This window comes from Staphylococcus sp. GDX8P80P (assembly GCF_017893095.1).
Classification (GTDB): domain Bacteria; phylum Bacillota; class Bacilli; order Staphylococcales; family Staphylococcaceae; genus Staphylococcus; species Staphylococcus borealis.
Window position 1 is genome coordinate 1 of record NZ_JAESMI010000080.1, and the last position, 50,846, is coordinate 50,846.

Consider the following 50,846-nt stretch of genomic DNA (forward strand, 5'->3'; position numbering starts at 1 on the left):
TGATAATTTGCGTAATCGAATTATTATAACTTCGCGACTATTTGCCTCAAACACAAAAAAAGAGATTAAACAACCTAAGGTTGCTTAATCTCAATATTAGGACTCATCAGTCCGATTTGACGTAGAGCCACAATTTACAGCTTTTGAAAGTAATAAGTCACTATTCTATTTATAATAAAAAGCACAAAGATATTTAAACGTCTAACCTAGCAAGTTAATTTTTAATTTTAACTTTAGTGGTTCAGTACATTTATATCTTTGTGCTTTTCGACTTAGTATTTATACCATTTTAATAAGACATTAATTTTAAGATATCTTCTTTTTCAATAGCGCCGAAATAATGATAGAAATCAAATTCTTCCATCGCTTCTTTAATATGATTATAGTCATGTAAGACGCCTATAAGTGCTTCTTCTAACTCTGTAACATCGCCTTCACCAAAGAAGTCACCGAAGATTCTAGCATGTTCAATTTTACCTTTTTTCACATCAAACTTAATTTGTACAAATCCTTTTTCAAATTTTTCATCGCGTTCAAAATTGTATTTAGGATTTCGACCATAATTCCATTCCCATGTGCGATATTTCTCGTTACTTAACGCTTCAATATTCTTCCAATCTTCATCAGTTAATTTATATTCTTCGACTTCATGTTCACCGAAGATTGTTTTCAAGATGATTTGTTTAAAGTCATCAATAGAGATTGATTCTTCTAAGAATTCATCAATATTTGCGACACGTTTACGTACCGACTTAACACCTTTAGATTGAATTTTTTTAGGGTTAACTTTTAATGCATTTTGTACTTCTCCCAAGTCACTATTTAACATTAATGTGCCATGACTAAACATTCTGTCTTTAACTTTAACCATCGCATTTCCTGAAATTTTAGCTTGTCCAACTTGAATATCATTACGTCCCGTCATTTCTGCATCTACGCCCATTGATTGAAGTGCTTGTACAATTGGCTCTGTAAATTTTTTGAAATTATGGAAGCTATTACCATCATCGTCTGTAATAAAACTAAAGTTTAAATTACCTTGATCGTGATATACAGCACCTCCACCTGAAATACGACGCACAACATGAATATTATGCTCATCCACATACTGTTTATTTACTTCTTCTATAGTGTTTTGATTTTTTCCAACAATAATTGACGGACCATTTACATAAAATAAAAAGTAACTGTCGTCTGAAGGTAAGTGTTTTAACACATATTCTTCCATAGCAAGATTCATTGTAGGATCTGTAATATTATTATTACTTACAAATTTCATCTTTATCTCTCCTTTGTCTCACTCGTATATGCCCTTAATTAAGTTATGCCTTATATTTATTTATTTTGCCAATCATTTACTCAAATTTGACATTATTTTCATAATTAAAATATTATTTGCCAATTTTAGCATATATTTGTTTATTATTATGGTAATTTTTAGTACAATATAGTCTAGCTATGATTTTAGGAGGACTCGGTATGACTGTTGCAGAAGTAGGAAATATCGTAGAATTTTATGACGGTTTAAGAGGCCGTGTTGAGAAAATTAATGACAATTCAGTTATTGTAGACTTAACAATTATGGATAACTTCAATGAATTAGACTTACCTGAGAAAACGGTTATTAATCATAAACGATATACTATCGTTGAATAAGAAGGTATACATTAAAATGAAAAATATATCAAAAGCTTTAATTTGGTTTATAGCAAGTTTCATTGTATTCCATTTGATTTTAATTGTAATGTGGGGAGAACATCAAGAATATTGGTATTTATATACCGGTATTATGTTAATTGCAGGTATTAGTTATGTATTTTACCAACGAGACATTGAATCTAAACGCTTATTAACTTCTATTGGCGTTGGTATTGTTACGGGTATTGTATTGGTTATTATACAATTAATCTTTTCATTGCTATCTCCACAAATTACTTATGCAGAACTCATTAAAGAATTATCAAGAACAGGTGTTTATTTCAAATGGCAAATGTTAGTAACATTAATTTTTGTTATACCTTGTCATGAGTTATATATGAGAACGATTTTACAAAAAGAATTAACGCGTTTTAAATTACCTACTTGGTTAATCATATTAATAACTGCATTATGTTCTAGTTCATTATTTATCTATTTAGACAAATGGTGGATCGTGGCGTTTATTTTCGTAGCTCAACTTCTTTTATCATTGAGTTATCAATATACACGTCGCATCGTAACAACATCTTTAGGACAAATTGTTGCAATTATATTATTATTAATATTTCATGGATAAAAAACTTTTCTTAGTGTTTTAGCTAAGAAAAGTTTTTTGTAGTAATTTGCGTTTCAGCAACGTTTTATTATATAGAGCTGATTTAATATTTAACTATAAAGTTAGCATCAACATTTAGATTGAAATCAGATTGATTGAGTCTAGTAGCTATAAGTGTGCTCATTGGTTGTTCATATGTAGAATGCAATGTTGATTCAGACTCTAAATATTGACGGTAATTTCTATAGCAATAGTCTGTCATCGTTACTCTATAGTGTTTATCTAATTCAAGACCCTTTAATGTCACTCTGTTGAAGCGTGGTGCAGACATATCCACGATATAATCGAATCCTTGCCACATCGTACATCGCGTTTCATCAATAATTGTCATACTTAATTGTTTGTGTTCAAATTGAATATAAGAGTACGTATATTCAATCATCTTTTTAATTTGATGACCCTTTAAAGTGATATCTATCGCTTTATCTGGATGTGGATAAGCGTTATATACATCTTCATTCGTAACAATACCTTTTAATCCCTTTTCACCATTTTTAGGCACATTAGCACACGTAATTTCATTGTCAAAAGCCAAATGTAGACTGTCATGTAATAATTGGGTAAATGGGTGTGGTTTACTTAACAAATCTTCTAATCCATTAACGTCTAAATTAACTTTATTATTAGAAACGATTTCCTTAGACCAATGTTCTAGCGCTTTTCGATCATAATACGTTGTTTCAAGTAATGCTTGATCTTCTGGATATTCACTTAAATTGATTACAGTAGATTGAATGTCTTCTTTTTCAAAAGAATTAGTGCGTTTTTTAAATTTAATCTTCACGTGTACCAACTCTTGCGCATTCTGTCCTGCTTGAACATATACAGTTTCAAAATCATTTCCAATAATTGTTTGGTGTTGGTGTGCAGTTATCATCAAATCAATGACACCAATTTCTTTCATAATTTTTTCCGCTTCATGCGACCCTTTACTATGTCTAGTATTGGTTTGATTGATTTTATAGAGGCCTCCATGATATATCACTATTAAAAAGTCAGGATGTTCACTTTCATGAATATATCTAATCCATCGTTTTGCAGATAGTAAAGCTTTTTCAATACTGACAGCTTTCTCCATTTCAGCAAATTCATTTTTCATGAGCCCATCAGCAGTTAAGCCAACAATCGCGAGTCTAACATTATCATACTCTTTGATGATATAAGGCGTTGAGAAGTATGGCTCTTTTGTGAGCGCAAACTCTATATTTGCAGATAACCATTGAAATCGAGATAGTGAAACAGCTTTTGTTAGAAATGATAAACCAAATTTGAAATCATCTGGGCTTACACCGCTAGCATCATACTGCATCGCATTCATCAATTTAATCATTGGATGACGTTTGTAAGGCGCTACAACAGCATAATAATGCGCAGCCATCGATCCAGCAATACTGCCTCCACTATCTAATAAAATGACTTTATCATTATTGTCTCTCACATTTTTAACGTAAGTTCCTGCACGATAGATATTCGAACCAAAGTCTCCGTTCATAAAATGACTATGCATATCTGAAGTTGCTAAGATATCTATATTTATATGTTCATTTTTCTCCAATTTACACACCCCTTATTTAAAGATAGTTTAACATTTATTAAACTGCGGGTGCTATTTATTTCTAACCAAAAACTGGGACAGAACAAATTATCTTGAATTCGTTCTATCCCAGCTTGCTATAGATATATGTCTTATTCAAATTAATACCATAACGTTTTAAATGATTTAACTATTCAACTGAATATCTTAAACTTAGCCAATTTGTACACGTTCTTTAGGATAATGGTATTTATCAGGTTCTTTACGTCCAGCAATCATAATAATAAATGATATTAAACCAACACGACCAATGAACATTAAGATCATCAGTATTACTTTCGTAAGACCGCTAATATCATCTGTCACACCTAAAGATAAACCACATGTTCCAAATGCTGACATGACTTCAAAAAATACTTGTAGAAATGATAAATTAGTCTTTTCTGTTGCAAGAATAATAATCATACTTACAAATGTTAAAATTGATGCCATCGTAAAAACTGCAAATGAACGTTGAATATCAACCACATGTATTTCTCTATTGAAGACTTTTATCGCTGTCTTTTCAGTATTATTATTAAAGTTAATGACAAAGAGAATGAGTATCGCGAATGTTGTTGTACGTATACCACCACCAACCGAACTTGGTGATGAACCTATAAACATTAGAATACTCATGATAACGTTCGTTGCATCACTAAAGTTTGTAACATCAATTGTTTGTAATCCTGCACTACGTGTTGTTGCAGATTGAAATAGTGCGTAAAATAATGATTGATGCCAACTTAAACCTTTGAAAGCATGATGATGTTCTAAAGCTAAAATAGCTAAGACACCAAAGATAAATAGAAATAAATATGTACAAGTTGTGATTTTGGTAAATAATGAAAATCTAAAATGACTAACTCTGTTTCTAACATAGGCTCTAATTTCCAATAATACAGGAAAACCGATTGAACCTAATACAATGAGAAACATAACTATCGTTTGTACAAAATAATCTTTAGCATACGGGATTAAGGATTGACCTGTAATGTCTAATCCACCGTTTGTAGTAGCGGATACTGAAACAAATAATCCTTGCATGAGCGCATTTTTCAAATCAGGATTATCTCTATAGAAGTAAAATGCTAATAGCAATGCACCAATAAATTCAATAGTTAAGATTGTTTTAATGATCTCTAAAATTAACTTTACAGTTCCACTCATAGTATCCTTATTATTGTCTAACATGATCAATTGGCGTTCACGGATACCTATATGTTTACCTAATACGACCCACAACACTGTACCAATCGCCATGACACCAATACCGCCTATATTTAAGATGATTAGTATAATAATTTGGCCAAATGTTGAGTATGTATCTACAATGTTAACGGGAGATAGTCCAGTTACACTAATCCCTGATACAGCTACGAACAGTGTATCAATTGGACTAACATCTACACCTTGTTTGTGCACGAAAGGGAGATTTAGTAATAAGAAAGCGACAACTATGGCTATCAAATAATATAAAACTATCCCCTGTTGAGGACTAGATTTTTTAAGTAACTTACTAAAAATAGACACGCATTTGTCACCTCAACGTTATTTCAATTTTATTTTTATCTCTTGAGACTTACCTTCTCTATAAATTTTAGCCGACAATGTTTTTAAATCTTGTCTATGGCTAAAAATAGTTTGTCTATACTGTAAATTATTTTGAATTGATTTACTATCTAATTCTACAACTACATCACCAATTTTTAAACCTGATTTTTTACCTAATCCACCATCTTTCAATTTTTCTACTACAATTCCGCTTTGAACATCTTCAGGGACTTTTAATAATGCCCTTTCATATGGTAATAACTCTGAAACATTTTTAATGCCAATACCAGTATTAGGATATTGAATTTCACCTTTTTTCTCTAATTCTGAAGCAATTTCACGTGCATCATCTATTGGAATAGCAAATCCCATACCTTCAATATTCGGCATGTTTATTTTTAGTGATACTACACCTACGAGTTCCCCATCTTGATTAACGACAGCACCTCCTGAATTACCAGGATTTACCGAAGCATCTATTTGAAATGTATTAATCAGTTCATCATTTTTATTATCTTTATCGAAATCGACCGGTACTGCTCTATTTAATCCAGAAACAATACCTTTTGTTACTGTATTTTTAAAATCATTGCCTAACGGATTACCAACAACTAAGATGCTTTCACCTAACTTCAATTGATTTGAACGACCGATTTTAATAGGTTGTACATTTTTGTTATTGATCGTTGCTTTAAGCACTGCAATATCTGACCACATATCTTTGCCAACTACAGTAGCAGTAGCTGCCTTATTATCATCATATGTAATATTAACCTTATCGTTATTACCAACTATATGTGTATTCGTTAAAATAAAAAAGGTATCGCCTACAGCTTTGTAGACGACACCTGAACCAACTTCGTTATTTGAATTTGTATTTATATTTGTTTTATCAGTTGTTTGTGTTGTTGGATTCTTAGGTGTGTCGTTCTCAACTGTTACCACTGATTTTACAGCGGTATCTGCATTTTTCATTGTTGTTGTGTATTTTGTATTATGATGACTACTTTGTTCAATACTACTATTTTGGTTAATTGTTGAAATAATTGCACTAATTAATATGATAATTAATACAATTGCAACTACGATAACAATTTTAAGCCAATGTAATGTTAAGAATGATTTTACTTTGTCCATCATATCATTATTATTAGACTTATCGTGTGCATGCTCACTTGCTTCTTCATGATTCATTTGATTTGAATTATGACGTGTTGTATTACCATGCGCTGCACCTTCATCATCTTTATGATCTTGATGAGATGTGGATACCTGTTTTGAAGCATGACGCTCATTCGTTTTTAAATCCTGTGCTTCTATCATTTCACTATCATGCGTTTCTAAATCAGACGTAGTATTAGCTTCTGAGGCACCTTTTTCTCCTTTGTATGTGCTATTATCGTCACGTTGATGCGCATCTTGTTTATTAGCACTCGCATGCTGTGTTTTGCCTTTATTCTTTTCTACTCTACTATACTTAGGTTCTCTATCACTTTGATTTGAAGATAGCTCATTTTCATCCTCATTTGTTTTATTACCTGTTTCAACTTTAGATTTTGATGCTATCGGTTTATTTTCTTTTTCCTCATTTTTAAGTTGTTGCTCTTCAGGCAATGTTAAATGATGCTCTTTTTCATCTACCGCATAATCGGATTCATTTTCAGAACGTAATTTGGCTAAATGTTGCTGTTGCTGAATTTCTTCTTGCGTCAATTTCTCAATTCTTGCTTTTCGCATGTTATCTTTAACACGTTCTTCATTAACTTTTGCTTGTTCTTGCTCTTTTTGTGCAAGTCTTTCACGCTGTGCTTTCTCACGTGCTAATCGTTCTTCACGCTCTTCGTTATGAAAATACTCGTGTCGTTTTCGACGATATTGTTCACGTGGTATTACGTGCTTTTTATCATTATCCAAAGGTGTCCACTCCTATCGATTCACTCACAATCTATTATGGTAACGTTGCATTATGTTTATATGGTTGTGGTTTTGTTTAATTTATTTATACATTAATTAAAGTTTAATATCATTATTGCCAATTAGCAATGAATTGAAGGTTCAAATCTGAATTTTTCTTATCATTTATATATATCATTCTATAAAAAATAAAAAAGCCTTTTAAATTTAATGGTTCTCATCAAATTTAAAAGACTCGAATGAAGCGTTTAAGCCATATTATTTAGTTTTCTTTTTGTTACTACGTACTGATGTTAACCAACCGATAACAACTAATAGAATCATAACTGTCCAGAAAATAGCTTGCCATAATGTACTATGAGGGAAGTGTTCAGGTAAAATACCGATGTCTTCATGTGCAAGTACAATGACAACTAATTTAATACCTACCCATCCTACAATTGCAAAGGCAGCACCTTCTAAGCCAGGGTATTTGTTTAATAAGTCAACAAACCATGTAGCAGCGAAACGCATTAAAATAACACCGATCATGCCACCAATAAACATAACTGAGAATTGACCTAAGTCCATGCCACCAAAATGAATGCCAACTGTAGGTAATGTAACAGCAATAGCCATGGCAGCTAACATAGAATCAATAGCAAAAGCGATATCTGCAAATTCAACTTTTAACACAGTACCCCAGAATTGCATTGGTCCGACTTTCTTTTCGACACCATCATCGTCGAAATGATGATCATCACCTTCAGGTTGATCTTCGTGTTTTTTATGGAAAAATTGCCACAGATTTCTTATAGACATGAAAATTAAATATGCGGCACCCAGTGCTTGAATAAACCAGAAATTAGCGATAATACTAATTAAGAATAAGGCAAGAAAACGAAATACAAATGCACCTAGTAAACCATAAAATAAAGCTCTTTTACGTTGTTCAGGTGGTAAATGTTTAACCATAACGGCCATAACAACAGCATTATCAGCTGCTAATAGCCCTTCTAAAAATACAAGAACGAGAATTACCCACAAGTAGGGTAAAATTAAACTCGGATCCATAGTGGACAGCTCCTTTTTGTTTGAATACAAATAAAGAGACCTATGCTAAATAATAGCAAAGGTCTCACTTAGCAAATAATTGCCCACTTTACCGGAAGTCCATACTTCGTAATGACGATAAAGTGCTAATCATCAAATGTAATGATGATTCTCAAGTTACTCCCCTCTGACAAATTGTCATAGGTATTCATTTGTTAAGTGTATTATACACCATACTCCATATAAATAAACCATTTGCGTTCAATAAATTGTAAAATTTAAAGAGATGAGCTCGTTGTTAATACCCTTCTTTTTCAATCGTATGCTTATAAAAGACTATACAATTTAATTTCTGGGAATTTTTCTTCGAACCATCGTGTTGCAAATTCATTTTCGAATAAGAAAACAAAATTATCATATCTATCTTTTACTAATATTGAGCGAGATGTGTTCATTTTGTCTTGAATATCATCTTCATTTTCAATCCAACGCGCAATTTTTCTACCGACGGGTTCCATTACAACATCAACATTGTATTCATTTTTCATACGGTGTTCAAATACTTCAAATTGTAGTTGTCCTACGGCACCTAAAATAATTTGATTCGTATGAAGCGTTTTATAGTATTGGATTGCACCTTCTTGAACAAGTTGTTCAATCCCTTTATGGAAATGCTTTTGTTTCATTACGTTTTTAGCTGAAACTTTCATAAATATTTCCGGAGTAAATTGTGGTAAGTCTTGGAAACTATATTTTTGTTTACCACCAACTAATGTGTCTCCAATTTGATAGTTACCGGTGTCATATAAACCAATGATATCTCCGGCTACGGCATGGTTCACTGTTTCTTTATCGTCTGCCATAAATGATGTTGAACGTGTGATTTTTTGCTTTTTATTCGTTCGTTGTAAAGTTACGTCCATACCACGTTCAAATGCGCCACTTACGACACGCATAAATGCAATTCTGTCACGATGTTTAGGATCCATATTGGCTTGTATTTTGAAGATAAATCCAGAAAATTCATCATCGAAAGGACTTACTTCAACTTCTTCATTTGTTTGACGTGCATTAGGCATAGGTGCATGATCAACGTAGGCATTCAAGAAGTTTTGTACACCAAAGTTAGCTAAAGCAGAACCAAAGAATACCGGTGTCAGTTCACCATTCAATAGCGCATCATTGTCAAAGTCTTCACCCGCTTCTTCTACGAGCATGAATTCTTCAATCGCTTGCGCAAATGCACTGTCATTACTAATGGGATGTGATTCTTGTAATTCATATTCATCATTTAAGTGTAAGACATTTTCTTCATCTCTAAAAGGTTCGATAGACTTTGAATCACGGTCAATAATACCAAAGAAATTTTGCCCCATACCAATTGGCCAATTCATAGGGTACGTATCGATGTTTAATGTTTCTTCAATCTCATCTAATAATTCAAATGGCTCTTTACCTACACGGTCTAATTTATTAATAAATGTAAAAATCGGAATACCTCTCATTTTACATACTTTAAATAATTTCAAGGTTTGTGGTTCAATACCTTTGGCACAGTCAATAACCATTACCGCACTATCCACTGCCATTAATGTACGGTAAGTATCTTCTGAGAAGTCTTCGTGTCCTGGTGTATCTAGAATATTAATTTTGTAGTCATCATAATCAAATTGCATAACTGAACTTGTTACTGAAATACCACGTTCTTGTTCGACTTTCATCCAGTCACTTGTTGCAAATTTCCCTGTTTTTTTACCTTTAACTGTGCCCGCTTCTCTTATAGCACCACTAAAATATAATAACTTTTCAGTCAATGTCGTTTTACCAGCATCTGGGTGAGAGATGATGGCGAACGTCTTTCTTGATTCAACTTCTTCTTTTAAACTCATCTATTAATCTCCTTTAAAATCATTCACAATCCATTTTATTAAATTTGAAGCAATATGTGTCGCTGCTTCTTCATCTACAAATGCAAATAGTTGCATTATCAATTCTTCTTTAATGTCGTCACTATCCATATGTACATCTAGTTCTATTGACCAAAATACATCAGGTATAGCTATCATGATTTGCTCTGTTGCTTCAATAATACATAGATATGCATTAACAATTTCACCATTAATAGTTAATTGTTTAATGTTCACCAGAGCCACCGCCAAATTTCTTGTATGCTGCTTCCAGTCCAATTAAATCATCTCTATGAGGTACCTTAACATGTCCAGGCATGATTTGATATGGTTCTCTTCCTTTAGAAGCTAATACTACTGTATCTCCTGGTTCGGCCACATCAATGGCGTGTCTAATACCTTCAGCTCTGTCCTCAAATTCAATGTAATGATCATGTGTAGCACCTTTAGCGAGTTCAGCTGTCAACATTTTAGGATCGTCATTAGCTGGATTATCTGGTGTGAATATAACATAATCTGCCCTACATGCTACTGCACCCATTTCAGGTGTCTTAGTTAAGTCACGTTCTCCAGCCATACCAATTAAAAAGATTAATTTCTGTTTTACGAAAGGTTTCACAGCATCTATTAATTTATTCATTCCATCCGCTGTATGTGCATAGTCAATAATTAAATCTATCGGTAACGATGGATCAAGCACTTCTAAACGACCTTCAACTGGCTCTAAAGTTTCAACCACCTTAACAATATCTTCCATTGACGTACCCTTACTCCAAACAGCAATCATGGCAGCCATGATATTTGAAATATTAAATTTACCTACATATGGCGTTTTAACATTATAAGTACCAATAGGTGTAACAAAATCAAACTGAACACCTTGTAAAGATTCTTGAATATTGGTAGCCATAAATTGCGCATCGTGATCTATACCATACGTAAAAATTTCATATGGTGTCACTGACATCAAGTACTCAGAGAATGCGTCATCATTATTGACAATGGCATACTTCTCTTTCGATAAATCTTCTCCTAATTGACTAAATAATAATGACTTAGCATGACCGTAAGCTTCCATTGTGCCATGGAAATCTAAATGATCTTGTGTCAAATTAGAGAATACCGCTACATCAAATTCAACGCCTCTTAATCTTCCTAATGATAAGCCGTGGCTAGATACTTCCATAGTCATAACTTCCGCATCTTCATCGACAGCTTGTTTAATCTTTTTAGTCAAAGAGACCGTTTCTGGTGTCGTGTTTGCACCTTTAGTTTTATATTCGTTGATTTGGAAACCATTCGTTCCTAAATATGCACTACCTTTGCCTAATCCTCTATAAATGAGATGGATCATCGTAGCAATTGAAGTTTTACCATTTGTCCCTGTTACACCAATTGTCGTTAATTGATGGCTCGGATAGTCATATAGTGTATGCGCTAATAAGCTAGCAACTCTTAATGTATCTGGTACAATAACTTGCGTTACGTTCCCGCTAATGTCTTGTTGTTGATTAACTACAATGACTTTTGTGCCTTGATCTACAACATTCTGACAAAATCTATGGCTATCAACCGTGTAACCTTTTGATGCGACGAATATACTTCCTTCACTTGCGGTACGTGAATCTGTAGTGATATCTGTAACATTTATATCTAAAGTACCTATTACTTGTTTTACTCGTATTTTTTCGAACAACTCATTCGCATTCAAAATGTATCGCTCCTTTTTTTACAATAAGTTTATTATACACGTTTTGAAGTTGTTGATAAATTTATAATCATTAAAATATTAGTTTTAACCTCAACTCAATATATGAATCAATAAAGTGAAGAAATTATTAATTAAGCGTTAATTATTTTAAAATTTCCTATATATATCACTACAATTCAATACATTTAAATATATTAGTGCTAGGATAGTGATATAAAGGTGATGTTAACTTCGTTAGTATGCTATAATGCACTATAAATGAAATTTATACTGTTAATAAAGGGTATAAATATAATACGATAACTGAGTATCCGTATTTAATGCTATTACAGTTCGCATTGAATACGTTAATGCGTATTTTAAATTTAAATTAATGGAGGGTGACTATTAATGGTTACTCAAAATAAAAAGATATTGATTATTACCGGCTCATTTGGAAACGGACATTTACAGGTGACTCAAAGTGTTGTTAATCAACTTAATGAAATGAACTTGTCTCACCTATCAGTTATTGAGCATGACTTGTTTATGGAAGCACATCCAATTTTAACTTCTATTTGCAAAAAATGGTATATCAATAGCTTTAAATATTTTAGAAATATGTATAAGAACTTTTATTATAGTCGCCCTGATGAGTTAGATAAATGTTTTTATAAATATTATGGATTAAATAAATTGATCAATTTGCTACTTAAAGAAAAGCCAGACTTAATCTTATTGACGTTTCCTACACCAGTAATGTCAGTGTTGACTGAGCAGTTTAACATGAACATTCCAATTGCAACGGTTATGACAGATTATCGTTTGCAAAAAAACTGGATAACGCCTAATTCTCATCGATATTATGTCGCTACTGAAGATACTAAGCGTGATTTTGTCAATGTAGGTATTCCAGCTTCTGATATCAAAGTAACTGGCATACCAATTTCTGATAAATTCGAATCTGATATCGATAAAGTAGTTTGGTTACAAAAGCATCATTTAAATCCTGATAAACCAACTATTTTAATGTCTGCAGGCGCATTTGGCGTTTCTAAAGGATTTGACTATATGATTGATAGTATTCTGAAGAAGAGTCCTCAATCACAAATCGTGATGATTTGCGGACGTAGTAAAGCACTAAAACGTACTTTAGAAGCACAATTTAAGTCATATGATAACGTACTCATTCTAGGTTATACCAAACATATGAATGAATGGATGGCTTCAAGTCAACTTATGATTACAAAACCAGGTGGGATTACAATTTCTGAAGGTTTAACACGTAGTTTACCAATGATATTTTTAAATCCTGCACCAGGTCAAGAACTTGAAAACGCATTGTATTTCCAAGATAAATCATACGGAAAAATTGCAAACACACCTGAGGAAGCTATTGAAATAGTTTCTGACTTAACTAATCATGAAGAACGATTACAAGCTATGACTAATAAAATGACTGAAGAAAAAGTTGATCATTCAACCTATAGATTATGTACCGATTTACTAAATATCCTGGACAGTTCATCACAACAACAGGAAATTTACGGAAAGGTACCTTTGTATGCCAAATTCTTCGTTAAGTAGTAAAGGAATTAGTAACAACTTTAAGATAATGCTCGTTATTTTATTCTTAATGGAATTTGCAAGAGGTATGTATGTATTAAGTTACATTAATTACTTACCAACCGTTACTTCGATTGCAGTAGCAGTAACATCAGCGGCATTATCAATTCACTTTATATCCGATGCAGCAACAAATTTTGTCATTGGATTCCTCTTAAAAAAATTTGGTACTAAGCTAGTATTAACCCTTGGATTTTTATTAGCTTTTATGAGTTTATTCTTAGTCATTTGGTTTCCAGCTAACCCTATAGTAATCATTATTAGTGCAATCATGCTAGGTATTGCAGTTAGCCCTATATGGGTCATCATGTTATCAAGTGTAGAAGAAGCACAGCGTGGTAAACAAATGGGTTACGTCTACTTTTCTTGGTTGTTAGGTTTACTTGTTGGTTGGGCGTTTATGAATGTATTAGTTAAAATACATCCAACTCGATTTGCCTTTATGATGTCACTCGTCGTAGTTATTGCATGGGTGTTGTATTATTTTGTTGACGTTAAATTAACAAATTATAATACGAAACCTGTGAGTGAACAATTAGGACAAATTGTCAACGTTATGAAGCGCCATTTGGTGTTATTCCCAGGCATTTTGTTACAAGGTGCATCTATCTCAGCGTTGTTACCTATACTACCAACATATGCGACAAAGGTAGTTGGTGTTAGCACAATTGAGTATACCGTTGCCATTGCTATCGGTGGCGCAGGTTGTGCGATTTCAATGCTATTCTTATCTAAGATTATCGATAAAAATAGTAAAGGATTTATGTATGCCGTTATTTTTGTAGGCTTTTTACTATTTACAGCGTTTATCTTCGGTTTATCACTAGTAACCAATATTGTTGTCGTATGGATCGTAGCAATATTTATAGGATTAATGTATGGCATATTATTACCAGCATGGAATACATTTATGGCAGGACAAATTGACCCCGCTGAACAAGAGGAAACTTGGGGCGTCTTTAACAGCGTTCAAGGCTTTGGCTCTATGATTGGTCCTTTATTTGGTGGTTTAATTGCTCAATTTTCTAACGGGCTAAGTAATACATTTTACTTTTCTGCCGCGATTTTTTTAATATTGGCTATTTTCTACGGCATTTATTTTATTAAGCGCCGAGGCAAAGTAAATCGTATATAACATAAAACACTAAAAAATCTAGTTAACGTGCAAACAATGTACATTAACTAGATTTTATTTTACTTATTATTTACAATTACGCTAATTTGAAAGTATCAATCACTTTCCATTTATCTTCATCCTCGTCATAGCGTAACAATGAAAGTTCTTCAATATTTTCTTTAAGGTCTACCCCTACTAATTCTACTTGACCAAATATATCTTCAAATTCTTGGCTTGTTAAACCTTGAGCAATTGTAAAGTGCGGTACAAATGGATGCTCCGCTTCACCATGAAAATCTTCAGTATTAAATAAATTGAAAAGCTGTTCTAATTCGTCAGTTTTAGCAACTTTAAAATAAATCACATTGTTAGTTGGTTTAAAACTTGAAGCTTTTGTTGCATGCACTTCAACTGGTTTAAAACCTTCTAATCTTTTTTTAACTTCTTCTTTTACTGAATCTAATTCATCATCATTGATTTCAAAGTGTGACTTGATCGTGATATGAGGCATGATACGTGCATATTCAGTATCATAACGTTTACGATAACCGTTCACTTCATCTTGAAATGATTTTGACGGAATTAATGCTAATCCTATATTCATTTAAATTCCTCCTTTGTTTAACATATTACCATTATAGCAAAATTCTATATTTTACGTTATTAGTTAGCAGAATTTTTTGAAAAGGTTTACAATAATTAAATATTTCAATTCGCATCATCAAAAAATCATTTTACAACCCGACACTGTACCCTTGATTCCCCTTTTCCTAATAAAACGAATTAAACTTCATCTGATGGTGACGTTACTTCATCACCAAGAAAATACGTAAGTACATCTGGTAATAATGGCTTCCAAGATTTCCAATTATGCCCGCCTTCAAACTCTAAATAATGGTAGGTCACGCCCTTATCTTTAATCACATCTGCAAGCGCTCTATTCGGTGTTAAAAAGTTCGCACGTTCTCCCGTTGTTGGTAAGGCAAAATCTTCCTCTTCTAACCCTATCGCATGCCAAATAGATAATTCATTATACTGTAAGCAATGATTAAATTTATCTATAACTGTAGCATCTGAATGTGGACTTAGCATTGCAATTTGACTGAATATGGTTGGATACGTTAATGCGGTTAATAGTGCTATACTGCCTGCAAGACTATCACCCATTAAAATTCTGGCGTTTCCTACTTTATAGGTTGGAAACGTATGATCAATAAATGGTAGCAACTCTTTACCTACGGCTTGTACCGTCTTCTGACTTCTACTTCCTTGTGGATGAAACTCTTCTCGACGCTTATCAACATCTTCATAATGGAAACCGACAATAATCGCGCGTTGAATTTCATCCTCTCTTCTTAAACGTTCATATTCGCGTTGAAGTCTTCCAAATCTTAAAAAATCTAACCCGTCAAAACAAATAATGACTTGATATTTGAATAGTTCAGAATAATCTTCAGGCAAATATACTGATAATGTGACATCTCTTTCTAAGATATTACTATGTAAGATATGTTTATTAATTTTGCCTGCTTTAAAATTCGACATGACATTGACGCCCCCTAAATAGAATATACTCATTGTATCAAGTTCACGATGACTTTTAAATCTCTGAAAAAACAAATGTTTCATATTCATAAAATTTGGTAATTTAATCATAGTTATTAGGGAAAGAAGACGATTTAATACGGATAGGCTAGGATCTCCATTCCCCAGCCTGCTTTGCTTGTGGAATTTCTTTATGAAATTCTCTGTGCTGGGGCCCACCCCAGCTTGCTTTGCTTGTGGAATTTCTTTTCGAAATTCTCTGTGCTGGGGCCCCACCGTATTTTAGTTTGAAAGTTGTGGTGTTGTTTTAGGTTTGTTGATGGTTTGGTTTACATATCTGAATTTAAGTGTGATGTATCTCTGTGTATTTCTTGAAGTTAAAATTTCCCTTTTTAACGTGTCTTAATTGATATATACTTAATAAATAGTGAACAAATGAAAATAGGAGGACGTAAGCATATGCTTAACAAAGTTTGGTTTCGAACAGGTATTGCCCTAATTATCTTGTTCGTGCTAATTAAATTGTTTATGGAAGTACAAAGCGTTTTTGCACCTATTGTAACCATTATTGGTTCTGTGTTTCTTCCATTTATGATTAGCGGATTTTTATTTTATATCTGCTTACCTTTTCAAAATATTCTTGAAAAGTGGGGATTCCCACGTTGGGCAAGTATTACAACCATCTTTATTGGTTTAATTGCTATCATAGCAATCGTTGTCGCATTTATAGCACCAATCATTATTTCGAATGTGAACAGCTTAATTAAAGCGGCACCATCATTACAAAAAGAGGCTGAACAGATCGTTAATTTCTCACTTACTCAAATGGATAAACTTCCAAGTGACGTAACAGATAGAATTAATTCAGCTGTTAAATCAATGAGTGACAGTTTGACAGGTATTTTAGCCAACTCATTCTCTTACATTACGTCATTTATTTCAACTGTCTTCTTACTTATCATGGTACCGTTCTTCTTAATTTACATGTTAAAAGATCATGAAAAATTTATTCCTGCGCTTGCTAAATTTTTCAAAGGAGAGCGTAAAGTATTTGTAGTCGATTTAATGAAAGATTTAAACTTCACCTTAAAATCATACATTCAAGGACAAGTGACAGTAAGTGTTATCCTAGGGGTAATTTTATATATTGGTTATACAATTATAGGTTTACCTTACACACCTTTATTAGTACTATTTGCCGGTGTAGCTAACTTAATTCCTTTCTTAGGACCATGGTTATCTTTTGCACCTGCAGGCATACTAGGTATTATTGATGGTCCCACTACATTTATTTGGGTTTGTGTGGTGACATTAATCGCGCAACAACTTGAAGGTAACGTCATTACGCCGAATGTTATGGGTAAATCTTTGAGTATTCACCCACTTACTATCATTGTAGTTATTTTAGCTGCAGGAGATTTAGGTGGCTTTACACTTATTTTAATTGCCGTCCCTCTTTATGCAGTACTTAAGACCCTCGCAAGCAATGTCTTTAAATATCGTCAACGTATTATTGATAAAGCGAATAGCGACGTCAAAGATTAATTTGATACAAATGTATAATATATTTTAGGAGTAAGTTTGAATTTATTACGAATTCAAATCTACTCCCTTTTTTAGAAAAAAAGAGAACGGGACAGAATTTAAAATAAATTCGTTATCCCGCTCCCATATTAAATGTATTTATTATTTTATTGCGTGGAAACCACTATCTACGTGAATGTTCTCTCCAGTCACACCGCTTGAGAAATCACTTAATAAATAAGCAGCTGTTTTACCTACTTCTTCTTGATCTACATTTCGTCTTAATGGTGCACGTTCTTCAATTTCTTTAAGGATTGTATTGAAGCCACCGACACCTTTAGCACTTAATGTACGAATTGGACCGGCAGAGATAGCATTGACACGAATATTATCTGGACCTAAATCATAGGCTAAATATTTCACATTCGCTTCTAAACTTGCTTTCGCTACGCCCATAACGTTATAGTTTTGAACAGCAAATTCGCCACCAAGATATGTTGTTGCAACAATACTACCACCATTTGGCATTAATTTCTTCGCTTCATGTGCAACAATTGTTAATGAATAAGAGCTGATATCTTGAGCAAGTAAGAAACCTTCTCTTGATGTTTCTGAGAAACGGCCGCGTAAATCTTCGATATTAGCAAAAGCGATAGAATGATATACACCATCAATATTGCCTACTTCTTCGCCAATTTTCGCAAAACCATTGACTACATCTTCATCTTTTTGAACATCAATTTGATATAGTTTAGGATCTTCTTGATTTAATTGTTCTAATAATTTTTCTAATTCTTTGCGACTACGGTCTTTACGATACGTGAAAACAAGTTTAGCCCCTAATTGATCTAATACCTTTGCAACGCCAAATCCGATACTACGTTTATTAGCAATACCCATAATTACGAAGGTTTTATTTTCAAGATTAATCATTCGAAATAACTCCTTAATCATCGATTTTTTATATCTTAATCTCACTGTATAAACAATGTAGACTAATCTAACGTTATTATTTTACCATTCTTGCTTAACAATTATAAAGCAATATTATTGCCTTATGAGATGAAAAGAGGCGGAAACATAAAGATTGTACTTTGAAAAAGCTAAATGTAGAACGCATTTTTTAAATAGTGATTTTGCTTTAGCCACTCAAAAATCAGGATTAACAGCGGAGTTACCCCCCTAGCTAGCGATTTCCTATAAACAGTTCTACAAGTAGCGCAAGCTGAGCATTGTCACACCCTACAACGCTTAAGAAACAATTTTGCAAATCACTCAGTTCTTCTCAAACCCTAAATACCTTTGTCCCGACCTCATAATCAATTGTTGATTCCACTCAATCAATAATAAAACTCTAAATCTGATTTTAATTCATCAACGTACTCTTTCGAGCCCGTTACGATAAGTCTATCTTTATACCTTAATTGTGTATCACCATGAGGGACGATGGATTCATTGTTACGGATAATTCGTACAAAGATAATGTCACCGCCAAATGGGAAATTACGTAACTGAATATTTTCATATTGATGATTTAACATTTCAATTTCATATAATGATGTTTCCACATTGCTTAAAATGTTCAACATATTTGGTGTTTCGATTAAGCCTTGTAAGAAGATTTTATTACTAATGAAGTTACTGAATACTTCAATACCTTCACCTTTCATTTCTTCATCTTCATTACTGTTTTCTAGTCGACAAATGACGCGCTTAACATCATGTGCTTTAGCTAATTTAGCGACTTCTCGGTTAAGACTATCATCATTAGCAGAACAAACTACAATATCTTGATTGAATAATCCTAATCTTTCTAAGAGGTTTTCCTCATAGTGCGCAATTTCAACCACAGTTATATGATCCGATAAATTACGTTTATCTCCTAAATCTTTACGATAATATAAGGTCACGTTATAAAGATGTGGTGATAAATTTTGCACAATTGGAATCGTCAACTGATTCTTACCTATTAACGCAATATCAATTTTGCGATTAGCCTCATCCGGAATTGGAAACATTTTCTTGAAAATAATTGGTACAAACACACAAGTAATAATCGCACTTAAAATAAGTATGCCTGACATTTCAGAAGATATCGTATTTAATTGTTCTGCAATTTTAGCAGAGGCAATGACTAATGATAGTGTTGACGTTAATAAAAATGCTGATGCTATTGTTGTCTTGCTGTCAAACCATCGTCGAATAAAGAAAACTGGAATTAATTTCGAAATAATAAAAGCGATAATTAATACTGGAATGATTAATAATAATGATGGTTCTTTAATTAATGACGGAATATTTAAATCAACACCCACCATAATAAAGAAGATTGGAATAAAGAACCCATATCCAAATGAATCGAGCGTATGCACTAATTCTTCGTCTGGTTTCAGTAAAGATACAACGACACCAGCTAAGAATGCGCCTAGTATGTATTCAGCGCCTACCCCTTCAGCAAGTGCGACTAAAAGAATGATAAGGGCAAATATTGCTCTGATACCAATTTGTGTTGTGCCACCAATTAAACGGTGTAAAAATTTCATACGCTTAAATACAACACCTAATATATAGAAAATGGCCGTAAAGACAAGCAGAATTGCTGAAAGCCATACAGAACCATTACCACTACCATTGATACCACCGTATATAGTTAACAGTACCATTGTTACTAAATCGGCTAATACGGCCACTAACAATATAAATTGACCAATTGTCGTACGCATGATATTCATTTCTTTCAATGTCGGTACAACAACACCTAGTGATATCGTTGATATAATAATAATCATTAACAAGACATCATCTACTAGTCCTAACCATTTGAACGCGTACGCTAATATAACAGAAATAATCATGATAAAAGCAAACACAGTTAAGGCTAAGTTAAGATGACTTGGTACGTTCTTTTCATGCTTATTAGTACCTTGTCGATTTCTTTTATCCTTTTTAAACGTACTAAAATCAATTTCTAGCCCACTTAAAAACATTAAAAAGATAAACCCTAAAGTTGATAATATGTTCAGCATACTATCTTTATGTACTAAATTTAAAAAAGACTGACCAATAATAATCCCCATTATAATTTCAGCTACGACAACTGGTAAAAAATTGATGTTCAGCCTATTGATAATAATTGGTGTTAAAAAAGCTGCTAGAACTACAATAACTAGTGAAAAAAACTCCATTTTGTCCCCCTATGTTAAATATGACATGAATGTTGTTGCTAAACCAAAGTAAATTAACATACTTACAATATCATTTATCGTTGTAATAAATGGTCCACTGGCTACAGCTGGATCAATATTCAATTTATTCATAAACAATGGAATCATAGAACCAACTAATGTACCAACTGTCATCGCAATAGTCAGACTGCCCCCTACAATTAAAGCTAAAAATGGTTGTCTATAAATGACAACGATGATAATAAATAAGACAGTGGCACACACTAATCCTGATAGTAAGCCACTTCCCGCTTCTCTTAAAGCAACCTTAAATTTACTTTGCTCATCAATTTCTCCAGTTGAAATATTACGTACAGACACCGCTAATGATTGCGTACCAGAGTTCCCAGACATACCACTAATAATTGGTATAAATGCTGCTAACAACGCAACTTGTGATAATGTTGATTCAAAACTTCCTAATATTGTGGCGGTAATCATTCCTAAAAATGTAAGTATGATTAACCAAGGTAGTCGTTTAGTCGCGGTTTTGACAACAGAATCATTCGTTGAGTCGATATCAGATACCCCGGCTAAACGTGAGTAGTCTTCACTCGCTTCTTCATCCATGACATCTAAGATATCATCGATTGTAATAATACCTAATAAATGTTGTTGATAATCAATAACTGGCATAGCGATAAAGTCATAATCTCTCATCTTTTGTGCTACATCTTCTTGGTCATCAGCTACATTAACACTAATGACACGTTCACTCATGATATCCTCGATGTAAGCATCATTTTCTGCCACGATTAAATCTCTTAAAGATAATACACCAACTAATTGTCCGTCCGTGTTTACGGCAAAAATAACATAAATTGTTTCAGCATCTGGTGCTTGTTCTTTTACTAACATTAATGCTTCTTTAACCGGTGTATTTACATCAAGCGAAATATATTCCGTCGTCATAATACCGCCGGCTGTATCTTCTTCGTAATGTAATAGATGCTTAATTTCATTTGCATCTTCACGATTCATTAATGTTAACAAGCTAGCTACTTTCGGTTTTGACAGCTCATTTAAAATATCTACAGCATTATCGGAAGACATTTCTTCTAATACTTTACTCGCATAATGCGCATTCATCGTATCAAAGAGGTCTTCATATGCTTCATCATCAATCTCTAATTGTTCAAAGAATTCCCCAACTTCTTGTGGTGATAAAAATTCAAATATTTTTTGTCTGTTCTCATTCGTTGTATCTTCAAAGTATTCACTTTGTTCATATTCATGCATTGCTAGAAATTCTTCTCTAAAACGATCAATGTCATCTTGTATTAATAACTCATCTAACAAATTTTGATTATAGACTTCCTCATTGTTATAGTCATTATTTTCTGTTTCTAATGACAACGTCAGCACCTCCAAATCTTATTATAATTCTGTATATATCTTGTCTAGCCATTTATAATCTATCTCAATCTCAATCTCTTTATTATAAATCGGATGTATGAATGTCACTTTATAACATTGTAAAGATTGCGTATAAATAGTAGGATGACTTCCCTCATATAAATCATCGCCTACAAGTGGATGACCTATATAATTAAAGTGAACGCGTATTTGATGTGTTCGCCCGGTATGTAACTTGATTTCACATAGGCTCGCATTAGGTTTATGCGCAATCGCTTTATATGATGTTTTAGCATATTTCCCCGATTTATCTACCTTCCTAGCGATAATACTTTGACTATCTCTTGCAATTGGCGCTTCTATCACACCGTCGATTGGCGTTTGACCATAACACACGCACATATATCGTTTATCTAGCGCCATCGTCGACATTAAATGATGGATATGCCCATACTTAGCAAATACAACAATGCCACGGGTATTACGATCTAAACGTGTAACAATATGCGGTACAATCACCGAATGCATAAACTGTCCATCATTCAAATAGTACAATACGCGTTCTATCAAACTATCATGTGGATGTTCTCTTGATGGTGTACTATTTAAATGATGCGGTTTAGAAACAATAATTAAATAATCGTCTTCATATAGCACTTCAACAGGGTTGTCGGAAGGTATTAAATACGCACTAGGTATTTCTTCAGGTAACTCAATGGTTAATTCATCACCCGGCATCATCATTTTCCTAACGGTGACATGCTTATTATTAATAATTAAAGCGCCATTAAGTTTAATGGCGCTAATTGTCTTTTTAGAGTATTGATGACGCTGTAAAAAAGACTTAAGCAGTTCATTATGCTGAATCTTATATACAAATTTCATCGACCATCTTCACTCTCTATAAATGAATCATGTACCCTTTTCCAGAATGGGAATGGTCTAAATCTAGCAAATCGAACTTTCTCGTTCGCTACTCTAAATTGGATACCATTGACATTTTTATGTTTTAAACTCACATGATCAATTGTGGTAAGTATCGTGTCGTGATTAACTGGTGTGATTAAGCATGTATGATGCTTAGGCAAAACAAGTGGAGAACCCACTGTTCTAAAAACTCTATTATTGATAGAAGCAATTTCAGCGATTTGCATGGCTTCAAGCGAAGGATGTATTAACGCACCACCTAATGCTTTATTATAGGCAGTAGAACCTGATGGTGTTGAAATGCATAATCCATCACCTCTAAAACGCTCAAATTGTTTCCCACGAATACCTACATCCACAACGAGTGTCGATCCATTTTCAGTCTTCATCGTTGCTTCATTTAAAGCTAAATAACGTGTTTCATAACCATTGTCATTGTATCTCACAATAATTTCTAACAATGGATATTCAATGACTTGAAATTCAGAATTATTAATTTCGATAATTAATTTTTCCACTTCATGAGGCAACCAATCAGCATAAAATCCTAAATGGCCTGTATGTACACCGACAAATGCCACCTGTGACAACATATGACTATATTGGTGAAAAGCTTGGAGCAACGTTCCATCTCCACCTACCGAAATCACTATTTCTGGATTAACGGCATCTTCTACCATATGGAAGTCTTTCATATGATTTATCATTTTATGCTTTAATGCATTGGATTTCGAATCACCTTTTGACAAGATTGTATAACGCATCCCCACACCTCATTAGTCATGTTTTTTTGCACGTTTTTGAGAATAATATTTCTGTGCTTCTTGAATTTCATCTTTAATCTCAGACATTTCCTCGTCTAGAAGATATGCCGCTTCTGCAGCACGTTCAAGACGATGCTGAATTTCTGCTGGATAATCACCGTCATATTTATATCTAAGTGTATGTTCGATTGTAGCCCAGAAATTCATCGCTAATGTTCGAATTTGGATTTCCGCTAAAATAGCTTTCTGACCATTTAGCGTTTCAATCGGATACTCAATAATCACATGATATGAACGATAACCACTTTGTTTCGTATTATTAATATAGTCACGTTCTTCAATTACCTTGAAATCCTGGCGCTGTCTAAGCATATTAACCACAACGTCGATATCATCCACAAATTGACACATCATTCTTAGACCGGCAATATCATACATCTCTTCACGCAGTCGATCAAATGGTATACCCCTTTTATTCGCCTTATCAATAATACTCGTAATTGGTTTTACTCGACCAGTAACGAATTCAATGGGTGAAGCATCTTCTCCAACTTCATATTGCTTACGCAAACCTTTTAATTTTACCTTTAACTCGTCAACGGCTTGTTTATATGGTGTTAAAAATTGATCCCATTGATTCATAATGTTTCACTCCGCTTCACTTTAGGTCAAAAGTTTCTTCAACAGCTGAAACAAACTCCTTACCATAGTTATTATTTCCTTCAACATTCTCAAGGATATAATCTAATTCCTCTTGAAAATGTTCTAATTCCAATTCATCGTTTACAATTAATTTCTTGCCTCTATTCTCATGCAACATGGACCATGTTTCTTGAACAAAAATCAAGTAATCATACGATTGTCCATCATCTAATAAGTAGGCAAATCCATAATTATCACTATCAACAAGCATTTGCCCTACTTCTACTAACCCATCAGTTGGATCTTCTGAGTAGCAATAAATGCCATCGTCTTTAATTTTAATTTCATTTACATAAATACGCATGCTTGTTCCTCCTTATTATTCTTTACTAGTTTAACATAATTCAACTGCATAACACACGTTTGAAATGCACTTATTAATCGTTTAGTCCTGTTCAATTAACGCCGTTACGTCGCCGTTAGACGCATCATTTTATAATCTAAACTTTTTTGCTCATATTTACTTATTTCACACAACTTTAATTACTTTAAATTTTGATACAACTCAGTCATAATGTATTACAATAAATGGATTACGAGGTGCAAGTTATGGCTACAAATAACGAAATTGAATTCAAACAATTACTAAATAAAGACGTATACGATAAATTTAAGCATGCATTTTTTGAACATAAAGAACCTTTTACTCAAACAAACTATTATATTGATACGCCAAGTTTCACATTACGTAATCATAAGTCAGCATTACGTATTCGCGTTAAAAATGATACATACGAAATGACCTTAAAAGTACCAGCCGAAGTAGGTTTAATGGAATACAATCATATGGTGACATATCACCCAAACACTGGTGATGTGATATCCACGCACACATTACCGCATGATATTCGAGACATTGTTGAATCTTATGGTGTTAGTGACAATGAACTCACTATATTAGGTGCACTAACAACAGCGCGTCTGGAAACAACTTATCAAGACGAATTATTAGTATTAGATAGAAGTGATTACTTTGACAAGGTTGATTATGAATTAGAATTTGAAGTTAATGATTATAATAGCGGCTTGCAGAAATTTAATAAGCTATTAAATGAATTTAATCTTGAACACACTGTACCGAAAAATAAAGTACAACGTTTCTTCGACTACAAGAATCAAATTGAGAACTAATCAAACGTCATTGTAAAAAGTCAAATTACTTTTAAATGTAAAAATTCATGTTATATTAGTAATATATTAATGGAAATTGGTGATATTATGTCTAAAACGCCATACGATATTATAGGTGAAACAGCGCTCTACAATATGATTGATCATTTCTATTCTTTAGTCGAAAAAGATGATAGAATCAATCATTTGTTTCCTGGGGATTTTGCCGAAACGAGTAGAAAACAAAAACAATTTCTCACTCAATTTCTTGGTGGACCAAACCTATATACTGAAGAACACGGACATCCGATGTTAAAAAAGAGACACATGGAATTTAAAATAACAACTTACGAAAGAGATGCATGGTTAGAAAATATGCATATTGCAATAACCGATGCGCAATTTCCAGCTGGCGTTGGAGATTACTTATATGAACGATTACGTCTAACCGCAAATCACATGGTAAATTCCTAAATATAATTGAAGGTGAGTAAAACATGGCTGAAGAACTAAAAATCGTAGACAATAAAAGTCGTGAAGATGCTAATCTGTCACCTGTAAATAAAATTGAAATTTATTCATTTTTCGATCCGTTTAATGCAGATTGCTTTAAATTATCAGCGATTATTTCTAAATTAAGAATTGAATATAATCAATATATCCGTATCAGACATATTCTAAACCCTTCATTGAAAGTACTTACTAAGTGCCAAGCTCAAAGTACCTCTGATTTTGATAATATCGCCTTAGCTTATAAAGCCGCTGAATTACAAGGGCGTTTAAGAGCAGAGCGTTTTATACATTTAATGCAAAATGAAATCATCCCTAAGAAGGATATTATTACGGAAGAGATGATTTGTGACTGTATCATCAACGCAGGTTTAGATTACAATGAATTTAAAGAAGATCTACAAAAGCGCAAACTAACTGAAAGTTTAAAAATAGATTTACACATTGCTCGAGAAATGGAAATAGAACAGGCACCTTCACTTGTATTCTTTAGTGAAAATGTTCATGAGGAAGGACTCAAAGTCGAAGGATTATATCCATATCATATATATACTTACATCATTAACGAATTAATGGGTACCCCAATTGAGAAAAATCTTCCACCAAAAATTGAGGAATATATTCAAAAGAAACAACTTGTCACTATGGAAGAATTATTAACCATTTACGAGTGGCCCGAAAAGTTATTGACCAAAGAACTAAAAAAATTGGCATTACAACAAAAAGTTGAAAAACTTCAATATCCTGAAGGCGATTTTTGGCAATCAAAAATGCCTAGAATTTAATTAAAAACAACCAATCATTGCAGCGTCGCTTTGATTGGTTGTTTTTTGATTGTTTAACTTACTTAAGGTTGTACAACCCCATTTTTTATTTTCACATTACTTCCTTTTTGAAGCTTATCAAATTGATGCTTTGGCAACACAACAACTCTATCTCCCTGCTTTGTCTTAATAGTCACTGTATATAATGTCTCTTTAGCTTTCATTTGATGTTTTAACATATTCATTTGATAGTTAACGCTATGTTTATGTTCTTGAGATGAATTAGCAATAATATAATAAAATAGCCAATTGTTATAGAAGTTTGTTGCCATAAATTGTGATGGTACTGAAGCATATGGACTATATTTGTAATTAGGATTTAAAAGTGCACGTGTTTGATGATTGTAGCGACTTGAATGATATGTGTTTTTAGCTTTAGTATTATGAGCTATATTACTCGTTTTAGACGCTTGCGCTGCAGCACGTTGGCTGGATAGTCTTGATGCACGAGAAGCGTTAACTGCACTAGAGCGATTCATAGATGAACTTGAAGACGATGTCGTTCTAGTTGCTGCACTACTTGAAGATGCACTGCTTGAACTTGAAGACGATGAACTACTTGGTGTGCCACCATTTGAAGTTGTAGCATGTAGCTGATGATGCGTCATTTCAAACATATAAAGTAAGCTCACAATACAAATGCAACTTATCAACTTTAATATTTTGTTCACTAAGTCGTCGCCCTCCTATTTAGTTACTTGATCTTTTGAAATTACTTTTCCTTCTACATCATCATCGCCATAAGTCATATACGGTGGTCGATAGACATGTATATTTTTACCATCTTTAATGATGTAAGGTTTTTCATTACCATCGCTTAATATATGTTCATAAACATGATCTAAACTTGTGCGTTCAATATGTGAGTGCTTTTCTTTATCATTATATTTAATTTCAACATTAGGCGAATCTTCATCACCATCATTTAAGACTTCGTAATATACATACTCAAATTTTTCTGATTTCTTACTGTCATTTGATGGTTCCTTTTGTTCCCCATCGTCACAAGCAGTTAAAACGATTGTTAAGCAAATCATAGACAATAACAAAGTAAATTTTTTCATTGATACTCCCCTTTCAAATTGATTAAATATAAAATTAAATCACAACTTAATTTTAACAAATTAATATTAAAAATCATCATGTAATAGAAAAGGGAATAAAACTATTTATAAAATAAGAGATAATAAACTGAGATGGTTATTAAAAAGTATAAAAAAACGCCGTGTCTGATTACACGACGCTAAACAAAGGGGATGGGAGAAATTTTTCACTTCAAACAAAGGGGTATGTTTGTTATGTGATTAATTTCATGTTCATAATATAACACGCTAAAATAGGTGTTTCAATAATAAAGTCCCTTTATTTTTAAATTGTCACAAACTTGCCATATTGTAAACGTATACAGTTATTTTGAGCTTTCATTAACTTTTCAAACGCATCTAATTTTTGCTCAAAAACTTCACAAGCTTGCTCAATAGGTTCTGGAGATGTCATATCCACACCTGCATTTTTCAGAATTTCAATTGGGTAATTAGAACTTCCTTTTTTCAAGAATTCATTAATATATCTATCTACAGCTGGTTTACCCTCAGTAAGAATTTGATGACTTAAACTTTGTGCGGCACTATAACCTGTTGCATATTGATATACATAATAGTTCATATAGAAGTGAGGAATACGTGACCATTCTTTGCTAATATTGTCATCTGTTTCAACAACATCACCAAAATATTGTTGATTCAATTTAGCATATTCCTCATTCATAAGTGTTGCCGTCAATGGTTCGCCCGCTTCTTCAATTTGATGAATTTTATGTTCAAATTCTGCAAACATTGTTTGACGGAATAAAGTCGCTCTAAATCTTTCAAGTTCTTGATTTAACAATAATAAACGACGTTCATCATCTAAATGTTTATCCATATAATCACTTAATAACGCTTCATTACAAGTTGATGCAACTTCAGCAACAAAGATTGAATAGTCACTAGAATTTGATGGTTGATATTTACGACTGAAATAACTATGTGCTGAATGACCAAACTCATGAATTAATGTATATAAGTCAGAGACAGTATCTGACCAGTTTAATAGAATAAACGGATTAGTTAAGTGCGCACCAGATGAGTAACCACCTGAACGTTTACCTTTATTCTCATATACGTCTACCCAACGATTATTTAAACCTTCTTTAACAACATCAAGATACGTTTCACCCATTGGCTCTAACGCTTTAAGCATCCATTCTTTCGCTTCTTCATAAGGCATTTCAAATTTAACGTCTTTAACCATTGGCGTATATAAATCGTACATTTTCAGCTCATCAACGTCTAATAATTCTTTTCTTAATTTCGTATATCTGTGTAATAATGGTAAATATTTATGCACAGTTTTTACTAAATTATCATAAACTTCTTCTGGTATATGATTATTACTTAACGCACGCTCACGAGCTGTTTTATAGTTATGTGTTCGAGCATTAAACACATTCTTCTTAACTTCACCTGCTAAAGTTGATCCTAAAGTATTATTATAAGCACCATATGCTTTATATAAATTATTATATGCAGATTGACGTAATACTCGATCATCTGATTCTAAATATTTAATAAAAGTGCCTTGCGTTAATGGATGTTTCTCACCATTTTTATCGACCGCATCTTCAAATTCTAGATCAGCATTACTGAACATACCATATACATTACTTGGTGTAGACAATGCATCTTGTGCTTCAGTTAATAATCTTTCTTGTTCTGCATCTAAAATGTGTGGTCGTTTTTCGTTAATCAATTTCAAGTCAAATTCGTAACGTTTTAAATCATTATTCTCATTAATAAAAGATTGTAATTTATCTTCATCAATTTGAAGTATTTCAGGTACTAAGAAACTCCATGCTGAACTTATTTTAATGATAAGTTGATGCGCACGTGATTCAAAACCAGTATATTTATCATTTGATGTGTCTTGGTCTTGTTTTAAATGTGCATAAACATATACTTTTTCAAGTTTAGTACTAATTTCATCTTCTAATGATAACGCATTGTATAACGTTTCCGAGCTATCACCTAAGTGTCCTTTAAATTGTTCTTCTTTACCTAGATAACCTTCAACCTCTTTTAATGCGGCTTCGAAAGCTTCATCACTCTCAAAAATTGTTGTTAAATCCCACGTATCATTTGGATATTTACGTTCTTGCTCTTCTCTTGTTAATTGTTGACTCATATAGTAAACCTCCTATAATAACTAATGGTATAATTTTCTCATTATTCCCTTTGAATTGCACGTTTTAACTATATTTTCTGTAATGATTAATGAGTTCTGAGACAACATGATCCATAGAAATAGTGTTAAGGTACATCTGTCTAAATTTAAGAAAGTCTTTTAAACACTGATGCACATCACGTTCTTGTTGATTCAATAATTCCAATTGCAATTGCCACTGAACTGGATGATTTTCAATGTAAAGTTGATAAGGGAATATGTATCCGAAGTTACGATAAACAGCTTCATCTGACAACCTTAATTGATACATTGCACTTAAAGAAGGTTCAAGGACAGAATTTTGCCTTCTACATTGATTCAAGTAATGGTGTATTTCAGATTTCTTTAGCTTGAAAATGTGTTGATATGGTGGAGACATTATATTAATCTGATTCACTAATTCATTGATTTCAATTACTGTTTGTTTTGCAATAAATTGTTTGCCACCAATATGCTGAATTTGACTATATAAAACAATGCGCTTGTTCTCATGATTCCATACATATAAACACCTGTTAATTGGATGTATAAAATGTGCTTGAAATGAATTGAGATATAGCCTTCCTCTATGATATCGACAATCTTTAATCAACCAAATGACTTCCATATTCAGTTGTTTAAACCCCTTTGTTCGTTCTAAGATTTCTTCTATACTTATTCTAGAAAATTGAATTTCAATGACAAATTTTAAGTTGACTAGTATATCTGGGAATTGTTGTATCGTCGGGCAATAAGGCTCAATTTGAACGTGATAATGCTGTTGTGATAACATCTTCGCAATGAAGCTCTTTACAAAGTAATGTTGTTCCGATTCTTGCTTCGCACAATAGCTTACGCTATCCACTTTATGCGCGAAATGCGGCATTTTCTTTGTGCCACGTTTTAGTAATAGTTGTGATCTACAATGCGGACAAAAATAACTTTCTTGTTGCTTTGCACGATGCGCATATACTTGCTCGCCTTGTTGATTTATAGCCATTAACATAAATTTCACTCACCTCATAAGATTAAACGTTTGAGATGGTGATTTTACTTCTCAACACAAAAAACCGAAGCAATATTCATTGCCTCGGTATAAACCTTTCATTATTCAACCGTATCTGGGAAATAACGACGGACTTGTGCAGTAACGTTATGACTCATAATAATCTTAGCATAATCGTTTAAATACACTTCAGTTTTATCAGTTGGATATGCAAATTCTAGCATTTGACTATAACTATCATTAATAGTCTCTTGACTCACTGTTTCATCAAAGTGAACAGCATAATAATATTTATTATCATTCATATATAATAAATCTTCAAATTCATCAGTTGATAAATTATGATGATAAGCATAACTTATCACTTGTTCTAAATCATCGAATTTAACAATAACTGTTCTAATATTAGATCGTTGTTTCGTTTGCTTTTGTTCAGATTTATGCGCTTGTTTTTGTTGTGCTCTTTGTTCGAATAAGTTTTCAATACTGTCTTCATTTTCCAATGTATTTGCAAGTAATTCATTAACCTGTTCTTCAAATTGTTCATTCGCATCTTCATCTGACATATGCATAGCGTCTTCATTTTTAGATTTTGAAATCGTAACTTCCACACCTTTTTCGAAGGCATGTACTTGTATCCAAAGTGGACCTTCAACTACGAAGTCCTCTTCTTCATTGATTTCATCCATCATTGACCAGAAGAATTCTTCGCCTCTTTTACGGTTCGTCCATAAATCTTCACGACTAAATCCTCTAGCTTCAATATCACTATAAGTTATAAATAATTTGACTGTTGTGTCATCAACGCGTTCTATTCTCATATCATCTCACTCCTTACAGTCGATGAATAGTAACCATATTGTATTAGAACGTGGTGGAAATTACAATTTATTTGTTTGATTAAATTTAACTATTTTATAATCGTTATATATATTAACATATTCCCTTTTAGAGTTACAAAAAGGGAGTGGAACAGAATTCTTTTAAATTCGTCGTCCCACCCCCGCAAGGATGTCTAGAACTGAGAAAATCTTGATTTAAGCGCCTTCTCAGTTCAGTCAGCTACTGCGAATTTGCAAAATAGCTTCATTATATTATTTATGTCCTAGCTTCTTCATAATATTATAATCTTCAATTAAATTTTAGAATTAATCTACAAGACGTTGCGCTTCTTGTAATTGGAAAGTACGAACCTTTCTAGGTAAGAAACGTCTAATTTCATCTTCGTTATAACCAACTTGTAAACGTTTTTCATCTAAAATAATTGGACGACGTAAAAGTCCAGGATTATCTTGGATGATTGCATAAAGATCTTGTAATGGTAAAGAATCAATATCAACGTTTAATTTTTGGTATGTTTTAGAACGAGTAGAAATAATTTCGTCAGTTCCGTCTTCAGTCATTTTTAAAATTTGTTTGATTTCATCAATTGTTAAATGTTCAGAAAAAATGTTACGCTCCGTATATGGAATGTCATGTTCTTGTAACCATGCTTTCGCTTTACGGCAAGATGTGCAACTTGGTGAAGTAAATAATGTTACCATACATCTCACTCTCCTATTGAATGAATATTATTCATTATTTTTAAATTTATTGATTAAGAAATAATCGTTTATTTAGTCCTCTTAACCTTACAATGTAAGTATAACTATCTAACATTAAAATTAAATGAGAAAATCCTAATTTTTCTGAGAAATCTCAAATTTTCTAAAAACCTAATTTTAAAGGCTTAGAATTAACGTATAACTACATACTAACATAACTTACATTTTAAAGAAATACTGTTATAATTTAAATAATATGAATTAAAACTAAGAAAGTAGGCATCTAATATGGAGACATTATTTTCAGGAATTCAACCTAGTGGCATACCCACAATTGGTAATTATATTGGCGCATTGAAACAATTTGCTGATGTACAAAATGATTACGATTGTTATTTTTGCATTGTTGACCAACATGCTATCACAGTGCCGCAAGATAAAATCAAATTGCGTAAACAAATACGTCAACTTGCAGCTATTTATTTAGCATCAGGAATCAACCCGGAAAAAGCTACCTTATTTATACAATCTGAAGTACCAGCACATGTACAAGCTGGTTGGATGCTCACAACAATCTCAAGTGTGGGTGAACTTGAACGTATGACTCAATATAAAGATAAAGCTCAAAAGCGAACTGATGGTATTCCAGCTGGGTTACTAACTTACCCACCGTTAATGGCTGCAGATATTGTTATTTACAATACTAACATTGTTCCAGTTGGTGAAGACCAAAAACAACATATGGAATTAACTCGAAATTTAGTTGAACGCTTTAATAGTCGTTATAATGACGTTTTAGTTAAGCCAGAAATTCGCATGCCTAAAGTAGGTGGCCGTGTAATGAGTTTACAAGACCCAACTAAGAAAATGAGTAAAAGTGATGACAATCAAAAAAACTTTATTTCATTACTAGATGAACCTAACGTGGCTGCTAAGAAGATTAAAAGTGCTGTAACAGATTCAGATGGCATTATTAAATTTGATCGAGATAACAAACCAGGTATATCAAATTTATTAACAATCTACTCTAGCCTAACAAATGAATCTATTAAAGATTTGGAAGCTAAATATAAAAATGAAGGATACGGAAAATTCAAAACCGACTTATCAGAAATCGTCAAAGATTTCTTAATTGATTTCCAAAAGAAATATGATGAATTTTATCATTCAGACAAATTAGATGAAATACTAGATCATGGTCGCGATAAAGCTCAAAAAGCCTCATTCAAAACATTGAAAAAAATGGAACGCGCTATGGGACTAGGACGTAAACGATAATAATAAAAAAGTGAGATGACTAAACTCATCTCACTTTTTTATTACCTATTTTCAGTTATTTTCTCCCTTTAGGGTTAAATGCATCTTTAAGTCCCTCACCAATAAAGTTAATGCTTAGTATTGTAAACATAATCATTAGTGCAGGGGGCATCCATATCCAGGGCTTAGAACTAATAATGTCGCCTTCTTGTGCATCACTTAACATGTTCCCCCATGAAGGAATGGATTTACTAATCCCAAATCCTAAAAAACTCAAACCAGATTCTACTACAATCATTCCTGCAAATGTTAAAGTAGCTTGTACAATAACTACACTTAAAATATTAGGTAATAAATGCTTTAAAATAATTTTATGTGTGGGCGTACCAATCGATTTCGCTGCTAAGAAATATTCATTTTCTTTCTCTTGCATGACTTTCCCACGTACTAACCTAGCAATGCCTCCCCAACTAAGAACGATAATAACTGCTACTAAAATAATCGCTGAGCCGTATGGATTTTTAATTTTATCACCAAGCGCAGCATTTAAAACGATTGCGAAAATTAAAAACGGAAAAAGCATTACAAATTCAGTGACACGCATTAATAGGGTATCAAGTATGCCTCCAAAATAACCTGATATGACGCCTATTGCTATCCCAATTATCAGCATACCAATCGTAGAAACTAATCCAATTGTCAACGACATTCTTCCTGCAAATAATAATCTACTGAAATTATCTCTACCTCCGGAGTCGGTTCCTAATATATTTTGAGAAGTCATGTCACCTTTGATATTTAATAAATCCTGCTGATTAATAGGCAACGGTGCTAATAATGGTGCAATAATTGATATAATGGCTACTAAAATTAAAAATACTAATGATGCCATAGCAATTTTATTCTTGGCAAATTTGTGTAAGGCAATCTTTGTAGGTGAAGATGCTTTTTTTACAGTTTTTAAGTGATTACGTCGTTTGGTCATCATTTACCTTTACCTCTTCTCATTTTAATTACTACGAATTCTAGGATCGACAAAATTATAAGTTATATCAGATATAAGATTTCCAAATAACCCCAAAAATGAAAAGAATAACGTTAACGCCATCATTAATGGATAATCTTGCCCAGTTACTGATTCTAAAAATAATTTACCAATACCATTAAAAGAAAAAATTGTTTCAGTAATAACCGCACCGCCTAAGATACTTACAATATCAGCTCCTAAAAACGTAATAATTGGAATTAATGAGTTACGTAAAATATGTTTATTATAAATTTTATTCATTGATAAACCTTTTGCTTTAGCAGTTAAAACATAGTCTTTATTAGCATTATCAATAATATCGTTTCTTAAATACTGAATATAACCGGCAGTTGATAATAATCCCAACGTTAAAGCAGGTAAAATCGTATGATAGAGCTTACTCAAATAGTATGCAAAACTTCCTTCTTGAAGATTAATATCGACTGACCCTTGAAAAGGAAATATTGGGAATTGAAATGCAAATAGATAAATTGCAAATACACCGGCAATAAATGAAGGAATAGCCAACATAACGTAGTTAAAAACTTGAATAGTATAGTCTCCTATTGAATATGCATATCTTCCTGAAACAATTCCTAGAATAAACGATAATATATATGTAATTATTAGAGATACAACACCAAGCAATATTGTATTAGGCAAGCGTTCGATAATTAAATCAAATACTGGTCGCTTATATTTAATAGATTCTCCTAAATGACCATGTGCTACATTTCCAATCCATCTGACATATTGCGTTGGTATAGAATCATTGAGACCTAGTTTTTCTCTCTGAGCGGCAATTGCCTCTTGCTTAACATGAGGGTTGTATTGTCCACTAAAAGGATCACCTGGTTGAATTATTGCTAAGCTAAATACCACGATTGATATCAAAAACAATAATGGTATCATTAAAAGAAATCGTTTTAAGATGAGTTTTATCATTTAGCATTCACCCTTTCAGTAAAGAAGCAAGCAACATGATGTTGTGATTTTATTTCTTCTAGCTTCGGTCTTTGCTCGCGACACTTATCTTGTGCAATCGGACATCTAGTGTGGAATGGGCATCCTTTAGGTGGATTACTTGGAGATGGTAATTCTCCCTTCAAAATAATTCTATTTCCCTTAGCCTGATTAAATTGGGGTATAGACGAAATTAAAGCCTTAGTATAAGGGTGTTGTGGATTTTTATATAACTCAGTACTATCTGCGATTTCCACCATATGTCCTAAGTACATAACACCTATCACATCACTAATATGTTTCACTACACTCAAATCATGAGCTATAAATAAATAGCTTAAATTAAATTCTTTTTGTAGATCTTTCATAAGATTTAATACTTGAGACTGAACAGATACATCTAAAGCACTCACAGGTTCATCAGCTACAATAAGTTTTGGTCTAATTGCTAGCGCTCTAGCTATACCTATTCTCTGTCTTTGTCCCCCTGAAAATTGGTGCGCATATTTGTAATACGTATCCTCACTCATCCCTACGCAGTTTAATAAATACATTACTTCATCTTTAAGTTTCTTTTTATCAACTACATGGTAATTTTGTAACGGTTCGCCTATGATATCTCCAACCATCTGCATTGGATTTAACGAAGCATAAGGGTCTTGAAATATCATTTGAAAATTTTTACGCGCTTCTCGTAATTTTTTTCCATTTAATTGCGTAATATCAACATCATTAATTTTAATTTCACCCGATGTTATATTTTCTAATCGAACGATAGATTTTCCAAGCGTTGACTTACCACATCCTGATTCTCCTACTAAACCAAATGTTTGTCCTTTTTTAATTGTAAAAGAAATATCATCTACTGCTTTAACGTATTGCGTTGGTTTAAAAGGGCCTGATTTAATAGGATAATATGTTTTTAAATTCTGTATTTCTAAGATGTTATCCATTTTTTCTTCCTCTCTATTGGTCTAATAGATGACAGCGTACTTGACTACCGTCCCTACTCATAAGTTTTGGTTCTCGTTGGTTACATAATTCCATTCTGACTTCGCATCTATTCGCAAAACGACATTGATTTTTATTAAACTCAGTTATACTGGGTACCATGCCATCAATCACTTCTAAATACTCCACACTTTCATTTAACTTTGGAATTGTACGAAGTAATTTCTTAGTATATGGGTGTTTAGGATGATTTAAAATTTGATGTAATTCCCCAAATTCAACAATTTGTCCAGCGTACATGACGATGACTTTATCACAAAATTCCGATACGACACTTAAATCATGCGTAACCAGAATAATTGACATGTTATTTTCTTGCTGTAATTTTTTTAGTAATTCAAGAATTTGTGCTTGTATCGTTACATCTAATGCTGTAGTCGGTTCGTCAGCAATTAATAATTTTGGGTTACAAGAAATTGCAATCGCAATCATCACTCTTTGTCGCATTCCACCGGATAATTGATGCGGATAGCTATTTAATACTTCTTCTACTCGAGCTATCCCTACTTGCTGTAACAATTCTTTAGCCAACACATATGCTTCTTTTTTCGTTTTATGTAAATGTAAAATAATAGGTTCTATTAATTGATTTTTGATTTTAAATACAGGATTCAGTGCCGTCATAGGCTCTTGAAACACCATACCGATATCTTTCCCTCTAATTTTTCGGTATTCACTTTCACTAGCATTTTGTAGCGCTTTACCGTCGAATATAATTTTACCGTGTGTGATTTTAGATATTTTTTCTGGTAAGAGTTTTACAATTGACTTATTTAAGATTGATTTGCCACATCCAGATTCTCCAACAATTCCAAGTGTTTCATTACTTTTTAATTTAAAAGAAATTTGATCAATTGTAGGGTACCAGTTGTTGTTTATATTAATAGATGTTTCTAATTCATTTATTTCTAATAAATAGTTATCCATAATTTGCTCCAATCAATAAACCTCGACTAAAGTCGAGGTTCATCTTTTATTCTTTAGTTATTTGATATAAATCCTTATCTGAGCCAATTGAGATATCAACATTTCTCACTTTATCATTGACTACTGTAATAGTATCTAATTGAACAATTGGTAATGCTGGAAGAACTTCATTAGTATGTTTTTGCCATTCTAAGTAAATTTCTTTACGTTTTTTATCGTTATTTCCTACTTTATTGAAATCTAACGCATCATCTAACAATTTATCTGATGTTTTATCATTAGTACGCATTTCGTTTTGTGGTCTGTCAGTATGATATAAATCAGAAGGATCTGGGTCAGAACCGCCTGTCCATGTTCTGAAATATACTTCCATATCTTTAGAAGCACTCGCTAAATCATCGTTATATTTACCGAACTCAACCATTTTCACATTCGTTTTTAATCCTACTTTTTCCCAGAAATCTTTAATAGCCGCAGTTCTAGGTTCAAATGTAGGGTTTGATCCTGAATAATGTTTTAAGTTAATTTCAAAAGGTTTACCGTTAGGATCTTCTCTGAAACCATCACCATTTCTATCTTTATATCCTAATTTATCTAACATTTTTTTAGCTTTTTCAGGATCGTAACTATAGTTATTTAAGTCTTTTTGATCGGCTGCAATCCAATGGATAGATGGAACAAAGCTATTTAGTTCTTTACCATAACCTTGATAAAATGCTTTAATCCATTTTTTTCTATCAATTGCATATAACATTGCTTGTCTAAGTTCTTTTTCTTTATATTTAGGACGTTCTGCACCAGTTTTATTCTTCTCTTTATCATAATCATGAGATACAAAACCAATAACAGAATAGTCTGTGCCTGGTGCTGATAATACTTTAAGTTTTCCATCTCCAGATTTTTTAGCTTCTTGAGCAATACTACCTGTAGTAGAATCAGTCATATCAATTTCGCCATTTTTCATAGCTTTCACAATTTGTGTTTGATCAATAACTTTTAAATTAATTTTGTCTAAACTTGGTTTGCCTTGCCAATAATCATTAAATTTCTCTAATTGAACTGCTTCACCTTGAACAACTTTTGTCACCTTATAAGGTCCAATACCAATTGGATGTTTTCTGATTTTATCTGATTTTGCTAAATCTTTAACTGCTACATCGCTTAAATATTTTTTACTTAATAATGGACCAGCAAAGAAGCCTTCAAGATAGTTTACTTTCTTCTCTTTAAAAGTAACTTCCATAGAATAATCATCTAGTTTTTTCAATCCACTAATCGTGTCCGCTTTGCCTTCATGTTTTTCTTTAGCACCTTCGATGTTTTCAACGATAGGGAAATAACTACCTTCATAATCTTTGTCTGCTAAAACATTTAAAGTATAAATCCAGTCATCAATTTTAAACTCATTACCATCTTGCCATTTAATGCCTTTTTTAATTGTAAATTTAATCCTCTTACCTGGATCAATATCTTTCCATGAAGCAATAAATGGTTTAGGTTTCATATTTTTATCTAGTTTAATTAATGATTCATTATAATAAGCTTCGACTGCTGAGTCTGAAGCATCTGAACTCAACACAGATGACAGTGTTCCTGAAGGAGCAGCATTTAAACCTACGTTTAATACTCCACCTTTGTGATTAGATGTTTCTGTTTTTGACAAATCCTTTGAATTTTCATCCTGTTTTCCTTTTCCACATGCACTCAATACTAATACTGCTACTAGTAAGAGTATTAAATATTTACCAATGACTTTCACTCACATCAATCCTCCTGTTGATTCTAAGATGTTTTTCTTATTTTACTTCTAAAATAAAAATTAACAAGTTAAATTTTAGAATTTTCAGATAGTATTTTATTTATTAACTTTCAATTAATTTAAATTTTCCAAAAAAAATACAACCTAACTATCTTATTCGTAGCTAGGCTGCATTTTGACACTCTTTATTCATTTTTATTTTTTCTTACCAGTTTCTCTATCAATCGATTTGTCCATATATGCATGTTTTAATGAATAATCTCCACCAATTTGGTGATACTCAATACCTTTTAATTGTGGATTTCTTAATGAAGCAGCACCTTTTTGATAAATTGGTGCTACAGGTGCATCATTTAAGAAAATTTCCTCAGCTTGGCGCATAGCAGCAAATCTCTCATTTGGTTTTTGTAATAAACTACCGTTCGCTTTTTTTAATAAGTTGTCATATTCTTTACTACTCCAACCAGTGTTGTTTTGAGCGTTTCCTGTTGTCATCGTATCTAAGAAAGTGATTGGATCAGGATAATCTGGTCCCCAGCCTGATAATGACATTGAGTAATTCATCGTCAATTCAGCTTGAACTCTTTGTTTAAAAGGTAATTGCTTAACTTTTACCGTTACTCCTGGTAAATTATTTTCAATTTGAGATTTAATAAATTCCGCAGAAATTTTAGAATCTGGTGTATCTTCAGTATTTAATGTGAAGATAAATTCATCTTTACCTAGTGCTTTCTTCGCTTTTTCTAAATGTTCTTTTGCTTTTTTAGGATTGTACTTTAGTGGTGAATTTACAGTATCAGCATAATTTTTGCCATCTGGTGTTTTAGCTGTTCCTCGTGCAGTAAAGCCATCAAACGGTTTTGCACCTGTACCAAGCACTTCATTAACATAATCCTTTTTATTAATTGCTTGAGCAATCGCATATCTCATGTCTTTATTTTTAAATTCTGGTTGTTCTTTCTGATTTAGTTTCAAAAAGAATGTAGATGCTAATAAACGTTTGAATAACGCTGGACTATCTTTATACTTGTCTACTTGTTCAGATGTTATACCTGCAACATCAACAGAACCTGTATCGTATAATGAGGCACCAGCTTGTGTATCTTTCAATATTTTATAGTTGACTCTATCCAATTTAACATGGTTTTTATCCCAATAATCATTATTTTTAGTTAACATGATTTTATCTTCTACAGCCCACTTATCAATTTTAAAAGGACCATTATAAACAGTCTTATCAGCAGTAGTACCATAAGATTTACCATATTTTTTTACTACTTTTTCATTTTGTGGCATAAACGTACCAAAAGCTAACATTTGTTGGAAATAAGGAATTGGCTTTGTTAACTCAACTTGTAATGTGTAATCATCTAATGCTTTTACTCCTAAATCTTTAGGTTTCTTACCATTTTTATTTAGATTAATATCCTCTGCATTTTTCAAATCGTACATTATGTATGCATATTCTGATGCAGTTTCTGGATCAACAGCTTTACGCCATGCAAATACAAAATCATGTGCCGTTACCGGGTCCCCATTAGACCATTTTGCATCTTTACGTAATTTAATTGTCCACGTTTTTCCACCATTTGATTTTTTAGGTTGTCCTTTTGCGACACCTGGTACAGCTTCATCTTTACCATTAAGCGAATATAACCCTTCGAATACTTGATTGTATATCGTAAATGAAACTGTATCAGTAGCTAGCGTTGAATCAAGTGTATTTATATCTGAAGAAGTGGCAACTCGATATGTTTGCCCACTATCATCATATAATCCACCACCTTTACCACATGCACTTAATAGTAAAGTAGTTACAATTAAACCTAAAATCACTTTAAAGTTAATTTTTCTCATAACAATTTCATCCTCCTTCCCCAGTATTAAACGCTTTGCGTTAGATGCTGTTCTTTTAATTGAGCCGCTTCTTCATCAGTAACAAAGACAAAATGACCAGGTCTAATTTCTTGAAGGCTTCGCTCACTATTTTTAGATTCATCATCTTTGTATGCTACACGTTTACGTGTTCTTTCACTATCTGGGTCGGGTTGTGGAATGGCTGATAACAATGATTTAGTGTATTCATGTAATGGATGATAGTATATTTCATCGGCAGAACCCAACTCTACAATTTTCCCAAAATGCATCACTGCAATACGATCTGAAATATATTTAACCATAGATAAGTCATGTGCAATAAATAAGAAAGTAATACCTCGTTCTCGTTGTAGTTTCAACATTAAGTTAACAACTTGCGCTTGAATCGATACATCTAGCGCTGAAATTGGTTCATCCGCAATGATAAACTCTGGTTCAACGGCCAACGCACGTGCAATGCCAATACGCTGTCTTTGTCCACCTGAGAATTCATGGGGATACCTGTTTGCGTGCTCTTTACTTAAACCTACTGTTTCAAGTAAATCATATACACGACGTTTACGATCTTTTTTACCACTAGCTAATTTATGAATATCAATTCCTTCAGCAACGATATCCATTACCTTTAACCTAGGATTAAGAGATGCGTATGGATCTTGAAATATCATTTGAATTTTTTTATTGAATTTCAATAAATCTTTACGTTTAGAAATTTTCTGAATATCTTGACCTTCATATAAAATTTCTCCACTAGTGATGTCATTTAATTTAATAATTGCTTTTCCTGTTGTTGATTTACCACATCCTGACTCTCCAACTAACCCTAGTGTTTCCCCTTTATAAATGTCAAAAGAGATGTCCTCTATGGCTCTTACTTCATTTCGTTTACCTTCATTAAAATATTGTTTTAAATTTTTAATTTCTAATAATATTTCATTATTCTTATCCATCGAACGACACCCTTTCTACTTGACGTGGTTTGTCGTAATTATTAGGCATTTGGCGTTGTCTCTTCATCACCATTTCTGGTGGTGCTACTTTAGGCGCTCTTTCGTCTAATAACCAAGATTTAACAAAATGAGTTGGTGATACTTTAAACCATGGTGGTTCTTGTTTGAAATCAATATCTAAAGCGTATTGACTTCGTCGAGCAAATGCATCCCCTTTAGGTGGATGTAGTAAATCAGGAGGTGTCCCTGGAATTGCAATTAATTCTGTATCATTGCTCGTAGTTAAATCAGGCATAGATGAAAGTAATCCCCAAGTATATGGATGTTTTGGATCATAGAAGATTTCATCTACATCCCCGGTTTCCACCATTTGTCCGCCATACATGACAGCAACCCTATCTGCAATATTTGCTACAACACCTAAATCATGTGTTATGAATATAATTGATGTATCAATTTTTTGTTGCAATTCTTTCATTAAATCTAATATCTGTGCTTGCATAGTAACGTCTAAGGCAGTCGTTGGTTCATCAGCGATTAATATTTTCGGTTCACAAGCCAAAGCTGTTGCGATAACAATCCTTTGTCTTTGCCCACCAGAGAATTGATGTGGATACGCTTTGAAACGTTTTTCTGCATTAGGTAATCCTACTAAATTCAATATTTCTAGCGCACGTTTTTTAGCGTCCGCCTTATTATAATTTTTATGCTTGATAAGTGGTTCCATAACTTGCTTACCAATTTGCATCGTCGGATTAAGCGATGTCATTGGATCTTGGAAAATCATTGAAATGTCTTTACCACGTAATTTAATAAGCTCATTTTCAGATTTGACGGCCAAATCTTCGCCCAAGAAATCAATTTTCCCCTTTTTTATTCTTCCAACATCCCCTTGGAATAATTTAGTAATTGCTTTTGTCGTTACAGATTTACCCGAACCAGACTCGCCTACTATTGCTAACGTTTCCCCTTTGTTCAAATAAAAATCTACGCCTCTAACTGCCTGCACTTCCCCTGCCGTAATGTCAAAGGAAACATGCAAGTCGTTTACTTCTAAAACTCTTTCTGACATAACCTTTGCCTCCTTTTTTATTTACGCATCTTAGGGTCAAATGCATCGCGTAAACCATCGCTAAATAAGTAAAAGAATAAGATGAGCAAACTTAATACTGTTGCAGGAATAAATAGTTCATGTGGATGAATTAATAACATAGCACGTCCATCATTAACTAATGAACCAAGTGATGTTTGTGGTGCTGGTACACCGATCCCAATGAAGCTTAAGAATGCTTCAAAGAATATGGCACTTGGCACTGTGAACATTGAAGTTACAACAATTGCGCCTAATGTATTTGGTAAAATATGTTTAAAAATTAAGTTGAATTTTGATGCACCTAATGTTCTTGATGCCATCACAAATTCTTGATTTTTTAACTTTAAGAATTCCCCACGAACTACCCTACTCATTCCTAACCATCCGGTAATCGACATGGCTAAGATAATTGTCCATATAGACGGTTCAAATATGAGTACAAATAAAATTACGACAATTAAGTTAGGAATAGATGCAATAATTTCTAGAATACGTTGCATGATATTATCTACCCGTCCTCCGAAGAAACCGGATATCGCACCATATACAACACCAATAAAAATGTCCAGTACTGCAGCTACTACACCGATAAATAATGAAATTTGAGCACCTGTCCATGTACGTGTCCATAAATCTCTACCTAATTGATCAGTACCAAACCAGAAATTTTCTTTAACGCCTGCATCTTTATATGCGTTTGTTCCATCTGCGCCTGTTCCGTCAAATGGAAGGAAAGGCACCTTATCTAATAATGGAATTTTAGCAGGTAAATTTCGTCTTGAGACATCTTGTTCAGCATAATCATGATCACTTAATAAAGGACCAATAAAAGCCATAATAACAATTAAAACCAATCCGATTAATCCAACAATAGCCAATTTATTTCTTTTTAATTGGGTCCAGGCATCTTGCCAGAAGTTTTTACTTTCTCTTTGCATTTCTGGTTCTCTATTTAAATCAAGCTCTCTCATTACGAAATCAGAAGCTGCAATGCCTTCAGAGGTATGTGTCATAGCCGCATTTGAATGATCATCAAATGGCTTTTCAAATTTATCATTTGCCATTACTTTTTACCTCCTTGTACACGAATTCTTGGGTCAATGATTCCGTATAAAATATCTACGATAAAGATTGAAACAATAAATAAAGTACTGAATAAAATCGTTGTAGCCATAATAACTGAGAAGTCATTTGTCGTAATCGATCTTACGAATTGGTCCCCTAATCCCGGAACACCAAATATATTTTCAATGGTTAACGTACCTGTTAGAATTCCCGCTAACATCGGTACTATGATGGTAATAATTGGTATGAGTGCATTTCTTAATGCATGCCCAAATAGCACACGCAAAGAAGAATTCCCTTTTGCTCTTGCTAATAATATGTAATCCGAACTTAAAACTTCTATCATTTCAGCTCGTATGTATCTTGCTACTGTTGCCATAACCCCTGCAGATAACGCAAGTGAAGGTAATACAGCTGTAGCAATTCCTTCCCAACCAGCAACAGGGAACCATCTTAATCTCACCGCAAAAACATATTGTAGAAGTACGGCTAAAACGAACGATGGTACGGATACAGCGATAACTGAAATCACAGTAGTTGTATAGTCTACCCATGTATTTTGCTTAGTTGCAGCTGCAATACCAAGGATTAGACCTAAAATTATACCTATAATCATAGCGATAATACCCATTTCCATTGATGGAATTAATCTCGGTCTAATTAACTCCCATACCGGTTGATTATGATACTGGAATGAATAACCAAAGTCCCCTGTTACAACGTTCTTTAAATAATGAAGATATTGAACGGCAACCGGATCATTTAATCCATATTTTTCATTAAGAATAGCCTTTTGTTCAGCACTTAATTTTGCATCATTAAACGGTGAACCTGGCATCATTTTCATTAAGAAAAATGTAATCGTAATAATGATAAACAGCGACAAAAACATGTACCCCAATCGTTTTAAAACATATCGCGTCATTACTCCGCCCCCTTTTGAATTTTCGAAATTAACATTCCCTTCAAAATTTTCAGAAATATTTAGTAATATTATATATACAATTTTCATACAATTGCAATATAATTTTCACAATATTTAAAAATTGAATTGTAAAATAAATGTTCTTTTTTACTGTTTTTAATATTATAATCCGATGTTTTAGATTTAAGATATTATTCTTTATACGAATACGTTAAACTAGTATTAACTTCATCAGGGGGTATACAAATGAAACATAAAAAAAGTTGGGGGCTCTGGTTGTTAAGTACTCCTATGATTACATTGATAATTTGGTTAATCTTTTCTAACCATTCCTTTATTTCATACATAAATACATTATTTTATCTATCACTTATAATCTTTATACTCGTTTTCATTATTTTATTAGTTCAAGAAGGCATTTTCGACGCTACAAGTTATGGTTTTCGACGTATTCGTTATCAAATGTCTTCGCGTGCAAAGAAAAAGACAATGGAACATGATGCGTTTTTTAATCCTTCACAAGTCAAAAAAGAGGTTTATTTTATATCATCATGGATTTTTCCTGCGCTAATCATCAATAGCTTATACTTTGTGTTAACAATCATCATTTCCATTTTTTATTGATAAAAAGACAAAAAAATAGCGAGGGTGGGACAGAATTCTTTTTAAATTCGTCGTCCCAGCCTCGCTATTTTATGATATTAATCTTCAAATTTTTTAAATACTAATACTGCGTTATGACCACCAAAGCCAAGGCTATTACTCATTGCATAAGTAATTTCTAAATCTTGCGCTTCATTTGGAACAATATCAAGATCACATTCAGGATCTGGTGTATTGGCATGAATCGTTGGTGCAACTTTAGAATCACGAATTGATAATGCTGAGAAGATAGCCTCTAAACCACCAGTAGCACCTAATAAGTGACCAGTCATTGATTTAGTTGAGCTAACTTTTAAATGATTAGCGGCTTCTCCAAATGTATTCTTGATTGCTCTAATTTCATACATATCACCAACAGGCGTACTCGTACCATGTGCATTTAGATACTGAACATCTTTTGCTTCAATACCAGCATCATCAAGTGCTGCTTGCATTGCACGTGAGCCACCTTCGCCTTCAGGTGCTGGAGCTGTAATGTGATAAGCATCACCTGTTGAACCATAACCAACAATTTCAGCATAGATTTGAGCACCACGCGCTTGTGCAGATTCTAATGATTCAAGCACTAAAATTCCGGCACCTTCACCCATTACGAAACCATCTCGGCCTTCTTGGAATGGACGACAAGCTGTTTCTTTATCATCATTCGTAGATAATGCTCTGCTAGCACTGAATCCTGCAAGTGCCATATGCGTAATCGGCGCTTCTGTACCACCTGTAATCATCGCATCTGCATCGCCACGTTGAATGATTTTAAAAGCTTCACCAATAGAGTTAGTGCCTGTTGCACATGCTGTAACTGTAGAACCATTTGGTCCTTTTGCACCTAAATCAATCGATACCTGACCAGTTGCCATATCAGGAATTAACATTGGTACGAAGAATGGACTTACACGTCTAGGCCCTTTCTTTTGAAGCGTCGTATGCGCTGTTTCAAACGTTTCCATACCACCAATACCTGAACCAATCCATACACCGATGCGATTAGCAGTTTCTTCATTGATATCTAGCTTAGCATCTTCAACTGCTTGACGTGCTGCAACTACCGCATATTGAGTGAAACGGTCCATACGGCGTGCGTCTTTCTTATCGATATGATCTTCAATATTAAAATCTTTAAGTTCACCTGCTAAGTGAACATTATAATCTTCTGTATCTACTCTAGTAATTGTATCGATACCATTAACACCTTTTAAGGCATTTTCCCAACTTGTTTGGGCATCATTGCCAATAGGTGATAATGCACCCATACCAGTAATTACAACTCGTTTATTCTCAGTCATACATTAAATCCTCCTATTTACCCCATTTGATAACCATAGCGCCCCATGTTAGGCCACCACCAAAACCTACTAACACGAGTGTGTCATCATCTTTAATTCTTCCATTCTCTAATTCTTGTGAAATACTTAATGGTATTGAGGCAGCAGATGTGTTACCAAAGCGATTAACAGATACACTCATCTTTTCTCTCTCTATACCAAGTCTTTCTCGTGCTGATTCCATAATTCTAATGTTTGCTTGGTGAGGAATAAACATATCAATATCATCAGATTTTAGTCCTGCCTTGTCAACAACACGCGTTGAGGCTTCACCCATAATTCTTACAGCAAACTTAAAGACTTCTCGTCCGTTCATAACTAGTTTACCAGTATCTTTATTTAAGTATAAGTATTTTCCACCGGTACCGTCAGATCCCATTTCATAGCTAATGATACCTCGGCCTTCTGAAACCTCACCAATAACTACTGCACCAGCACCATCACCGAATAAAACGGCTGTTGAACGGTCTGTTAAATCTGTTATCTTAGATAATTTATCTGCACCGACTACAAGTATATTTTTATAATCGCCAGATTGAACATATTGTTTTGCCGTTATCATAGAATACATGAATCCTGAACAAGCTGCTAATTGATCCATAGTAGGTACTTTACGCGTACCTAATTTTTCTTGTAACATATTGGCAACTGATGGAAACGGCATATCCCCAGTAGCACTTGCCACAATAATCATATCTATATCAGCTGGTGTGAGTCCTGCATCTTCAATCGCTTTTTTACTAGCTTCAAATGCTAAATCGGATGTATCTTGCTCTTCACTTGCCCAACGTCTTTCTTTAATACCAGTCATTTTAGAAATCCATTCATCTGAAGTTTCTAAAAAACTTTCGAAATAAGCGTTATCAACGACTCTCTCTGGTGCATATGCACCAAATCCTTTTATACCTACGTTCATGAACGTACACCTTCTTACTTCAATTTTTAATACCAGGTATTAATTTAACACACTTTTTTACCTCTACTCAAGTAGTTACCCTTTCAAGATGATGATTTTCTACTAAATAAAAAAGTACGAAGTATAATCAGTTATTTGCTATCTCTATACAAAACGACTACTTTACATTAAAATGGAAGTATATAAATTATGGAGGTCATCGGTATGAAATACCTCGTAACTTTTATTTGGGCAGTCATCCTATTACAAATGGTTAACTTTGTATTGAATAGTTTAAATGGCGGTGGATCATTAAACTTTATTACGCCATTAATTCTAGCAGTTGTCTTTACAATTGTTATTGCTATTTTAGGTGCAATGATTAAACCAGATGACTTTACCCGCCAAGGTAACAGACATATTTAATAACATAGCATGTTTATTAAAGAAACAAATGCGATAAGTGAAACAAGTACACTGTTTCATTTATCGCTTTTTTAATTTGATAATAAAGTACCTAAACTACTTCTGGATGCCCTTCAGTCCCCCATCAATAATGCTAATCTGGTTTTCATCACTATGTCTGAAAAGTAACGTTGCTTTCTACTTGTAATAGTCATTACCCATATTATCCCAGTGTAATGATTAATATATGTATTACTTATAATTAAACAGGTCCTATACCTTACCTTTTCCAATTCCATTTACAGGCCTCATATCAATTTTTTTATGTCAATCTCCAAATCTGCTTGCTTTAAAATTTGCTTTTTTAAACTAATTGCTTGGCTATTACCATTTTCAAACGCTTTTGTAGAGGTCATTTTGAATTGTCCACTTTTTACTTATTACAATTAAACAAAATGCACTTACTTAAGCATATGCTTTATTATCTTACATATTGTATCTCAAATAGTGTGGGTGAGACGCCTCTAGGAATAGCATTAGCTTAAGACAAGTCTACAATTAAAAAACAATTCATCACAACCTACAAGACTTTGAAAAAGGCTTCTAAAGTGATGAATTGCTTACCCTTTCTAACCATTGGCTTAAGCCATGCCTAGGGCAAGCGAACCCAACACTATGCAGAAATACATAAGGCTGAGACATTTTATTTTGTCTCAGCCTTTATTAGCATTATGGCAGTAGCTGACTGATTTGAAAATGCGCTTAAATCAAGCTTTCTCATACCTAGTCATCCTTGCTGGGGCGGACAACGAAATTATTTTCATTTCTGTTCCGCTCCTTCTACTCTATTATTTTCTATTCAAATAGGTTCTGTATGGGCTTCAATTGTTTCTAAGATTTTATGTTTCAAATTTTCATGCAAATGGTCAACTACTCGATAATTTCTATATTGAATATCTAAAGATCGAATTTGTACCGTATCAATAATTCCAGATATATTTCCTAATTTAGTTTTAACTTCTATGTCTGAAGGGTAACGTTTATTTCTACTTGTAATAGGCATTACCCAAATTATCCCAGTATATTGATTAATATAATTATTACTTATAATTAAACAAGGTCTATACTTACCTTTTTCAATTCCTTTTACAGGGTTCAAATCAATCTTTATTATGTCAAACTGACTTACCACTTTTCTTTACCTACATCTTGTCCATAATCTATTTCCTCTTCATTATATATACCGCCATTTTTATAATAATTATGAATTTGTTCTTTTATTGATAGTTCTTTTTTAGAAAATACAACCTTTCCGTCATTAGTGACATATACATCTAAATCATCACCAATCTCCAAATCAGCTTGCTTTAAAATTTGTTTATTTAAACTAATTGCTTGACTATTACCATTTTTAAACACTTTTGCGGAGTTTATTTTAGATCGCCCCTTTCTTATTGCTTAATATTATTATACAAAATGTACTTACTTAAGTATATACTTTATTATCTTACATATCTTTATTTCAAATAGTGTGGGTGAGACGCCTCTAGGAATAGCATTAGCTTAAAGACAAGACTCTAATCAAAAAGCAATTCATCACAACCTACAAGACTTTGAAAAAGGCTTCTAAAGTGATGAATTACTTATCCTTACTAACCATTGGCTTAAGCCATGCCTAGGGCAAGCGAACCCAACACTATCTA

The 50,846-nt window shown here is 33.1% G+C and carries 47 protein-coding genes, 1 pseudogene and 1 riboswitch; of the genes and pseudogenes, 11 read left to right on the plus strand and 37 right to left on the minus strand.

What is annotated here, in order from left to right; all coding sequences use genetic code 11:
- Positions 1–289: 289 nt before the first annotated feature.
- The gene (lplA, locus tag KA858_RS07530; RefSeq protein ID WP_053029662.1) at positions 290–1,279 is read right to left on the minus strand and encodes a lipoate--protein ligase; all 990 of its coding nucleotides are present in this window, start codon (positions 1,277–1,279) and stop codon (positions 290–292) included.
- Positions 1,280–1,479: 200 nt separating this feature from the next.
- On the opposite strand from lplA, the gene KA858_RS07535 reads away from it, so the two are divergent.
- Both KA858_RS07535 and KA858_RS07540 read left to right on the plus strand, forming a co-directional pair.
- A complete protein-coding gene (locus KA858_RS07535; RefSeq protein WP_011276202.1) occupies positions 1,480–1,656 on the plus strand; it encodes a YkvS family protein in 177 nt (58 codons plus the stop codon).
- A 16-nt stretch (positions 1,657–1,672) separates the two neighbouring features.
- Complete coding sequence (locus KA858_RS07540; protein ID WP_210135355.1) at positions 1,673–2,275, plus strand: CPBP family glutamic-type intramembrane protease; 603 nt, start codon at positions 1,673–1,675, stop codon at positions 2,273–2,275.
- 82 nt (positions 2,276–2,357) lie between these two features.
- On the opposite strand, the gene KA858_RS07545 is transcribed toward KA858_RS07540, so the two are convergent.
- The 7 genes from KA858_RS07545 to KA858_RS07575 all read right to left on the minus strand — a co-directional run bounded on the left by KA858_RS07545 (position 2,358) and on the right by KA858_RS07575 (position 12,005).
- Entirely contained in the window at positions 2,358–3,869 is a 1,512-nt protein-coding gene (locus tag KA858_RS07545) for a bifunctional metallophosphatase/5'-nucleotidase (protein WP_107629793.1), read from the minus strand.
- A 192-nt stretch (positions 3,870–4,061) separates the two neighbouring features.
- Positions 4,062–5,420 (minus strand): TrkH family potassium uptake protein, encoded by a 1,359-nt coding sequence (locus tag KA858_RS07550; protein ID WP_107629792.1) that lies wholly within the window; start codon positions 5,418–5,420, stop codon positions 4,062–4,064.
- Positions 5,421–5,438: 18 nt separating this feature from the next.
- Positions 5,439–7,355 carry a S1C family serine protease gene (locus KA858_RS07555; RefSeq protein ID WP_210135356.1) on the minus strand — a complete coding sequence of 639 codons (1,917 nt, stop codon included), beginning with the start codon at positions 7,353–7,355 and terminating at the stop codon, positions 5,439–5,441.
- Between the two features lie 258 nt (positions 7,356–7,613).
- Positions 7,614–8,408, minus strand: coding sequence for a TerC family protein (locus KA858_RS07560; RefSeq protein WP_053029667.1), 795 nt, complete (start codon positions 8,406–8,408; stop codon positions 7,614–7,616).
- Positions 8,409–8,478: 70 nt separating this feature from the next.
- Positions 8,479–8,585: riboswitch (yybP-ykoY riboswitch) on the minus strand.
- A gap of 128 nt (positions 8,586–8,713) precedes the next feature.
- Positions 8,714–10,276: a peptide chain release factor 3 gene (locus tag KA858_RS07565; protein ID WP_210135357.1), complete on the minus strand. Its 1,563-nt coding sequence runs from the start codon at positions 10,274–10,276 to the stop codon at positions 8,714–8,716.
- A 3-nt stretch (positions 10,277–10,279) separates the two neighbouring features.
- A complete protein-coding gene (locus KA858_RS07570; protein WP_210135358.1) occupies positions 10,280–10,531 on the minus strand; it encodes a YueH family protein in 252 nt (83 codons plus the stop codon).
- Positions 10,521–12,005 carry a UDP-N-acetylmuramoyl-L-alanyl-D-glutamate--L-lysine ligase gene (locus KA858_RS07575; RefSeq protein WP_107629788.1) on the minus strand — a complete coding sequence of 495 codons (1,485 nt, stop codon included), beginning with the start codon at positions 12,003–12,005 and terminating at the stop codon, positions 10,521–10,523. Before KA858_RS07575 ends, KA858_RS07570 begins: the two co-directional genes overlap by 11 nt.
- Before the next feature lie 390 nt (positions 12,006–12,395).
- Between KA858_RS07575 and KA858_RS07580 the strand changes: the two genes are divergently transcribed.
- Complete coding sequence (locus tag KA858_RS07580) at positions 12,396–13,571, plus strand: diglucosyl diacylglycerol synthase (protein ID WP_210135359.1); 1,176 nt, start codon at positions 12,396–12,398, stop codon at positions 13,569–13,571.
- Positions 13,549–14,745, plus strand: coding sequence for a lipoteichoic acid biosynthesis MFS flippase LtaA (gene ltaA / locus KA858_RS07585; protein WP_210135360.1), 1,197 nt, complete (start codon positions 13,549–13,551; stop codon positions 14,743–14,745). The genes KA858_RS07580 and ltaA overlap by 23 nt, the downstream gene beginning before the upstream one ends.
- Positions 14,746–14,821: 76 nt before the next feature.
- Here ltaA and KA858_RS07590 read toward each other — a convergent pair whose 3' ends face one another.
- Positions 14,822–15,331 carry a YjcG family protein gene (locus KA858_RS07590; RefSeq protein ID WP_053029679.1) on the minus strand — a complete coding sequence of 170 codons (510 nt, stop codon included), beginning with the start codon at positions 15,329–15,331 and terminating at the stop codon, positions 14,822–14,824.
- Between the two features lie 179 nt (positions 15,332–15,510).
- Positions 15,511–16,272, minus strand: a complete 762-nt coding sequence (locus KA858_RS07595) for an esterase family protein (protein ID WP_107630071.1) — start codon at positions 16,270–16,272, stop codon at positions 15,511–15,513.
- A 459-nt stretch (positions 16,273–16,731) separates the two neighbouring features.
- Here KA858_RS07595 and cozEa point away from each other — a divergent pair, with 459 nt between their 5' ends.
- Entirely contained in the window at positions 16,732–17,817 is a 1,086-nt protein-coding gene (gene cozEa, locus KA858_RS07600; RefSeq protein WP_053029682.1) for a lipoteichoic acid biosynthesis protein CozEa, read from the plus strand.
- A 141-nt stretch (positions 17,818–17,958) separates the two neighbouring features.
- Here the strand turns inward: cozEa and fabI are convergent, their stop codons facing one another.
- The 7 genes from fabI to KA858_RS07635 form a co-directional block, all read right to left on the minus strand.
- On the minus strand, positions 17,959–18,729 hold the full coding sequence (fabI, locus tag KA858_RS07605; RefSeq protein ID WP_053029684.1) for an enoyl-ACP reductase FabI: 771 nt from the start codon (positions 18,727–18,729) through the stop codon (positions 17,959–17,961).
- Between the two features lie 407 nt (positions 18,730–19,136).
- Complete coding sequence (locus tag KA858_RS07610; RefSeq protein ID WP_210135361.1) at positions 19,137–20,981, minus strand: monovalent cation:proton antiporter family protein; 1,845 nt, start codon at positions 20,979–20,981, stop codon at positions 19,137–19,139.
- A 9-nt stretch (positions 20,982–20,990) separates the two neighbouring features.
- Entirely contained in the window at positions 20,991–22,376 is a 1,386-nt protein-coding gene (mgtE, locus tag KA858_RS07615; protein WP_053029688.1) for a magnesium transporter, read from the minus strand.
- A 21-nt stretch (positions 22,377–22,397) separates the two neighbouring features.
- On the minus strand, positions 22,398–23,261 hold the full coding sequence (locus tag KA858_RS07620) for an RluA family pseudouridine synthase (protein WP_210135362.1): 864 nt from the start codon (positions 23,259–23,261) through the stop codon (positions 22,398–22,400).
- Positions 23,258–24,067, minus strand: coding sequence for an NAD kinase (locus KA858_RS07625; RefSeq protein ID WP_011276221.1), 810 nt, complete (start codon positions 24,065–24,067; stop codon positions 23,258–23,260). The genes KA858_RS07620 and KA858_RS07625 overlap by 4 nt, the downstream gene beginning before the upstream one ends.
- 12 nt (positions 24,068–24,079) lie before the next feature.
- Complete coding sequence (gene yjbM / locus KA858_RS07630; RefSeq protein WP_011276222.1) at positions 24,080–24,709, minus strand: GTP diphosphokinase; 630 nt, start codon at positions 24,707–24,709, stop codon at positions 24,080–24,082.
- Positions 24,710–24,725: 16 nt separating this feature from the next.
- On the minus strand, positions 24,726–25,073 hold the full coding sequence (locus KA858_RS07635; RefSeq protein WP_070855082.1) for a UPF0738 family protein: 348 nt from the start codon (positions 25,071–25,073) through the stop codon (positions 24,726–24,728).
- A gap of 245 nt (positions 25,074–25,318) precedes the next feature.
- Between KA858_RS07635 and KA858_RS07640 the strand changes: the two genes are divergently transcribed.
- The 3 genes from KA858_RS07640 (at position 25,319) to yjbH (ending at position 27,174) form a co-directional block, all read left to right on the plus strand.
- Positions 25,319–25,900, plus strand: a complete 582-nt coding sequence (locus KA858_RS07640) for a CYTH domain-containing protein (protein ID WP_210135363.1) — start codon at positions 25,319–25,321, stop codon at positions 25,898–25,900.
- A gap of 87 nt (positions 25,901–25,987) precedes the next feature.
- Complete coding sequence (locus KA858_RS07645) at positions 25,988–26,353, plus strand: truncated hemoglobin YjbI (RefSeq protein ID WP_053030005.1); 366 nt, start codon at positions 25,988–25,990, stop codon at positions 26,351–26,353.
- Between the two features lie 23 nt (positions 26,354–26,376).
- Positions 26,377–27,174: a protease adaptor protein YjbH gene (gene yjbH, locus KA858_RS07650; RefSeq protein WP_210135364.1), complete on the plus strand. Its 798-nt coding sequence runs from the start codon at positions 26,377–26,379 to the stop codon at positions 27,172–27,174.
- 62 nt (positions 27,175–27,236) lie between these two features.
- Here yjbH and KA858_RS07655 read toward each other — a convergent pair whose 3' ends face one another.
- The 6 genes from KA858_RS07655 to spxA all read right to left on the minus strand — a co-directional run bounded on the left by KA858_RS07655 (position 27,237) and on the right by spxA (position 33,003).
- Positions 27,237–27,884 (minus strand): hypothetical protein, encoded by a 648-nt coding sequence (locus tag KA858_RS07655; protein WP_210135365.1) that lies wholly within the window; start codon positions 27,882–27,884, stop codon positions 27,237–27,239.
- A 15-nt stretch (positions 27,885–27,899) separates the two neighbouring features.
- Positions 27,900–28,277 (minus strand): hypothetical protein, encoded by a 378-nt coding sequence (locus KA858_RS07660; protein ID WP_107630076.1) that lies wholly within the window; start codon positions 28,275–28,277, stop codon positions 27,900–27,902.
- 304 nt (positions 28,278–28,581) lie between these two features.
- The gene (pepF, locus tag KA858_RS07665) at positions 28,582–30,435 is read right to left on the minus strand and encodes an oligoendopeptidase F (RefSeq protein ID WP_210135366.1); all 1,854 of its coding nucleotides are present in this window, start codon (positions 30,433–30,435) and stop codon (positions 28,582–28,584) included.
- 64 nt (positions 30,436–30,499) lie between these two features.
- Entirely contained in the window at positions 30,500–31,459 is a 960-nt protein-coding gene (locus KA858_RS07670; protein WP_210135367.1) for a competence protein CoiA, read from the minus strand.
- A gap of 101 nt (positions 31,460–31,560) precedes the next feature.
- Positions 31,561–32,280, minus strand: a complete 720-nt coding sequence (gene mecA / locus KA858_RS07675) for an adaptor protein MecA (RefSeq protein WP_053029709.1) — start codon at positions 32,278–32,280, stop codon at positions 31,561–31,563.
- A gap of 327 nt (positions 32,281–32,607) precedes the next feature.
- Positions 32,608–33,003: a transcriptional regulator SpxA gene (spxA, locus tag KA858_RS07680; protein WP_011276230.1), complete on the minus strand. Its 396-nt coding sequence runs from the start codon at positions 33,001–33,003 to the stop codon at positions 32,608–32,610.
- Between the two features lie 288 nt (positions 33,004–33,291).
- Between spxA and trpS the strand changes: the two genes are divergently transcribed.
- A complete protein-coding gene (trpS, locus tag KA858_RS07685; RefSeq protein ID WP_107630079.1) occupies positions 33,292–34,281 on the plus strand; it encodes a tryptophan--tRNA ligase in 990 nt (329 codons plus the stop codon).
- A 55-nt stretch (positions 34,282–34,336) separates the two neighbouring features.
- Here the strand turns inward: trpS and opp4C are convergent, their stop codons facing one another.
- The 10 genes and pseudogenes from opp4C to opp3b form a co-directional block, all read right to left on the minus strand.
- Entirely contained in the window at positions 34,337–35,245 is a 909-nt protein-coding gene (gene opp4C / locus KA858_RS07690) for an oligopeptide ABC transporter permease (protein WP_210135375.1), read from the minus strand.
- 24 nt (positions 35,246–35,269) lie between these two features.
- A complete protein-coding gene (gene opp4B, locus KA858_RS07695; RefSeq protein ID WP_210135368.1) occupies positions 35,270–36,232 on the minus strand; it encodes an oligopeptide ABC transporter permease in 963 nt (320 codons plus the stop codon).
- Positions 36,229–37,212 (minus strand): annotated as a pseudogene (locus tag KA858_RS07700) (ABC transporter ATP-binding protein); the annotation flags it as partial. The gene opp4B and the pseudogene KA858_RS07700, both read right to left, overlap by 4 nt.
- 4 nt (positions 37,213–37,216) lie before the next feature.
- Entirely contained in the window at positions 37,217–38,188 is a 972-nt protein-coding gene (locus KA858_RS07705) for an ABC transporter ATP-binding protein (RefSeq protein WP_070855089.1), read from the minus strand.
- 46 nt (positions 38,189–38,234) lie between these two features.
- On the minus strand, positions 38,235–39,947 hold the full coding sequence (gene opp4A, locus KA858_RS07710) for an oligopeptide ABC transporter substrate-binding protein (RefSeq protein WP_210135370.1): 1,713 nt from the start codon (positions 39,945–39,947) through the stop codon (positions 38,235–38,237).
- Positions 39,948–40,142: 195 nt separating this feature from the next.
- Positions 40,143–41,804: a peptide ABC transporter substrate-binding protein gene (locus KA858_RS07715; RefSeq protein ID WP_210135371.1), complete on the minus strand. Its 1,662-nt coding sequence runs from the start codon at positions 41,802–41,804 to the stop codon at positions 40,143–40,145.
- 26 nt (positions 41,805–41,830) lie between these two features.
- The gene (locus KA858_RS07720) at positions 41,831–42,775 is read right to left on the minus strand and encodes an ABC transporter ATP-binding protein (protein ID WP_053029727.1); all 945 of its coding nucleotides are present in this window, start codon (positions 42,773–42,775) and stop codon (positions 41,831–41,833) included.
- Positions 42,768–43,847, minus strand: a complete 1,080-nt coding sequence (locus KA858_RS07725) for an ABC transporter ATP-binding protein (RefSeq protein WP_053029729.1) — start codon at positions 43,845–43,847, stop codon at positions 42,768–42,770. Before KA858_RS07725 ends, KA858_RS07720 begins: the two co-directional genes overlap by 8 nt.
- 17 nt (positions 43,848–43,864) lie before the next feature.
- On the minus strand, positions 43,865–44,932 hold the full coding sequence (gene opp3C, locus KA858_RS07730) for an oligopeptide ABC transporter permease (protein WP_210135372.1): 1,068 nt from the start codon (positions 44,930–44,932) through the stop codon (positions 43,865–43,867).
- On the minus strand, positions 44,932–45,858 hold the full coding sequence (gene opp3b / locus KA858_RS07735; protein ID WP_053029731.1) for an oligopeptide ABC transporter permease: 927 nt from the start codon (positions 45,856–45,858) through the stop codon (positions 44,932–44,934). The genes opp3C and opp3b overlap by 1 nt, the downstream gene beginning before the upstream one ends.
- Before the next feature lie 246 nt (positions 45,859–46,104).
- On the opposite strand from opp3b, the gene KA858_RS07740 reads away from it, so the two are divergent.
- Positions 46,105–46,482 (plus strand): DUF3899 domain-containing protein, encoded by a 378-nt coding sequence (locus tag KA858_RS07740; protein ID WP_210135373.1) that lies wholly within the window; start codon positions 46,105–46,107, stop codon positions 46,480–46,482.
- A 77-nt stretch (positions 46,483–46,559) separates the two neighbouring features.
- Here the strand turns inward: KA858_RS07740 and fabF are convergent, their stop codons facing one another.
- Positions 46,560–47,804 carry a beta-ketoacyl-ACP synthase II gene (fabF, locus tag KA858_RS07745; RefSeq protein ID WP_053029735.1) on the minus strand — a complete coding sequence of 415 codons (1,245 nt, stop codon included), beginning with the start codon at positions 47,802–47,804 and terminating at the stop codon, positions 46,560–46,562.
- A 13-nt stretch (positions 47,805–47,817) separates the two neighbouring features.
- Entirely contained in the window at positions 47,818–48,759 is a 942-nt protein-coding gene (locus tag KA858_RS07750; protein ID WP_053029738.1) for a beta-ketoacyl-ACP synthase III, read from the minus strand.
- 204 nt (positions 48,760–48,963) lie between these two features.
- Between KA858_RS07750 and KA858_RS07755 the strand changes: the two genes are divergently transcribed.
- The gene (locus KA858_RS07755) at positions 48,964–49,164 is read left to right on the plus strand and encodes a YjzD family protein (protein WP_053029740.1); all 201 of its coding nucleotides are present in this window, start codon (positions 48,964–48,966) and stop codon (positions 49,162–49,164) included.
- Positions 49,165–50,002: 838 nt separating this feature from the next.
- On the opposite strand, the gene KA858_RS07760 is transcribed toward KA858_RS07755, so the two are convergent.
- The gene (locus KA858_RS07760; RefSeq protein ID WP_210135374.1) at positions 50,003–50,335 is read right to left on the minus strand and encodes a type II toxin-antitoxin system PemK/MazF family toxin; all 333 of its coding nucleotides are present in this window, start codon (positions 50,333–50,335) and stop codon (positions 50,003–50,005) included.
- The gene (locus KA858_RS07765) at positions 50,329–50,562 is read right to left on the minus strand and encodes an AbrB/MazE/SpoVT family DNA-binding domain-containing protein (RefSeq protein WP_107630087.1); all 234 of its coding nucleotides are present in this window, start codon (positions 50,560–50,562) and stop codon (positions 50,329–50,331) included. Before KA858_RS07765 ends, KA858_RS07760 begins: the two co-directional genes overlap by 7 nt.
- Positions 50,563–50,846 lie beyond the last annotated feature (284 nt).

Coding starts and splice junctions, on each gene's coding strand:
- KA858_RS07715 (WP_210135371.1), bottom strand. CDS start 41,804: ATGAGAAAAATTAACTTTAAAGTGATTTTAGGTTTAATTGTAACTACT.
- KA858_RS07755 (WP_053029740.1), top strand. CDS start 48,964: ATGAAATACCTCGTAACTTTTATTTGGGCAGTCATCCTATTACAAATG.
- spxA (WP_011276230.1), bottom strand. CDS start 33,003: ATGGTAACATTATTTACTTCACCAAGTTGCACATCTTGCCGTAAAGCG.
- KA858_RS07725 (WP_053029729.1), bottom strand. CDS start 43,847: ATGTCAGAAAGAGTTTTAGAAGTAAACGACTTGCATGTTTCCTTTGAC.
- KA858_RS07535 (WP_011276202.1), top strand. CDS start 1,480: ATGACTGTTGCAGAAGTAGGAAATATCGTAGAATTTTATGACGGTTTA.
- KA858_RS07590 (WP_053029679.1), bottom strand. CDS start 15,331: ATGAATATAGGATTAGCATTAATTCCGTCAAAATCATTTCAAGATGAA.
- KA858_RS07705 (WP_070855089.1), bottom strand. CDS start 38,188: ATGGATAACTATTTATTAGAAATAAATGAATTAGAAACATCTATTAAT.
- mecA (WP_053029709.1), bottom strand. CDS start 32,280: ATGAGAATAGAACGCGTTGATGACACAACAGTCAAATTATTTATAACT.
- KA858_RS07595 (WP_107630071.1), bottom strand. CDS start 16,272: ATGTCGAATTTTAAAGCAGGCAAAATTAATAAACATATCTTACATAGT.
- KA858_RS07720 (WP_053029727.1), bottom strand. CDS start 42,775: ATGGATAAGAATAATGAAATATTATTAGAAATTAAAAATTTAAAACAA.
- KA858_RS07625 (WP_011276221.1), bottom strand. CDS start 24,067: ATGCGTTATACAATCTTGTCAAAAGGTGATTCGAAATCCAATGCATTA.
- KA858_RS07610 (WP_210135361.1), bottom strand. CDS start 20,981: ATGGAGTTTTTTTCACTAGTTATTGTAGTTCTAGCAGCTTTTTTAACA.
- KA858_RS07560 (WP_053029667.1), bottom strand. CDS start 8,408: ATGGATCCGAGTTTAATTTTACCCTACTTGTGGGTAATTCTCGTTCTT.
- opp3b (WP_053029731.1), bottom strand. CDS start 45,858: ATGACGCGATATGTTTTAAAACGATTGGGGTACATGTTTTTGTCGCTG.
- opp4C (WP_210135375.1), bottom strand. CDS start 35,245: ATGACCAAACGACGTAATCACTTAAAAACTGTAAAAAAAGCATCTTCA.
- KA858_RS07660 (WP_107630076.1), bottom strand. CDS start 28,277: ATGAAAAAATTTACTTTGTTATTGTCTATGATTTGCTTAACAATCGTT.
- cozEa (WP_053029682.1), top strand. CDS start 16,732: ATGCTTAACAAAGTTTGGTTTCGAACAGGTATTGCCCTAATTATCTTG.
- opp4B (WP_210135368.1), bottom strand. CDS start 36,232: ATGATAAAACTCATCTTAAAACGATTTCTTTTAATGATACCATTATTG.
- ltaA (WP_210135360.1), top strand. CDS start 13,549: ATGCCAAATTCTTCGTTAAGTAGTAAAGGAATTAGTAACAACTTTAAG.
- KA858_RS07740 (WP_210135373.1), top strand. CDS start 46,105: ATGAAACATAAAAAAAGTTGGGGGCTCTGGTTGTTAAGTACTCCTATG.
- KA858_RS07620 (WP_210135362.1), bottom strand. CDS start 23,261: ATGAAATTTGTATATAAGATTCAGCATAATGAACTGCTTAAGTCTTTT.
- yjbH (WP_210135364.1), top strand. CDS start 26,377: ATGGCTGAAGAACTAAAAATCGTAGACAATAAAAGTCGTGAAGATGCT.
- KA858_RS07565 (WP_210135357.1), bottom strand. CDS start 10,276: ATGAGTTTAAAAGAAGAAGTTGAATCAAGAAAGACGTTCGCCATCATC.
- trpS (WP_107630079.1), top strand. CDS start 33,292: ATGGAGACATTATTTTCAGGAATTCAACCTAGTGGCATACCCACAATT.
- KA858_RS07640 (WP_210135363.1), top strand. CDS start 25,319: ATGGCTACAAATAACGAAATTGAATTCAAACAATTACTAAATAAAGAC.
- pepF (WP_210135366.1), bottom strand. CDS start 30,435: ATGAGTCAACAATTAACAAGAGAAGAGCAAGAACGTAAATATCCAAAT.
- KA858_RS07635 (WP_070855082.1), bottom strand. CDS start 25,073: ATGCGTATTTATGTAAATGAAATTAAAATTAAAGACGATGGCATTTAT.
- fabI (WP_053029684.1), bottom strand. CDS start 18,729: ATGATTAATCTTGAAAATAAAACCTTCGTAATTATGGGTATTGCTAAT.
- KA858_RS07540 (WP_210135355.1), top strand. CDS start 1,673: ATGAAAAATATATCAAAAGCTTTAATTTGGTTTATAGCAAGTTTCATT.
- KA858_RS07645 (WP_053030005.1), top strand. CDS start 25,988: ATGTCTAAAACGCCATACGATATTATAGGTGAAACAGCGCTCTACAAT.
- fabF (WP_053029735.1), bottom strand. CDS start 47,804: ATGACTGAGAATAAACGAGTTGTAATTACTGGTATGGGTGCATTATCA.
- yjbM (WP_011276222.1), bottom strand. CDS start 24,709: ATGAATCAATGGGATCAATTTTTAACACCATATAAACAAGCCGTTGAC.
- lplA (WP_053029662.1), bottom strand. CDS start 1,279: ATGAAATTTGTAAGTAATAATAATATTACAGATCCTACAATGAATCTT.
- KA858_RS07580 (WP_210135359.1), top strand. CDS start 12,396: ATGGTTACTCAAAATAAAAAGATATTGATTATTACCGGCTCATTTGGA.
- KA858_RS07750 (WP_053029738.1), bottom strand. CDS start 48,759: ATGAACGTAGGTATAAAAGGATTTGGTGCATATGCACCAGAGAGAGTC.
- opp3C (WP_210135372.1), bottom strand. CDS start 44,932: ATGGCAAATGATAAATTTGAAAAGCCATTTGATGATCATTCAAATGCG.
- KA858_RS07670 (WP_210135367.1), bottom strand. CDS start 31,459: ATGTTAATGGCTATAAATCAACAAGGCGAGCAAGTATATGCGCATCGT.